The organism is Flavonifractor sp. An112 (genome assembly GCF_002161085.1).
Lineage (GTDB): Bacteria > Bacillota > Clostridia > Oscillospirales > Oscillospiraceae > Flavonifractor > Flavonifractor avicola.
Window position 1 is genome coordinate 1 of the sequence record NZ_NFLU01000017.1, and the last position, 48225, is coordinate 48225.

At 59.8% G+C, this 48225-nt stretch carries 49 protein-coding genes, 7 tRNA genes and 2 rRNA genes; 34 read left to right on the top strand and 24 right to left on the bottom strand.

What is annotated here, in order from left to right; translation table 11 throughout:
- Positions 1-121: 121 nt before the first annotated feature.
- Together B5E56_RS12365 and B5E56_RS12370 are read right to left on the bottom strand one after the other, a co-directional pair.
- Positions 122-1153, bottom strand: coding sequence for a YARHG domain-containing protein (locus B5E56_RS12365; RefSeq protein WP_087390606.1), 1032 nt, complete (start codon positions 1151-1153; stop codon positions 122-124).
- Between the two features lie 30 nt (positions 1154-1183).
- Positions 1184-2062, bottom strand: a complete 879-nt coding sequence (locus B5E56_RS12370; protein ID WP_087390609.1) for an aldose 1-epimerase family protein — start codon at positions 2060-2062, stop codon at positions 1184-1186.
- Between the two features lie 132 nt (positions 2063-2194).
- Here B5E56_RS12370 and B5E56_RS12375 point away from each other — a divergent pair, with 132 nt between their 5' ends.
- The 4 genes from B5E56_RS12375 (at position 2195) to B5E56_RS12390 (ending at position 5756) form a co-directional block, all read left to right on the top strand.
- Positions 2195-3001, top strand: a complete 807-nt coding sequence (locus tag B5E56_RS12375) for a TIGR04255 family protein (RefSeq protein ID WP_087390612.1) — start codon at positions 2195-2197, stop codon at positions 2999-3001.
- Between the two features lie 8 nt (positions 3002-3009).
- The gene (locus tag B5E56_RS12380; protein WP_158098721.1) at positions 3010-3513 is read left to right on the top strand and encodes a GNAT family N-acetyltransferase; all 504 of its coding nucleotides are present in this window, start codon (positions 3010-3012) and stop codon (positions 3511-3513) included.
- Between the two features lie 54 nt (positions 3514-3567).
- Positions 3568-4113, top strand: coding sequence for a cysteine hydrolase family protein (locus tag B5E56_RS12385; protein WP_087390618.1), 546 nt, complete (start codon positions 3568-3570; stop codon positions 4111-4113).
- Positions 4114-4307: 194 nt separating this feature from the next.
- Positions 4308-5756, top strand: coding sequence for a nicotinate phosphoribosyltransferase (locus tag B5E56_RS12390; RefSeq protein ID WP_206404985.1), 1449 nt, complete (start codon positions 4308-4310; stop codon positions 5754-5756).
- 45 nt (positions 5757-5801) lie between these two features.
- On the opposite strand, the gene B5E56_RS12395 is transcribed toward B5E56_RS12390, so the two are convergent.
- From B5E56_RS12395 to B5E56_RS12420, 6 genes are all read right to left on the bottom strand, one after another.
- Positions 5802-6554 (bottom strand): exodeoxyribonuclease III, encoded by a 753-nt coding sequence (locus B5E56_RS12395; RefSeq protein ID WP_087189136.1) that lies wholly within the window; start codon positions 6552-6554, stop codon positions 5802-5804.
- The gene (locus tag B5E56_RS12400; protein ID WP_087189135.1) at positions 6551-6736 is read right to left on the bottom strand and encodes a DUF6440 family protein; all 186 of its coding nucleotides are present in this window, start codon (positions 6734-6736) and stop codon (positions 6551-6553) included. Before B5E56_RS12400 ends, B5E56_RS12395 begins: the two co-directional genes overlap by 4 nt.
- Before the next feature lie 12 nt (positions 6737-6748).
- Positions 6749-6979: a permease of phosphate ABC transporter gene (locus B5E56_RS12405; protein ID WP_164475039.1), complete on the bottom strand. Its 231-nt coding sequence runs from the start codon at positions 6977-6979 to the stop codon at positions 6749-6751.
- Positions 6976-7431 carry a methylated-DNA--[protein]-cysteine S-methyltransferase gene (locus tag B5E56_RS12410; protein ID WP_087390621.1) on the bottom strand — a complete coding sequence of 152 codons (456 nt, stop codon included), beginning with the start codon at positions 7429-7431 and terminating at the stop codon, positions 6976-6978. The genes B5E56_RS12405 and B5E56_RS12410 overlap by 4 nt, the downstream gene beginning before the upstream one ends.
- A gap of 1 nt (position 7432) precedes the next feature.
- Entirely contained in the window at positions 7433-8032 is a 600-nt protein-coding gene (lexA, locus tag B5E56_RS12415; protein ID WP_087272785.1) for a transcriptional repressor LexA, read from the bottom strand.
- 73 nt (positions 8033-8105) lie between these two features.
- Positions 8106-8945 carry a MerR family transcriptional regulator gene (locus B5E56_RS12420; RefSeq protein WP_087390623.1) on the bottom strand — a complete coding sequence of 280 codons (840 nt, stop codon included), beginning with the start codon at positions 8943-8945 and terminating at the stop codon, positions 8106-8108.
- 94 nt (positions 8946-9039) lie between these two features.
- Between B5E56_RS12420 and B5E56_RS12425 the strand changes: the two genes are divergently transcribed.
- Positions 9040-10380 carry an MATE family efflux transporter gene (locus B5E56_RS12425; protein ID WP_087390626.1) on the top strand — a complete coding sequence of 447 codons (1341 nt, stop codon included), beginning with the start codon at positions 9040-9042 and terminating at the stop codon, positions 10378-10380.
- Between the two features lie 202 nt (positions 10381-10582).
- Here the strand turns inward: B5E56_RS12425 and B5E56_RS12430 are convergent, their stop codons facing one another.
- Positions 10583-12178 carry an MBL fold metallo-hydrolase RNA specificity domain-containing protein gene (locus B5E56_RS12430; RefSeq protein ID WP_087390629.1) on the bottom strand — a complete coding sequence of 532 codons (1596 nt, stop codon included), beginning with the start codon at positions 12176-12178 and terminating at the stop codon, positions 10583-10585.
- A gap of 146 nt (positions 12179-12324) precedes the next feature.
- Between B5E56_RS12430 and B5E56_RS12435 the strand changes: the two genes are divergently transcribed.
- Positions 12325-13251, top strand: coding sequence for a LysR family transcriptional regulator (locus tag B5E56_RS12435; protein ID WP_087271658.1), 927 nt, complete (start codon positions 12325-12327; stop codon positions 13249-13251).
- Positions 13252-13415: 164 nt separating this feature from the next.
- Entirely contained in the window at positions 13416-14177 is a 762-nt protein-coding gene (locus tag B5E56_RS12440) for an SDR family NAD(P)-dependent oxidoreductase (protein WP_087390632.1), read from the top strand.
- A gap of 94 nt (positions 14178-14271) precedes the next feature.
- On the opposite strand, the gene B5E56_RS12445 is transcribed toward B5E56_RS12440, so the two are convergent.
- The 3 genes from B5E56_RS12445 to B5E56_RS12455 are packed head-to-tail and all read right to left on the bottom strand — an operon-like array spanning position 14272 to position 18035.
- Positions 14272-16404, bottom strand: coding sequence for an S-layer homology domain-containing protein (locus B5E56_RS12445; protein WP_087390635.1), 2133 nt, complete (start codon positions 16402-16404; stop codon positions 14272-14274).
- Between the two features lie 34 nt (positions 16405-16438).
- Complete coding sequence (locus B5E56_RS12450) at positions 16439-17569, bottom strand: S-layer homology domain-containing protein (RefSeq protein ID WP_158098722.1); 1131 nt, start codon at positions 17567-17569, stop codon at positions 16439-16441.
- Between the two features lie 31 nt (positions 17570-17600).
- Entirely contained in the window at positions 17601-18035 is a 435-nt protein-coding gene (locus B5E56_RS12455) for a helix-turn-helix domain-containing protein (RefSeq protein WP_087271646.1), read from the bottom strand.
- Between the two features lie 98 nt (positions 18036-18133).
- Here B5E56_RS12455 and B5E56_RS12460 point away from each other — a divergent pair, with 98 nt between their 5' ends.
- The 15 genes from B5E56_RS12460 (at position 18134) to B5E56_RS12530 (ending at position 36425) form a co-directional block, all read left to right on the top strand.
- Positions 18134-18841, top strand: a complete 708-nt coding sequence (locus tag B5E56_RS12460) for a serine/threonine protein kinase (protein ID WP_087390641.1) — start codon at positions 18134-18136, stop codon at positions 18839-18841.
- 1 nt (position 18842) lies between these two features.
- Entirely contained in the window at positions 18843-20111 is a 1269-nt protein-coding gene (locus B5E56_RS12465) for a zinc ribbon domain-containing protein (protein WP_087390644.1), read from the top strand.
- A gap of 14 nt (positions 20112-20125) precedes the next feature.
- Positions 20126-21382, top strand: a complete 1257-nt coding sequence (locus tag B5E56_RS12470; protein ID WP_087390647.1) for a zinc ribbon domain-containing protein — start codon at positions 20126-20128, stop codon at positions 21380-21382.
- 14 nt (positions 21383-21396) lie between these two features.
- Positions 21397-22317: a zinc ribbon domain-containing protein gene (locus tag B5E56_RS12475; RefSeq protein WP_158098723.1), complete on the top strand. Its 921-nt coding sequence runs from the start codon at positions 21397-21399 to the stop codon at positions 22315-22317.
- 3 nt (positions 22318-22320) lie between these two features.
- Positions 22321-23556, top strand: a complete 1236-nt coding sequence (locus tag B5E56_RS12480) for a zinc-ribbon domain-containing protein (RefSeq protein WP_087390653.1) — start codon at positions 22321-22323, stop codon at positions 23554-23556.
- A gap of 14 nt (positions 23557-23570) precedes the next feature.
- Positions 23571-24842, top strand: coding sequence for a zinc ribbon domain-containing protein (locus B5E56_RS12485; protein WP_087390656.1), 1272 nt, complete (start codon positions 23571-23573; stop codon positions 24840-24842).
- Positions 24843-25047: 205 nt separating this feature from the next.
- Positions 25048-25542: an RNA polymerase sigma factor gene (locus tag B5E56_RS12490; protein ID WP_158098724.1), complete on the top strand. Its 495-nt coding sequence runs from the start codon at positions 25048-25050 to the stop codon at positions 25540-25542.
- A gap of 13 nt (positions 25543-25555) precedes the next feature.
- Positions 25556-26386, top strand: a complete 831-nt coding sequence (locus B5E56_RS12495) for an HlyD family efflux transporter periplasmic adaptor subunit (protein WP_143383170.1) — start codon at positions 25556-25558, stop codon at positions 26384-26386.
- On the top strand, positions 26383-28530 hold the full coding sequence (locus B5E56_RS12500; RefSeq protein WP_087390664.1) for an NHLP family bacteriocin export ABC transporter peptidase/permease/ATPase subunit: 2148 nt from the start codon (positions 26383-26385) through the stop codon (positions 28528-28530). The genes B5E56_RS12495 and B5E56_RS12500 overlap by 4 nt, the downstream gene beginning before the upstream one ends.
- 14 nt (positions 28531-28544) lie before the next feature.
- Positions 28545-31103 carry an NHLP bacteriocin export ABC transporter permease/ATPase subunit gene (locus tag B5E56_RS12505; protein ID WP_087390667.1) on the top strand — a complete coding sequence of 853 codons (2559 nt, stop codon included), beginning with the start codon at positions 28545-28547 and terminating at the stop codon, positions 31101-31103.
- 134 nt (positions 31104-31237) lie between these two features.
- Entirely contained in the window at positions 31238-31456 is a 219-nt protein-coding gene (locus B5E56_RS12510) for a hypothetical protein (RefSeq protein WP_087390670.1), read from the top strand.
- 73 nt (positions 31457-31529) lie between these two features.
- Positions 31530-31895 (top strand): STAS domain-containing protein, encoded by a 366-nt coding sequence (locus tag B5E56_RS12515; RefSeq protein WP_087390676.1) that lies wholly within the window; start codon positions 31530-31532, stop codon positions 31893-31895.
- Between the two features lie 11 nt (positions 31896-31906).
- Positions 31907-32659 carry an FHA domain-containing protein gene (locus B5E56_RS12520; RefSeq protein ID WP_087390679.1) on the top strand — a complete coding sequence of 251 codons (753 nt, stop codon included), beginning with the start codon at positions 31907-31909 and terminating at the stop codon, positions 32657-32659.
- Positions 32660-32671: 12 nt separating this feature from the next.
- Complete coding sequence (locus B5E56_RS12525) at positions 32672-33379, top strand: PP2C family protein-serine/threonine phosphatase (RefSeq protein ID WP_087390682.1); 708 nt, start codon at positions 32672-32674, stop codon at positions 33377-33379.
- Between the two features lie 40 nt (positions 33380-33419).
- Positions 33420-36425: a serine/threonine protein kinase gene (locus B5E56_RS12530; protein WP_087390685.1), complete on the top strand. Its 3006-nt coding sequence runs from the start codon at positions 33420-33422 to the stop codon at positions 36423-36425.
- 132 nt (positions 36426-36557) lie between these two features.
- Here the strand turns inward: B5E56_RS12530 and B5E56_RS12535 are convergent, their stop codons facing one another.
- Positions 36558-36947 carry a hypothetical protein gene (locus B5E56_RS12535; RefSeq protein ID WP_087189109.1) on the bottom strand — a complete coding sequence of 130 codons (390 nt, stop codon included), beginning with the start codon at positions 36945-36947 and terminating at the stop codon, positions 36558-36560.
- Positions 36948-37072: 125 nt separating this feature from the next.
- On the opposite strand from B5E56_RS12535, the gene B5E56_RS14765 reads away from it, so the two are divergent.
- Positions 37073-37888 carry a hypothetical protein gene (locus tag B5E56_RS14765; protein WP_206404986.1) on the top strand — a complete coding sequence of 272 codons (816 nt, stop codon included), beginning with the start codon at positions 37073-37075 and terminating at the stop codon, positions 37886-37888.
- 371 nt (positions 37889-38259) lie between these two features.
- Here B5E56_RS14765 and B5E56_RS12545 read toward each other — a convergent pair whose 3' ends face one another.
- Positions 38260-39456, bottom strand: a complete 1197-nt coding sequence (locus B5E56_RS12545) for a tyrosine-type recombinase/integrase (protein ID WP_158098725.1) — start codon at positions 39454-39456, stop codon at positions 38260-38262.
- Positions 39456-40049 carry a helix-turn-helix domain-containing protein gene (locus tag B5E56_RS12550; RefSeq protein WP_087390691.1) on the bottom strand — a complete coding sequence of 198 codons (594 nt, stop codon included), beginning with the start codon at positions 40047-40049 and terminating at the stop codon, positions 39456-39458. The genes B5E56_RS12545 and B5E56_RS12550 overlap by 1 nt, the downstream gene beginning before the upstream one ends.
- Positions 40050-40254: 205 nt before the next feature.
- Here B5E56_RS12550 and B5E56_RS12555 point away from each other — a divergent pair, with 205 nt between their 5' ends.
- The 11 genes from B5E56_RS12555 to B5E56_RS12605 all read left to right on the top strand — a co-directional run bounded on the left by B5E56_RS12555 (position 40255) and on the right by B5E56_RS12605 (position 45798).
- Positions 40255-40458: a hypothetical protein gene (locus B5E56_RS12555; protein WP_087390694.1), complete on the top strand. Its 204-nt coding sequence runs from the start codon at positions 40255-40257 to the stop codon at positions 40456-40458.
- A gap of 192 nt (positions 40459-40650) precedes the next feature.
- A complete protein-coding gene (locus B5E56_RS12560) occupies positions 40651-41046 on the top strand; it encodes a hypothetical protein (protein WP_087390697.1) in 396 nt (131 codons plus the stop codon).
- Positions 41039-41629, top strand: coding sequence for a CHC2 zinc finger domain-containing protein (locus B5E56_RS12565; protein ID WP_087390700.1), 591 nt, complete (start codon positions 41039-41041; stop codon positions 41627-41629). The genes B5E56_RS12560 and B5E56_RS12565 overlap by 8 nt, the downstream gene beginning before the upstream one ends.
- The gene (locus tag B5E56_RS12570) at positions 41602-43128 is read left to right on the top strand and encodes a YfjI family protein (protein ID WP_087390704.1); all 1527 of its coding nucleotides are present in this window, start codon (positions 41602-41604) and stop codon (positions 43126-43128) included. The genes B5E56_RS12565 and B5E56_RS12570 overlap by 28 nt, the downstream gene beginning before the upstream one ends.
- Before the next feature lie 170 nt (positions 43129-43298).
- A complete protein-coding gene (locus tag B5E56_RS12575) occupies positions 43299-43571 on the top strand; it encodes a hypothetical protein (RefSeq protein WP_087390707.1) in 273 nt (90 codons plus the stop codon).
- Positions 43564-43755, top strand: a complete 192-nt coding sequence (locus B5E56_RS12580; RefSeq protein WP_087390710.1) for a hypothetical protein — start codon at positions 43564-43566, stop codon at positions 43753-43755. The genes B5E56_RS12575 and B5E56_RS12580 overlap by 8 nt, the downstream gene beginning before the upstream one ends.
- 12 nt (positions 43756-43767) lie before the next feature.
- Positions 43768-44058 carry a hypothetical protein gene (locus B5E56_RS12585; RefSeq protein ID WP_087390713.1) on the top strand — a complete coding sequence of 97 codons (291 nt, stop codon included), beginning with the start codon at positions 43768-43770 and terminating at the stop codon, positions 44056-44058.
- Positions 44055-44288, top strand: coding sequence for a hypothetical protein (locus tag B5E56_RS12590; RefSeq protein ID WP_087390716.1), 234 nt, complete (start codon positions 44055-44057; stop codon positions 44286-44288). The genes B5E56_RS12585 and B5E56_RS12590 overlap by 4 nt, the downstream gene beginning before the upstream one ends.
- Before the next feature lie 300 nt (positions 44289-44588).
- Positions 44589-44900, top strand: coding sequence for a PC4/YdbC family ssDNA-binding protein (locus B5E56_RS12595; protein WP_206404987.1), 312 nt, complete (start codon positions 44589-44591; stop codon positions 44898-44900).
- Positions 44901-44902: 2 nt separating this feature from the next.
- Entirely contained in the window at positions 44903-45577 is a 675-nt protein-coding gene (locus B5E56_RS12600) for a hypothetical protein (RefSeq protein ID WP_087390722.1), read from the top strand.
- 11 nt (positions 45578-45588) lie between these two features.
- Positions 45589-45798 (top strand): hypothetical protein, encoded by a 210-nt coding sequence (locus B5E56_RS12605; protein ID WP_087390725.1) that lies wholly within the window; start codon positions 45589-45591, stop codon positions 45796-45798.
- 133 nt (positions 45799-45931) lie between these two features.
- Here the strand turns inward: B5E56_RS12605 and B5E56_RS12610 are convergent.
- The 9 genes from B5E56_RS12610 to B5E56_RS12650 form a co-directional block, all read right to left on the bottom strand.
- Positions 45932-46007 (bottom strand) — tRNA-Thr (locus B5E56_RS12610).
- Positions 46008-46011: 4 nt separating this feature from the next.
- Positions 46012-46088: transfer RNA gene (locus tag B5E56_RS12615), tRNA-Asp, on the bottom strand.
- Positions 46089-46129: 41 nt separating this feature from the next.
- A tRNA-Trp gene (locus B5E56_RS12620) sits at positions 46130-46205 on the bottom strand.
- Between the two features lie 3 nt (positions 46206-46208).
- Positions 46209-46285: transfer RNA gene (locus tag B5E56_RS12625), tRNA-Ile, on the bottom strand.
- A 64-nt stretch (positions 46286-46349) separates the two neighbouring features.
- Positions 46350-46425, bottom strand: a tRNA-Asn gene (locus tag B5E56_RS12630).
- Positions 46426-46466: 41 nt separating this feature from the next.
- A 5S ribosomal RNA gene (gene rrf, locus B5E56_RS12635) occupies positions 46467-46582 on the bottom strand.
- Positions 46583-46710: 128 nt separating this feature from the next.
- Positions 46711-46785: transfer RNA gene (locus tag B5E56_RS12640), tRNA-Glu, on the bottom strand.
- A gap of 2 nt (positions 46786-46787) precedes the next feature.
- Positions 46788-46863, bottom strand: a tRNA-Lys gene (locus B5E56_RS12645).
- A 78-nt stretch (positions 46864-46941) separates the two neighbouring features.
- Positions 46942-48225: ribosomal RNA gene (locus tag B5E56_RS12650) — 23S ribosomal RNA — on the bottom strand; the annotation flags it as partial.

Genomic DNA, 48225 nt, shown 5'->3' on the forward strand with positions numbered 1-48225 from the left:
GGGATGGGCTCGGCGGAGGGCGTCACCACCGGGGTGGGCGTGGCGGCGGCCTGTTCCCCGCCCTGTCCGGCGCAGCCGGTACACAGCAGCGCCGCCAGCAGCGCCAGGCAGCACAGTCGTCTCACTGCCGCCACCCCATCTCCCGCTCGTAGGCCAGGATGGTCTCCAGGTTGGCCTGCTCGTAGGCATTGAACACGCTGGTGTCAAAGGTGGAGGCGTTGAGCCCCTCCACCGGGGTGTACCAGTTCTGGCGGTCAAAATAGTCCTGGATCTCCTGGCTGGAGAACTGATAGCCATACCGGGCATAGATCTCGTTGCGGATCAGGCTTACCTCCTCCTTGGTGAAGGGGGCCAGATCGCTCTTATCGATGTACTGGCTGTCGGTGGGCAGCAGATAGTCGCTGTCCATGGTATCGGGATCGTCGTCGTCCCGGCTGCCCAGCAGCTCCAGCCAGATGTCGCCCCAGCCCGCCGATGCGGCCTGGCTGTAGGTGATGCCGTAGTAGGTCCACTCATGCAGGCCCTCGTCGTACCAGTAGGCCTCATAGGGGGAAGATCCGTCGGAGCTGCCGTTGACATAGAGGTTCATCCACTCATCCAGCCAGCCCTGCTCCCAGGCCTCCCGGAAGGTGGTTCCATTGATCCGGCCAGTGAGCAGTTGGTCCATATCCAGCTGAATGGGATAGCTGCTCTGCTCCTGATCGGGGGTCTGGGTGGGCTTGCCGTCCTCCTCCGGCGGCTCACTCTCAAGGGGCTGCGTCTCCATGACGTCGGAGGGGCTGGGGCTGGCCTCAGCATCGGAAGAAGTGGGCTTCAGAATGCCCATAGCCATCACCAGGACCACAATCGCGCCGATCACCAGCACACACAGAATCACCGCCAGGGCAATGTAGCCCCCCTTCCGGCGGGGCGGCTCCTGCTCAGGCTCGAACGGCTCTACAGGGGCCCGCCGGGGCGGCTCCTTGGGCTGCTCGTACCTGGGCTGCTCATATTCGGGCTGCTCGTATTTGGGCGGTTCCTGTCGGGGCTGCTCCGCCGGAGCCTGGGGTCTGAGCCGGGGCGGACGGCTTTCGGGCTTGGTGGTGGGCTTGCCGCACTTGTAGCAAAAGGCGGCGGTATCCGCCAGCTCCGCCCCGCAGTATTTACAAAACATGGTGCAGAAACTCCTTTCCGTCAAGCAGGCTTACAGGGTGTCCACCTGATAGCCCAGCGTGCGGCTCTCGCCAGGGGCCAGGGTGATGCAGTAGGCCTTGTCGGCCAGCTCCGGGCCCTCTCCCGCCTCGGCGGACATTCCGTGCCAGGGCTCGATGCACACATAGGGCGCAGCCTTGCCCGGCATGGACCACAGAGCCAGCAGCGGGAAGTCGTGGAAGCGCACCCGCACGCCCTTGCCGGACTTTTTGCTGTGCAGCTCCACCTGCCGGGACTTGAGGCCCCGGAAAATCAGGGTATCCATCTCGTCAAAGTATTTGTAGTCCAGGGGGAGCACGTCGGTGTCCTCCAGACAGGGCCGGGTGCGGTTGAGATCCACCCCGTTGGCGTCGGGCACCAGGGTGGGACAGGTCTCTTTCTGCTCAAAGCGCACCTCGTAGTCGGTAAAGGCCTCCCCCTCCTCCAGGGGGCAGCGGAAGCCGGTGTGGGCCCCCAGGCAGAAGGGCATGGGCTTGTCCCCGGTGTTGGTCACCGTCACAGAGGTGGTAAAGCCGGTATCGGTGAGCTGCTGGCGCACCACCAGCCGGAAGGGATAGGGATAGACCGCCAGAGTGTCGCCGCTCTCCCGCAGCTCCAGCTCCGCCCAGTCCTCCCCCTGCCCGGCCACCGCAAACTCGCTGGTGCGGGCAAAGCCGTGGCGGTTCATGGAGACCTCTTTCCCCTCAATGCGGACCTTACCGTCCTTCAGGCCGCCCACAATGGGGAACAGCAGGGGATTGCGCCCCGGCCAGTAGGCCGGATCTCCCGTCCAGATATATTCCAGGCCGTTTTCGTCCCGATAGGACACCAGCTCTCCGCCGTGAGTGGCCACCCTTGCGGTCCGCCCGCCCCGTTTCAGTTCCAGTTCCATCACATACGCCTCCTTGTGTTGCTACCTGCATTATACCGGCCCTTTTCCTCCAATGCAAGGCTGCGATGTTTGACATATGGCCGGTTCGGGGATAAAATAAGAGAGACTTTAGAATAGGAAGGAGCAGCCACTATGCTGTTTGCCCCATATGAGCGGTTCCATTATGTCCGTTCCCCCCTGGTGGAGGTCATCTGTCAGCTTCGCTTCCCCACCATTCTGTCCATCGGCGCCAATGAGCCCGCCGCCTTCCAGGAGGCCATCCGGAAAGACTTCCCCAAGTATATGACCCGGCAGGAGCAGCTGCCCCCCAAGGTGGTAAAGAAGGGTAACGCCACCGCCCTGGAGCCCCAGAAGCCCATCACCAACTACCACTTCATCTCGGAGGACGGCCGCTGGAAGATCAACCTGACCCAGAACTTTATCGCCCTGTCCACCCTGACCTATCAGCGGTGGGAGGACTTTGCCATCCGGCTGGACCAGGCTCTGGCCCAGTTCATCCAGATCTATCAGCCCGCCTACTTTGAGCGCATCGGCCTGCGGTACGTCAACGCGGTGTCCCGGAAGGCCCTGGGCCTGGAGGACCAGCTGTGGGACGATCTGATCCAGAGCCAGTATCTGGGCATCCTGGGCGAGCCCGACGTGGAGGAGAGCGAGATCGTCAAGTGCGCCCTGGATGTGGAGACCCCCCTGGTGGGTGGCTACCGCATGAAGCTCCATGCCGGTCCCGGCCTGGTGGGGGCCAACAATCCCCAGAACGCCAACCAGCCCAAGGAGACCCGGTTCATTCTGGACGGGGACTTCTCCGCCGCCGGTCAGATCAATGCCGACGCCGTGCCTGAGAAGCTGGAGAAAATGCACCGCTTTGCCGTCTGCCTCTTCCGGGGCGCGGTGACCAACACCCTCCACGAGGCCATGGGCCCCACCCCCATCGCCGAATGACCGGGGAGGTGACCATCCGTCCCGCCCGCCGGGAGGAACTGGAGGAGATCTGGGCCATGGTGGGCCGGGCGGTGGCCCACATGAACCAGCTGGGCAACCCCCAGTGGGGGGAGGACTACCCCACCCGGGACTTCTACGCCGGGGACATGAACCGGGGGGAGCTGTACGCCGCCTTCCTCGGCGGCAAGCTGGCCGGTGTGGCCTGCATCAATACCAGCGAATCTCCCGAGTACGATCCCCTGCCCTGGACCACCAGCCGCCCCGCCGTGGTGATCCACCGCATGGCCATTGATCCTACCTTCCAGCGTCATGGGGTGGGCTCCGCCCTCTTCGCCTTTGCCGAGGAGGAAGCCCGCCGCCGGGGCATTGCCGCCATGCGTATCGACACCTATTCCCTCAATGACCGGATGCAGGCTCTGATCCGCAAGATGGGCTTTTCCAAGGTGGGGGAGATCCACCTTCACGGTCGGCCCCTCACCTACCCCTGCTTTGAAAAGTCCCTTGCAATTTAAGGGACGCGCGCCTATAATAGACAGGTATCTTGACACCAAAAGGAGGAAAAGGCCATGAAACGTCTGCTGCTGGTGGTGGACTACCAGAAGGACTTTGTGGACGGCGCCCTGGGCTTTGCCGGGGCGGAAACCCTGGACGGCCCCATTGCGGAGAAAATCGCCGCTTACCACGCCGCCGGGGACGACGTGGCCTTTACCCTGGACACCCACCAGGAAAACTACCTGGACACCCAGGAGGGGCGGAAGCTGCCGGTGCCCCACTGTCTGATGAATTCGGAGGGCTGGCAGCTCTACGGCAAAACCGGACAGGCCATAGACAGGAGCCGGGATATGGTGGTATGCAAGCCCGCCTTCCCCTCCCTGTGGCTGGGCAACTGGCTCAAAAGCCAGGGGTATGACCGCATTGAGCTGGTGGGGCTGGTGTCCTACCTGTGCGTGCTGTCCAACGCCATCATGGCCAAGGCCGCCCTGCCTGAGGCGGAGCTGGTGGTGGATGCCGCCTGCACCGCCGGTCCCGACCCCGTCCTCCACCACAACGTGCTGGACCTGATGGAGGCCCTGCAGATCACGGTCATCAACCGGGAGGTTACAACACCATGAAGGAACATATGAACTACACCCTGCTCTGTGATTTCTACGAGCTCTCTCCCAGGTGAATGTCCCATTCACCTGGGGTCCCAATCCCATTTAATATGCGGGCGGCGAAACTGAATTCCGCCGCCCTGCGCCGCTTACCGCGGCGCCCCGCCTTGCGGGGCCCCATGGTGAGCCATAAACCGGGAGGTTTGAACGCCATGAAGGAACATATGAACTACACCCTGCTCTGTGATTTTTACGAGCTCACCATGGGCAACGGCTATTTCCAGACGCCGGGCTACACCGAGCAGATTTGTTATTTCGACGTCTTTTTCCGCAACGTGCCTGACGGCGGCGGCTTCGCCATTGCCGCCGGTCTGGAGCAGGTCATCGACTATGTGGAGCGGCTCCACTTCGATGAGGAGGACATTGCCTATCTGCGGGGCAAGGGCTGCTTCTGCGAGGGCTTTTTGGAGTATCTGAAGAACTTCAAGTTCACCGGCGACATCTGGGCGGTACCCGAGGGCACCCCTATCTTCCCCCGGGAGCCCTTCCTCACCGTCCGGGCCCCCGCCATTGAGGCTCAGTTTATTGAGACCTTCCTGCTGCTCACCCTGAACCACCAGTCCCTCATCGCCACCAAGACCAACCGCATCGTGCGGGCGGCGGACGGGCGGCCGGTGAGCGAGTTCGGCTCCCGCCGGGCCCAGGGTCCCGACGCCGCCATTCTGGGCGCCCGTGCCTCCTATATCGCCGGCTGCGCAGGCACCGCCTGCACCCTGGCTGACGAGGTATACGGCTCCCCCGCCGGGGGCACCATGGCCCACTCCTGGGTCCAGATGTTCCCCGACGAGTATACCGCCTTTAAAACCTACTGCCAGCTCTATCCCCACTCCGCCACCCTGCTGGTGGACACCTACAACGTGCTGAAGTCCGGCGTGCCCAACGCCATCCGCGCCTTCAAGGAAGTGCTGCTCCCCCAGGGCATCACCAACTGCGCCATCCGGCTGGACTCGGGCGACCTCACCTACCTGTCCCGGAAGGCCCGGCGGATGCTGGACGCGGCGGGGCTCACCGAGTGCAAGATCGTGGCCTCCAACTCCCTGGACGAGTATATCATCCGGGACCTGCTGCTCCAGGGGGCCCAGATCGACTCCTTCGGCGTGGGCGAGCGGCTCATCACCTCCAAGAGCGAGCCGGTGTTCGGCGGCGTGTACAAGCTGGCCGCCATCGAGGACAAAGAGGGGAATATTATCCCCAAGATCAAGATCAGCGCCAACCCGGACAAGATCACCAACCCCGGCTTCAAGAAGGTGTACCGCCTCTTTGACAACGAGACGGGGAAGGCCTTTGCCGATCTCATCACTCTGTGGGACGAGACGGTGGACGAGAGTAAGCCTCTGGAGCTCTTCGACCCGGACGCCACCTGGAAGCGCAGCGTGTTCACCAACTTCACCGCCAGGGAGCTGCTGGTGCCGGTGTTCCAGGGCGGCAAGCGGGTGTACGACTCCCCGCCCATCGCCGAGATGCGGGCCTGGTGCGCCGGGCAGATCGACCTGCTGTGGGACGAGGTAAAGCGATTTGAGAACCCCCACAACTACTATGTGGACCTGTCCCAGAAGCTGTGGGATCTGAAGCAGAGCCTGCTGACCCGGGAAGGGAAATAAATAAACAGGACTGCCGCAAACTGTGCGGCAGTCCTGTTTTTTGTCTTATTCCAGATCCAGCTCCACCGGGCAGTGGTCGCTGCCGGTGACGTCGGCATGGATGATCTGGTCCTTCACCCGGGGCAGCAGACGCTCCGACACGATGAAGTAGTCGATGCGCCACCCGGCGTTGTTCTTCCGGGCGTTGAAGCGGTAGCTCCACCAGGTATAGGCCCCGGTCTTGTCTGGGTAGAGGGCACGGAAGCTGTCGGCAAAACCGCTCTGCAGCAGGGTAGTCATCTTGCCCCGCTCCTGGTCGGAGAAGCCTGCGTTGCCCCGGTTGGTCTTGGGGTTTTTCAGGTCAATCTCCTCATGGGCCACGTTCAAATCGCCGCACAACACCACCGGCTTCTTCTGGTCCAGGGTCATCAGGTAGGCCCGGAAATCGTCCTCCCACTGCATCCGGTAGTCGATGCGGGCCAGCCCCTCCTTGGCGTTGGGGGTGTAACAGCACACCAGATAGAAGTCCTCATACTCCGCCGTAATCACCCGGCCCTCGGTGTCGTGCTCCGGGATACCCAGGCCGTAGGTCACGGCCAGAGGCTCGGTTTTGGTGATGAGGGCGGTACCGGAGTAGCCCTTCTTCTCGGCGCTGTTCCAGTAGATGTGGTAGCCAGGCAGATCCAGCTCGATCTGGTGGGGCTGGAGCTTGGTCTCCTGGAGACAGAAGGCGTCGGCGTCCATCTCCTTAAAAAAGTCCAGAAAGCCCTTGCCCAGGCAGGCCCGCAGGCCGTTGACGTTCCAGGTGATCAGCTTCATTCCCAGTCCTCCGCCTTCCATTTCATGGGTTTTCCGTCGCTGTCCAGCAGCGGGGTGATACCGCCGGCATATCCGTCGTGCATCTCCAGGTAGAGCATACCGGTCTTGGTATCCAGCAGAACCCGGGTGGCATCGGCCACACCCTGGGTGTAGATCACCTGAAAGCGCTTATCCTTTCCCATAGACACGCTCCTTTATTCCTTTCGCATCTCACCCTCCAGATGGGGGAGGAATTTCAGCATAATGGGCAGATAGGTGGCCACAAAGACCACCACCGCCCCCAGGGCCGCCCACTTCCGCGCCCGTTTGGGGGCGGCCAGGCCCAGCATGACCCCGGCAGCGCACAGGCACAGCTTCACCAGGGCCAGGTCCTTCCAGTTCATCTTTGCGATATAGGCGTCGGCGGCAGAAAACAGTCTCCTCATAAGATTCCCTCCAGTCGCAGCAGCCATTCCTTCAGTTCCAGTCCGCCCCCGTAGCCAGTGAGGGTTCCATTAGCCCCCACCACCCGGTGGCAGGGTAAAAAGATGGGCAGGGGATTGCGGTGGTTGGCCTGGCCTACCGCCCGGCTGCCCTTGGGGCAGCCCACCCGGCGGGCCAGTTCTCCGTAAGTAATGGTCTGCCCGTAGGGGATCTCCGCCAGAGCGGACCACACCCGCTGTTGAAAAGGGGTACCCTGTGGGGCAAGGGGCAGGTCAAAGTCCCGCCGTTCCCCCGCCAGATAGGCCAGCAGCTCCTCCCGCCCCCGGACGAGCAGGGGCGTCTCCTCCCCCGCCGGAGGCATGGGGGAATTGGGCAGGTACAGGGCGGTCAGCCCGCCCCCGTCCTCCTCCAGAGCCATAGGCCCAACGGGGGTATCAAAGACCACCCGGTTCATCTCAGTACCGCCGCACCACGGCGGTGACCTTGCCCAGGATGGCGCAGCCCTCGCCGTCGATGGGCTCGTAGTCCGGGTTCTCCGGCATAAGCCACACATGGCCGTCCTTCCGGCGGAGGGTTTTCACGGTAGCCTCGTCCTCAAAGAGGGCCACCACGATCTCCCCGCTGTGGGCGTCGGCCTGCTGGTGGACGATCACCAGGTCCCCGGGCAGGATACCGGCATACTTCATGGACTCCCCCCGCACCTTCAGGGCAAAATACTCTCCCGGCCGCCCGCCGGTGTCAAAGGTCAGGTAGTCCTCAATGCACTCCTGGGCCAGAATGGGGGACCCGGCAGCCACGCTGCCCACCACCGGCACCTTATCCTCCGGGACGGCCGGGGTCTCCGGCTGGGCCACGGTGATGGAGCGGGTCTTACCCTCCGCCTTGTTGATGAGGCCTGCTGCCTCCAGCCCCTTCAGGTGGAAGTGGACGGTGGAGGGGGATTTCAGCCCCACATAGGCCCCGATCTCCCGGACGGAGGGGGGATAGCCGTGCTCCGCCGAGAAGGAAATAATATAGTCGTAGATCTGCTGCTGCTTGGGCGAGAGCGTTTTCATGGCAGACCCTCCTTTGGTCAGTTTTATCCGACCTCAGTATACCATAATCCCCTCAATATTGCAAACATTTGTTCTAAATTTGCTCAAAATTCTCCCCGGACAGGTGCACCGACAGCCGCAGCAGGTACTGGTCGTAGCCCTTGCCCGCCAGCTCGTCCAGCAGCACGTCCTCCCAGAACAGTTCTCCCAAAGTCAGGCCGTGGGCGTCGGCCCAGTCCAGTAGCCGCTGGTAGCCCTCCCGCACGGTGTCAAAGCCGCCGGCATGGAAGTAGGTCAGATAGCGCCCTGCCGGGGCAGTGAGCAGCCGCACCCCCCGGATGGGCTTGTCCACCTGGGTGTAGCAGTAGGTATAGCCCTCCCAGTTCCCCCGCCGGGCAGCCTCCACCGGCAGGATGGCCCCCAGGGCATAGGGACTGGCCACCTGATGGGCCTCACAGTATTCCAGGTGACGGGCCATGATGCGGGCATATTTGCCCGCGTCGGTGATACCGGGGGCGGCGGTGGCCACATACCACCGCTGGGGCCACTCCTCCAACCTTACCTCGCCGGGCTGGACGGCCAGGGCCTGCCGGGTCAGCTCTGCTTTCCGCCGGATCAGGGTCCGCAGCCGCCGCAGCCGGGACAGCTTCTCCGTCAGGGCGGCCTCCTCCTCCTTCAGCAGTTCCAGCAAGGTCTCCGGGCTGCGCCGGTCCAGGTAGGCCTTGATGTCGGACAGGGGCATCCCCAGTTCTTTGAGGCTGGAAATGACCTGAAATACCTCGATCTGCACCGGGGCGTAGTAGCGGTAGCCGTTCTCCCCCCGGATGGCGGGAGAGAAGATGCCGGTTTCATCGTAGTGAAACAGGGTGTGCTTGGTGACGCCGCACAAGGCCGCAAACTCCCCGGTGGTAAAGCGCATCTCTGTTTGATCCATGGCCCAAACCTCCCTCTTGACTATCGGGTTACCCGATAGCTTATCATGATTTGTGCTGCTTGTAAACGCTTACTGGAAATGGAGGGAACACGCCATGAAAAACCGGTTGGATCAGGACTTTACCCTGGGCGGACTGCTCCGCTTTGCCCTGCCCACCACCATCATGATGCTGGTGACCTCCCTGTACACCATTGTGGACGGGGTGCTCACCTCCCAGCTGGTGGGAGAGAACGCCCTGGCCGCCATCAACATCGCCTATCCCGCTGTCAGCATCGTGCTGGCGATGGGTATCATGTTGGGCACCGGCGGCAGCGCCGTGGTGTCCCACCGGATGGGGACGGGGGACCTGGAGGGAGCCCGGCACACCTTTGGTTTTCTGGCCGTGACGTCAGTGTGCGCCGGGGTATTCTTTGCCATGCTGGCCGTCTTTGGAGCGGAGCCGCTGGCCCGCCTGCTGGGGGCCAGCGACCTGCTGTTGGATGACGCCGCCTGCTACCTGCGGATTCTGCTGATGTTCGCCCCCATGGCCATGCTCCAGCTGCTCTTTGAGAGCTTCTTTGTGGCGGCGGGCAAGCCCGGCCTGGGGCTGGGGCTCACCATCGCCGCAGGGGTCACCAACGGCGTACTGGATTGGCTGTACATGGGGCCGCTGCAAATGGGCATCGCCGGAGCTGCCGTAGCCACCGTCACCGGTTACTGTATCCCGGCGGTGTGCGGCGTGCTCTTTTTCCTCACCCGAAAGGAGGGGCTGCGCTTCTCCCGGCCCCAGCCCAACTGGCGGCTGCTGGGCAAGGCCTGCTTCAACGGCTCCTCTGAGATGGTGACCAACCTGTCCACCGCCGTCACCACCTTTTTCTTCAACGCCATTATGATGGAGCTGCTGGGGGAGCCGGGGGTGTCCGCCATCACCATCGTGCTCTACGCCCAGTTCCTGCTGGTGGCCCTGTTCCTGGGCTTCTCCATGGGCGTAGCCCCGGTGTTCAGCTTCAACCAGGGGGCGGAGCGGTATGACCGGCTGCGGGCCACCTTCCGCCACTGCGCCCGGTTCATCCTGTGCGCCGCCGTGGGTATTCTGACCGCCGCTCTCGTGCTGGCCCCGGTCATCGTTGGGGTGTTCTCCCCCGCCGGTACCCAGGTCAACGCCCTGGCCCTGGAGGGCTTCCACCTCTTTGCACCCACCTTTCTCTTTGCGGGGATCAATATTTTCGCCTCCGCCCTCTTCACCGCCCTGTCCGACGGGCGGACCTCCGCCCTCATCTCCTTCGCCCGCACCTTCGGCTTCCTGATGGCCGGGCTGCTCCTGCTGCCCCGGATCATCGGGGTCACCGGCGTATGGATCGCGGTGCCGGTGGCAGAGGCTGTCTCCTGCCTGCTGTCCATCGGTTTTCTGTGGCACCACCGGACCAAATTCGGCTACGGGGCCATTCCCGCATAACAAAAAGGGTCTGTTGCAAAATGTGCAGCTCGTACAAAGACCCGTCATTCCGAGAAAAACGGCCGCCCACCGGGCGGCCGTTTTTCGTGGGAATCCGCCCCTTTTGCCGGGGAAACGGATTGCCACGCCAGTGTGCGCACTGGCTCGCAATGACAGGTTTGTGCAAAACAGCTATTTTGCAACAGGCCCTTTGTTATGGGGTTCAGCGGTCCCACTTCTCGATGAGGGCACGCAGCTGGTCGGCAAACTTGCCCAGATCCTTGTTGGTGCCGCCCTTGTTGTGGGAGATGACCTCCATCAGCTTGCGGCCCACTTCCTCCAGCCGCTGGTAGGCGGGAGAGGCACCGGGGGTGGCTGCGGGCTTCTGCTCCGGCGGCAGGCCAGGAGCCAGCATCTTGTTGGACAGCAGGTCGTAGACCTCCTCATAGTTGGGGGCGTGGGCGGCCAGCCCCATCTGGCGCAGGGTGTTGGCGTAAATCTCAGTGACCTCCGCGTCGCCGTGGACCACAAAGACCTGCCGGGGCTTGGGGTTATAGCTCTCGATCCACCGCAGCAGGCCGTCCTTGTCGGCGTGGGAGCTGAGGCCGTGGAAGTTGACGATTTTGGCCCGGACGGCGATCTCCTCGCCGAAGAGCTTTACCGACGTGACCCCGTTGATGAGCCGGCGGCCCAGGCTGCCCTCGGCCTGGAAGCCCACAAAGACTACGGTACACTCGGGCCGCCACAGGTTATGTTTCAGATGGTGGCGGATCCGGCCGGCATCGCACATACCGGAGGCAGAGATGATGACCCGGGGGGTCTTGTCCTGATTAAGGGCCCGGGACTCCTCGCTGGACTCGGTGATGGTGAGGCCTGGGAACTGGAACAGGGCCCCTCCCTTCAGGGCGGCGATGGCCTCCTCGTCCAGATAGCCGTGGAGGTCACCGGAGAAGATGCGGGTGGCCTCGCCCGCCAGGGGGGAGTCCACCACCACCTGGAAGTTGGGCACGCTCTTCACCAGCCCCTGCTCCTTCATCTCCCGCATGAAATAGAGCAGCTCCTGGGTGCGGCCCACGGCGAAGGATGGGATAATCACGTTGCCCCCCTTGCCCAGGGTCTCGTCAATGATGGCGGCCAGGTCGCCGGTGTAGTCCGGCTTCTCGCTCATGTCGTGGAGCCGGTCGCCGTAAGTACTTTCCGTCAGAACGTAGTCGGCCTCCCGGATGTACTCCGGGTCCCTGATAATGGGCTGGTCCCGGTTGCCGATATCGCCGGAGAATACCACCTTCCGGGTCTCCTCCCCTTCGGTGAGCCACATTTCCACGCTGGCCGAGCCCAACAGGTGGCCCGCGTCCACAAAGCGCACCTTCACCCCGTCCTCGATCTGGAGGCGGGTGCCGTACTCACAGGTGACGATATGCTTGATGGCGGCCTCGGCGTCGGCCACGGTGTACAGGGGCTCCACCGGCTCGGCCCCGGCGCGCTTGCCCTTCTGGTTCTGCCACTGGGCGTCGCTCTCCTGGATGTGGGCCGAGTCCCGCAGCATAATGCTCAGCAGCTGCCCCGTGAGACGGGTGCAGTAGATGTTGCCTTCAAAGCCCTGCTTCACCAGCAGGGGGATGCGGCCGGAGTGGTCGATGTGGGCGTGGGTGACCACCACCGCATCGATGTACCCGGCATTGAAGTCCAGCTCCTGGTTGTCCCGCTCGTCCCTGCCCTGCTGCAGGCCGCAGTCCACCAGGATCTTCTTCCCGCCGCACTCCACACAGTGGCAGCTGCCGGTCACGGCACGGGCTGCGCCGAAAAAGGTCAGTTTCATGGGGCACCTCCTTGTGCATTTTCTACAAGTGTATTGTACTCCCAAAACCCGTCGGTGTAAATAGTGGAGTGACCGGGTCGGCCCGGGATGATTTCTTTCCTTTTTTGCCGGAATCCGGTATAATACGGGGGAAAGGGCGTGAGTCAATGGAGTTTTCCCAACTCAACTACTTCCGCACCGTGGCCCGCACGGGAAATATCTCCCAGGCGGCCCGGGAGCTGTTTGTCACCCAGCCCAACCTGAGCCGCTCCATTGCCCGGCTGGAGGGGGAGCTGGGGGTCCCCCTCTTTGAGCACCGGAAGGGCAAGGTGGTGCTCAACGAATATGGCCGGATCTTTCTCTCCGGGGTGGAGAACGCCTTCGGGGAGCTGAACGCCTGCATCCAGACGGTACAGCGGTTATATGAAAACAACCAGAATATCCTCTCTCTGGGCTGCTCCATCGACGGCTTTCTCCCCGACATCCTCCAGCCCTTCTCCCGGGCCCACCCGGAGATCGGCATCCGCCAGTACCAGGGGGACGCCTCCCGGCTGGCCCAGCAGCTGGTGGAGCGCACCCTCACCCTGGCGGTCACCCCCTACCCCCTCAACCACAATCTGCTCACCTTCCGCCTGCTGGGGGAGATGGACTACGGCCTGTTTGTCCACCGGGACCACCCCCTGGCAAAGGAAACCGTGGTGGAGCTAAAGGCGCTGGCCTGTCAGCCTCTGATCTGCGACGCCTCCCGGCTGGACGCCAAAACCCTCCGCTCCATCTGCCGGGCCCGGGGTTTTGAACCCACCCTGGCCTACGAGGTGGAGAGCACCAGCCTGGTCTACCGCCTGCTGGAGCAAAAGGCCGGGGTGGCCGTGATGCCGGTATCCCAGATGCTGCGGCTGCGGGCCCTCTTCCCCGACAGCCCTATTCTGGTCATTCCCCTGGAGGAGGGGGTCCCTCCCGCCAGCCTGGGGGTGTCCTACCACAAGGGTTATCCCCTCACCGACGCAGCCAACGCCTTCATCCAGTTTGCCATCGACTTGCTGGTGCAGGAGAAGGTGCGGATGGCCGCCGCAGGTATAACTTCAAAAGCATAGTGCTGCGCCGCAAGGGGCATTTTGAAAGTCCCCTCTATTCCGCTGTGATACCTTTAGTATAGCGGAACAGAGGGGACTTTCTCTATACCTATTTTGTATGACTCAGGTCTGTTCTGATTAACGGCGGCAGGGCCGCCCACAACATAGAAAGGATGAACAACCCCATGAAACGTCTGGAAGGAAAAGTCGCTATCATCACCGGCGCCAACGCCGGCATCGGCAAGGCCACCGCAGCTCTCTTCGCCCGGGAGGGCGCCAACCTGGTTCTGGCTGCCCGCCGGCTGGATAAACTGAAGGAAGTGGAGGAGTACGCCGCCTCTCTGGGTGTGAAGGCCATCTCCGTGTCCACCGATGTCAGCGTGGCCGCTGACTGCCGCCGTCTGGTGGATACCTGCGTAGAGACCTTCGGCCGGGTGGATATCCTGGTGAACAACGCCGGTATCGACGACAAGAATATGTCCATCACCAACTGCGACGAGGAGCTGTGGAACAAGGTCATCGCCGTGGATCAGACCTCGGTGTACTACATGATGCGGGAGGCCCTGCGGTACATGGCCCCCGCCGGCTCCGGCTCCATCGTCAACATCTCCTCCATCGGCGCCACCCGTTCCAACGCCGGTGTGTCCTACACCGCCGCCAAGATGGCGGTCATCGGCATGACCAAGAACGTGGCCATCCAGTTTGCCGGCAAGGGCATCCGGGTCAACGCCGTCTGCCCCGGCCCCACCCAGACCGACATCTTTGATCCCGCCAATCTGGCCACCTTCGACAACGACTTCTGTCACCTGTGCGGCAAGCACTTTGACGGCTCCCTGCCCCGCACCCAGCCCGAGGATCAGGCCAACGCCATCCTCTTCTTCGCCAGCGACGAGTCCAAGGCCATCAACGGCGAGACCCTGGTGGTGGACTACGGCGCTACCATCTGATCCCAAGCTTCTCATCACATAAAAGGCCCCGGCGGAAGACCAAAATGGTCTTCCGCCGGGGCCTTTTGTGGTGAAATATTTAGACAAAGCACAGTCAGTTCATAGGTACGACCCGGATGGCCACGGCTATGGGGGTGCTGCCGCTGTAGATATAGCCCACGGATACCATAGTCTGAATGTTGGGGAAGCTGCCCAGGTTGTACACATCGTAGGTGTAGCCGTAGCTGATTCCGCCCTGGCTGTTGGAGAAACGGAAGCCGTGGCCCTCCAGCATGGTGATGTAGAGATCCATCACGGTTCTCCGGTTGCTGGACCCGCCGGGGATGTCACTCAGCTTATAGATGTACATGGTGGCGTCCCCGTCAGGATCCTCCTCCATGGTGGGCACGCCAAACATGGCGCCGAAATCGGGCACATTGGGATACTTGCTGTAGGTGGCGTCCATATCCATGCCGCCGGTATTGCCGCCGGAACTTCCGCCGGAGGAGGAACCGTTATCGTCGCCGTCACCATCGCTGTCACCGCCGCCTTCCCAGCCGCCGCTGGAGCCGCCGCCCAGGGTAATGGTGTAGGTACCCCGGTCGCCCAGATCGTCAATGACGCGGAAGTCGCCTCCCACGGTGGTGACGGTGGAGGGAGTGGGGCCGCTGTACTCTCTCACGGTGACCTTCACATAGCCGGTGGAGTGGGCCAGGACGGGGTGGGACATGGTGGTGCGGTTGTAGCTTCTGCCGTCGATGACCACGGTGTCGTTCTGGATCAGCACGGTGATGTCGCTCTTGTTGCGGACCAGCAGGTAGACCTCGATCTCGCTGCCGTCGTCAGAGTAGGGGTACTTCTGGGTCTTGCCGTAGTAGAATTCCACATTTTCGTCGCTGTACAGCTTCTCCTTGCCGCTGACGGCAGGGATGGTGTCGTCGGTCTTGCCGGTGTACAGGTTGGTGGCGTCAAAGCGGGCATAGGTGGTCTTGGAGCCGCTGCCCACGCCGCCCAGGATCACCCGGAACTGTCCGCCCACGGTCTGGATGCTGTTCAGGTTCACCAGGGAGGAATCGTAGTTCTGGATGGTGACCTTGACGGTGCCGGTGGAATTGGCCGACACGTCGGCGCTCATGACCAGGTCGTTGAAGGTGTAGCCGTTGAGGCTCACCGCATCGGCCTGGACGGTGATGGTGCTCCCCGTCTTGTTGGTCACGTCCAGATAGAGCTCGGCCTCGCCGGCGTCATATCTGCTCTTCTGAACCTTGGAGAACTTGATGCTGACATTGGAGTCCTCATAGAGGGGCTGGGTGGACAGGGCCCGCCTGGACACGGTGACGGTGCAGGTGGCCTTGACGCCGCTGGAGGCGGCGGCGGTGATAACAGCGGTGCCGGGGGCCACGGCGGTGACGGTACCGTCGGCGGCCACGGTGGCCACGCTCTTGTTGGAGCTGGTCCAGGTCAGAGCCTCAGTGGAGTTGGCGGGGGTAACGGAGGCGGTAAGCTTGCCGCTCTCACCCTGCTGAATGGCCAGGGTGGTCTTATCCAGGGTGATGGCGGTAATGGTCACCGGCTTCTCCTCCAGGGTCACCTGGCGGCGCTGGTCGGGCAGCGCCATACGGGAGACGATGGTGGCCACCGAGGCGCGGTCAATGGGAGTCTCAGGCAGGAAGGTGCCGTACTTGTCGCTGCCGGTGAGAATGCCCGCCCGGTAAAGGGTGTAGATATCCTCATAGTTGGCGGACCCGGCGGCCAGGTCGGGGATGTCCCCGTTCTCGATGGTGTTGATGGCCTCCAGTTCCTCGGCGGGCAGGGCCTTCACCAGGATGCCGGCAAACTGGCGGCGGGTGGCGTTGGCGTTGTAGTCGGTGAACTGGCCGGCGGTGATGATGCCGTTTTCCACCGCGTAGTCCACATACACCTGATACCAGGGCTCACCCTGCTGGAAGTCGGCCTTGCCGGTGTGGTAGATGCTGTGCAGGCGGCAGGCCAGCGCCAGCGTGGAGCTGATGGTCAGATTCTGGGTGGGAGAGAAGGTGTTGCCGCTGCTTCCCTTCACCAGGTCCAGCTCGTAGGCCTTCTGCACGCTCTCGGCGTACCAGCTGGAGGCAGCCACGTCGGTAAATTTTCCGGCGGGATAGTCATTGACCTTTTTGAAGTGGTCCATGTTGTCTGCCGCCAGTGCCGCCGGCATCAGGCCCACCATGAGGGCAAGGGCCATCAGCAGGCTCAGCAGTTTGCGTTTCATCTCAGTTCCTCCTTGTCATTGACTTGCGGGCTTGTTATCCCAGGGTGGCAATAATCTCCTGTATGGCGGCGATCCGCCTCTCAGCTTTGTCCATGGACGCGCAGCCCTGATCAAAATAGAGACTCCAGGTATATTTGTTGATCTTGTTCTGGTGCCCGCTGCACTCATTCCACAGGTCATCTCGGGTCACTTTGATCAGCTCCTGGAGGCTGGTGTATCCGTCATAGGAGATGGGAATGGCATCCACATTCTTCAGCACATCCCGGGCCAGATCCAAAAATCCCACAGCCGTCACACCATTGGTCATGATCAAAAGGGTGGATGTGGGACCCACCAGATTGGGCATGGAAGAGTCCTCCACGATCTTGGCCGATCTCTGTCCGCCGGCAATGGCCTCACCAGCCTTGTCGATGTCATTCTTCAGGCTGCTCAGCTGTCCGGGGGTGAGCGTCGGGGTGCCGGGGGTGGGCTCCGGCTCCTTCTCCTCCAGGGTCAGCTGCTTGCGCTGGCCAGGCAGAGCCATACGGGAAACGATGGTGGCTACCGACGCCCGGTCAATGGGCGTCTCCGGCTGGAAGGTGCCGTACTTGTCGCTGCCGGTGAGGATGCCCGCCCCGTACAGGAAATAGATGAGCGCCCCATAGGAGGAGCCAATATCCACATCGGGGATGTCCCCCGGCTCAATCTGGTTGATGACCTTCAGCGCGTCAGAGGGCAGAGACTTGGCCAGGATGCCGGCAAACTGGCGGCGGGTGGCGTTGGCGTTATAATCGGTAAACTCGTCACTGGCGATGATATCGTTTGAAATGGCGTAGTCCACATACACCTGGTACCAGGGCTCCCCCTGCTGGAAGTCGGCCTTGCCGGTGTGGTAGATGCTGTGCAGGCGGCAGGACAAAGCCAGGGCGGAGCCGATGGTGATGTTCTGAGTAGGAGAGAAGGTGGTGGCGCTGCTCCCCTTCACCAGGTCCAGCTCATAGGCGTCCTTCACGCTGCCGGCATACCAGCTGTCGGCTGCCACGTCGGTAAAGGTTCCGGCGGTGTAAGTATTGACCTTCTGAAAGTTATCCAGGCTCTCCGCCGCCAGGGCCGCCCCGGGCAGCAGGGACACAGACAGCGCCAGGGCCAGCGCCCCGGCGCAGATCTTTTTTCCAATGAATCTCATGTGATCTGCTCCTCTCATTTGGTGGACCGCATCAATACAGGGTCTTTTCATTTTCCGAAAACAGCTTGTCGTTGATCTCTCCCAGCTCCATGTGATGGACGATGCCGAAACTGATGATGGCATCCCGCTTCAGCCGGGGATAGAGGGGGGCGTAGCCGGCCTGCTTAAGCAGCCGCTGGGCCTCCTCCAGGGTGGTCTCCAGCCCCACGCACAGGCAGAGCAGCCGGTCCCGGGAGGGATTGCGCCGGCCGGCAAAAACCTGGTGGAGATAGACCTCGCTCATCCCCGCCCTCCGGGCCAGGGCCGCCTTGGAAAAGTCCTTCTTCTCATATAACTCCGCCAGCAGCTCCGCAATGCTCTGGTTGGCAAAGAAGGGCTGATTGTCGTGGAGATAAGAGTCAATGTTGGCCTCGCTCATCAGATCATGGCTCAGATCGCCCGTGGTCTTATTTTCCAATCCTATCACTCCCTTTACTTTCAAATGGAAATCGTTTATACTAAATTTACAACAATTTGTACCTGGATACAATATGCCCACTGCATAGTGTACAAGGTTTTTCAGGGGTGATTTCTATTTATACCTGGCTTACCAATGCGCTTCAGGAGGAGTATGATCTGGTCCGGATTTTAAAGGAAAGTCCCCGGGGCAGTGTAAAACTCATCCGACACAAGGCCACCGGCAAACGGCTGGTACTGCGCCGGTTTACCGGCAATCCGGAAGTCTATCAAAAGCTGCTGGACTACACCTGTCCCAACCTGCCCACCGTGTACGAAGTGGCGGTGGAGGGAAGCAAGGTCCTGACGCTGGAGGAATTTGTGGAGGGCGACACCATGGGCTTCCTGCTGCAGGAGGCCCTCTTTTCACCGGAGGAGACCCGAAAGATCGTCCGGCAGGTGTGCAAGGCCCTGTGGGTCCTCCACTCCATCGGCGCCGTCCACCGGGACGTGAAGCCGGAGAACATCATCCTCCGGGGGGATGAGGCGGTACTCATCGACTTTGACGCCGCCCGTTTACATAAACCCGAGCACAGCAACGATACCCAGATTCTGGGCACCACCGGCTTTGCCGCCCCGGAGCAGTACGGCCTGTCCCAGTCGGACATCCGCACCGATATCTACTCCCTGGGGGTACTCATCAACGTGATGCTCACCGGCCAGCACCCCTCCAAAAAGCTGGCGGGGGGCAAAATGGGCCGCATTGTGGACCGCTGCACCCACGTCAACCCCCAGCACCGCTACCGCAATGTGCTGCGGCTGATGGAGGTCCTGTGACATGACCGGCGGGACCAGGCCCTGCCCTGTCTGCGGCGCCCCCCTCCCCCAGGAGGCCTCCTTCTGTCCCTACTGCATGGAAACCCTCCGCCACCGCCGGGAGGCGGAGCCGCCCGTCCGCCGGTGGCTGAAACCGGTGAGGCAGGCCGTTCTGCCGCTGGTGCTGGCCGCTCTGGCAGCAGCGGCATTTTTGCTCTATGACGCCGTCACACCCGATGTGTACGACGCCCGGGAGGAGCTGACCTACAGCATGAACGGCACCAGCTACCATCTGGTGGCCACCTTCCGCAACGACGCCGCCCCGGAGCCGGAATACACCGTGCAAACGGTGGAGGATTGGAACTACGACCGGGCCGCCAAGCTCTTTGTGACCCATGTGGACACCGGCGCCGACGCCGGGCAGGTCTTCCGCCAGCAGGTCGAGACTATCCAGGTCCAGGTGACCCAGCCCCAGGACAACCCCTCCCCCATCACCTGGCAGCAGCCCACCTATCAGGGCGATCCCGCCGCCGGGGGGATGGCCCTCTCGCCGCTCTATTTTGACGGTCAGAGCCGTGGGGAGGCGGAGATCCGGTGGACCCTAAACATGAAGAACGGGGACACCATCCTTCTGCGGCACAAGATGGTGATCGAGCCGGTGGAGGTGGTGGACTACACCCCGGCCAACTGCGACATGGACACCATCGAGGACCTCCAGGCCCTGGTGGATCAAATCCAGGCGGAGGTCCCCCTGCCCACGGTAGTACGGATCAATCTGCCCCCCGTCCACTACGAAGGGGGTCTCACCATCACCGGGCGTCCCATCAACCTGTACGGCACCGTGGATGACAAGAAGATGCGCACCGCCTTTCTGGGCCCGGTGACGGTGGACGTGGACCAGGGCCCCCAGTGCTTCATCGAGAACATCGACTTCCGGGGCAGCGGCTCGGGCACCGGCCTCACCGTGGAGGCCGACGGCCGGGTGCAGGACTGCCTCTTCACCGGCTGGGACACCGGCCTGCTGGTGGGCGGAGACGACTGGGCCGACCCCACCGGGTGCTGGTTTGAGGACAACGGCGTGGGCTTCCGCTTTGACAGCGTAGGGGACTACGTCAACGGCACCATGCTGGAGGGCAACACCTTCCGGAGCAACGGCACCGCCGTGGAGCTGCTCCGGGTGCCCGGGGCCAAGACCCTCTACTTCAACGGCTGCACCTTCTCCGGCAACAACGCTGACGTCGTCAACCCCGCCGACCACCCCACCTATCTCTCCCGTGCCACCTTTGACTGAGGGAGGCGAGTGCTATGAATTTACGCTGCCCTCACTGCGGTGCTTCTCTCCCGTCGGAAGCCTCCTTCTGCCCCCACTGCGCTCAAAACCTCCGCACCCGACATGAGGTGGACGCACCCGTCCGCCGGTGGCTGAAGCCTTTGAAGCGGACTCTCCTGCTGCTGGTGCTGGCCGTCTTTGGCTGGGCGGGCTGGCTGGTGTATGACGCCCTTGCCCCCAACGTATATGAGGCCTGGGGGGAGCTGACCTACAGCCTGAACGGCAACGACTACTACCTGTTCCTCACCTGTCAAACCGACGCCACTCCCGAGGCGGCCCACACCATGCAGGTGGAGGAGGGCGGGGTCTACGACCGGGTCTCCCGGCTGTTCGTCACCCATGTGGACTCCGGCCAGGACGCGGGACGGGCCTTTTTCAACCAGATGGATCAGTTCCAGACCCGGGTGATCCAGCCGCCGGACAGCCCTTCCCCGGTGGTCTGCTCCCTGCCCATAGACCCCAATGACCCCTATGACGGCCTGGCCCTGACCACCCTGGATTTTACCGGCCGCAGTCAGGGGCCGGTGGAGGTAGAGTGGACCATCACCATGAAAAACGGGGACACCATCTTCCTCCGCCAGAAGATCGACTTCCAGAGGGTGGACACCGCCCACTACTACCCGGAGGACTACCCCATGGACACCATTGAGGACCTCCAGGCCCTGGTGGACCAGATTCAGGCGGAGGTCCCCCTGCCCACGGTGGTGCGGATCCACCTGCCCCCGGTGACGTATGAGGGAGGCCTCACCATTGACCGGCGGGGGATCAACCTCTCCGGTTCCACCGATGAGCAGGGCCGGCGCACCACCTTCTTAGGCCCGGTGGTGCTTGCGCCGGAGGAGGACCCTCTGTGCGACATCGAACACATCAACTTTGTGGGGAACGGCACCGGCACCGGCCTCACCGTGGCCGCCCAGTACCGGGTGCTGGACTGCTCCTTCACCGGCTGGGAGATCGGCCTGCTGGTGGGCGGGGAGGCCTGGGCCAACCCAAAAAACTGCCTCTTTACCGACAACGACATCGGCTTCCGCTTCGACAGCGGCGGAACTTACTGCAATTACACTGACTTTACCAACAACACCTTCCGGAACAACACGGTGGCGGTGGACCTTTTGCGGGTGCCCGGCCTCAGGACCATTGACTTTAAGTTCTGCCTGTTTGACAGCAACGTGGCGACCATCCTCAACCCCAACAACCATGCCATTGATACCGGAGGCGCTACCTTTGAATGAAAGGGATGATCCCTATGGAACACAAATGCCCCCACTGCGGCGCATCTCTCCCGGAGAATGCCTCCTTCTGCCCCCACTGCGCCCAGAGCATCCGCACCCGGGAGGCGGCCCCCGTCCCCACCCATATGTGGCGGAAGGGTCTGAAATGGGTGCTGGCTCTGGCCATCGTGGCGGCGGCCGCCCTGGTGGGCTGGGCGCTGCTCCATGAGCGTCCCACCGGTCTCCCCGCCGGGGAGACCACACCGGTGGTCTTTCAGGAGGACGAGGACGGCATGGTGACGGCCACTCCCGAATATCTGGAGGAGTTCTTCCCCACCCTCACCTGCATCGACTTCCGCACCACCATCAAGACCAGCGACAACATCGACGACTATCTGGTGGACAGCTTCCAGATGGCCACTCTGGTGTCCTCCCGGGGCGCCCAGAACGCCGTGGGGGAACGGGGGATGTACAACGCCGGCAGCGACTCCAATAATCGGGTGGCTCTGATGATCTTTGACGACAACACCCACCTGATGGGCTATTTCATCGGCTCCCCCACCAACCTGGGGGGCGGCAAGTGGCAGATGGACGTGGTGAACTGCGACTACGACTTCACCCACCTCTACGAGGCGGAGCTGGCCGCCTTTGAGGGCAATTGGGAGGAGGATTTCTCCACCTACATCCCGCCGGAGGAGATCGAGTCCTCCGGGGCGGTGTGGTTCTTAAACGGTTACAACACCGGCCAGGGCCCCGTGCTGCGGGAGGACGACCCCCAGATCTACGCCCTGTGGCACACCCTCCACGGCCCGGAGCCGGGGCGCCAGTGCCGGGAGATCCAGCGGCTGGAGGAGTTCCTGCCCAATGAGGGCCGGTGGCGGTGCTACCTGCTGCTGGACCGGGACTACAACCTGCTGGGCTACACCATGCTGGATTACCAGGGGAACGGAGGATAAGTCATGGCGCACAAATGCCCCCACTGCGGCGCACCTTTGCCGGCGGAGTCCTCCTTCTGCCCCCACTGCGCCACCGACATTCATCCCCGAAAACAGGCCAAAACCGCCACTCCCCTGCTGAAAAAACTGCTGCTTGGACTGCTGGCTCTGGCGGTGCTGGCCGCCGTGGGGTTCGGGCTGTGGCTGGCCTTCGCCCCCAAGACCTACGACGGCTATGGGGAGGTCCGCTACGGGGACTATCAGCTCCTGCTCACCCAGCACGCGGACCGCTACACCCCCGTGCCGGAGATGACCATTCCGGGGGAGCCGGAGGGCCAGTACCGGGTGCCCTCCCGGCTGTTTATCAACGACAGCACCGGCAACGACGTCTCCGACGCCTTCCTGGCGGAGGTGGAGGAGGTCAGCGCGGCCTTCCTCGGTCAGGAGGACAGCTCCTCCCCCTACCTGTGCTCCCAGCCCGCCTACAACGAGGGAGCGCCTGAGTGCCCCCTCATCTCCCTCATCGACTTCACCGGGGAGAGCGGCACGGCAGAGTTGGTATGGACCTTCCAAATGAAAAACGGAGACACCATTTACCTCCGGCAGACCTATGAGGTGGTTCCCATCCCGGTATATGACTACCACCCGGAGGACCACCCCATGGACACGGCTGAGGAGCTCCAGGCCCTCATCGACACCATCGGCGGCCAGGCGAACGACCCGGTGGCGGTGATCAACCTCCACCTGCCCCCGGTGACCTATGAGGGTGGGATCACCATCCGGGACCGGAGCCTGAACCTGTACGGCTCCGCTGACGAAGGCGGAAGCCGCACCACCTTCACCGGCCCTGTTCAGGTGGTGGCCCCCGACGGCGAGATTGCCTATCTCCAGGACATCGATTTTGTGGGGAGGGGCAGCGGCACCGGTCTCTCCGGCTCCGCTCCCTTCCGGGCCACCAACTGCACCTTCACCGGCTGGGACACCGGGGTTTATGCCTACGGCACCAGCTGGGTCAACGTCATCGGCTGCTCCTTCCAAAGCAACGGCATCGGCTTCCACTTCGACAGCACGGGAGACTACGCCAACCACTCCATGTACAACGACAACCGCTTTTTTGGCAACGATGTGGCGGTGCGGCTGGACAACGTACCCACCGACATAACCCTCAACTTCCAGGGCTCCATCTTCCGGGCCAACGCCCAAAGCATCCTCAACCTCTGCGACCAACCCCTGGATCTGTCCCAGGCCACCTTTGAGTAAAGGAGAATCCCACCATGGAACACAAATGCCCCCACTGCGGCGCGGACCTGCCGGAAAACGCCGCCTTCTGTCCCCACTGCGCGAAGGATATCCACCCCCGTAAGCAGGCAAAAACCGCCAACCCCCTGCTGAAAAAGCTGCTGGTGGGCCTGCTGATCCTGGCGGCCGCCGCCGCCGTGGGCGGAGCAATCTGGTACTTCAACCGCCCCTATGAGCCCCAGGAATTTGACGCCCTGGGAGAGGTGTACTACGAGAGCGGGGAGAAGACCTACCAGCTGCTGGTGGCCTGGCCCGACGACCGCTGCGCCCCCGCCCCCGACATCTACCAGCAGGGCTCCCCCGATGAGCAGTACCGCTGGCCCTCCCGGTGGTACGTCAACGACGCCGCCACCGGCGCCGACGCCTGGGCGGAGTTTGAGCCTCTGGTGGAGCAGGTCACCGTGGAGGTGGTCCCCGACGAGAATGCCGCCGATCCCCTCACCGCCGGGGAGCCCCGTCATGACGAGGACTACTCCCCCGACGCCGCCATGATCTGCTCCCTGGACTTTACGGGCAATTCCGGGGAGTCCCAGATCGTCTGGACCGTTCAGATGAAAAACGGGGACGTGATCCGGGTCCGCCAGAACATCCACGTCACCGCCATTATCACCCACGAGTATCACTGGGAGGACACCCCCATGGACACCGTGGAGGACCTCCAGGCCCTGCTGGATCAGACCGCCCAGGAGATCGCCCCCTCCGACCTGGTGTACATCTATCTGCCCCCGGTGACCTATGAGGGAGATCTGAATCTGAGCCGCTCCTATGAGTTCTACGGCTGCACCGACCAGGGGGCGGACCGCACCACCCTCAAGGGTTCCATAACCATGGACGGCAGCGCCAGCTTCTACTGGATCAACTACTTCTACGACATGGATTTCGTGGGGGACGGCGCCGATACCGGCATCATCGCCCCCACCAAGGTCTGGGCCATTGGCTGCTCCTTTACCGGCTACAAGACCGGCTTCCAGTCCCAGGGGGAGGCCTGGATCAACGCCACCGAGTGTACCTTCATGGAGAACCAGGTGGGCCTCCACTTCAACGCCACCGGCCAGTCCGCCTCGGACAGCCGCTACCACGACAACCAGTTTGTGAACAACGGCACCGCCGTGCTGTTGGAGAACGTGCCCACCGACATCACCCTGGACTTTGCGGGCACCGTGTTCTCCGGCAACGATACCGACGTGGACAACCAGTGTGACCATCCCATTGATTTGTCCAACGCCATCCTTGATCCGGAAGGATAACCCATATTGATAGACACACAGCCAAACCGACTGATTGCCATCTGGACGAACAAGGGCCTGCTGTCTGCGTATCGCAGACAGCAGGCCCTTTCCTTATCGGTGGGTTTCTGCATTGCAATGGAAAAAGGGCAATGCTATAATAATATACAAAATATCCAGCTTTTGCATAGAGCGATCATTTGAAGAAACTGGGAGCGTGGACCGGGTGAGCTTTGAACAGGTATATCGCGAATATTATCTCAAAGTATTCCGCTATATGAAACAGCATACGCAATCCCGCCAGGACGCAGAAGATCTGACCCAGGAGGTCTTTGTGGCTTGCTACCGGCATTTTGACAGCTTTGACCCCCAAAAGGCCTCTGTGGGGACCTGGGTTTATGTCATCATGAAAAACCGCCTGAAAAACTACTACCGGGACAAGAAGAAGTTCCTGTCCCTGGACGATGAGAACATCCCGGAACTGCCCGGGGACACCTCTGTGGCCCAGGCCATCCTGCTGGAAGAAGAGCGGCGGGCCCTGTCCTCTGCCATGAACATTCTGTCTGAGCGTGAACGCACCATTATTGCAGAGCGGTATTTCCATAAAAAGACCTCGGGGGAGATTGCCGGTATCCTGAAGATGACGGACGTCAATGTCCGGGTGACCCTCAAGCGGGCCCTGGAAAAGATCCGGAAATACTTTGAAGCCCAAGGACTGTGAGGTGCATGATCCCATGACAAGCGTATTTCGCAAAACCGCGTTGGAGCGGCTCAGCTCCCCCGACCGGCTGGATGGTATGCTCAAGCTCACAAGCCCCATGTCCTGGCTGGGCATTGCCGCGGCGGCCGTCCTTGCGTCCAGCGTGGTCATCTGGTCTTTTGTGGGGCGCATCCCCACAACGGTGGATACATACGGCTTTTTGACCTATGACTATGGCGCCAACTCCCTGTACAATACAGCGGCCGGAGAGGTATCCTCCCTGCTGGTGCACAGCGGCGACTGTGTAGAGGCGGGAACGCCGGTGGCGGAGATCCTGACTTCCACCGGCCAGACCGTTGTGGTACCGGCGGACCAGTCCGGCGTCATCCGGGAGGATCTGGTGGCGCCGGGGGAGCCTGTCGTGCCTAATCAGGCGTTATTCCGTATCTCTCCAGACAATGACAGCGGGCTGTCGGTGGTCTGCTATGTGAGTCAGGAAACCGCCCTTCAGCTGGAACCCGGCATGGAGGCGGTGATCTATCTGGACGGCGTGGGGGATGCCTGCGGCTGGATGGAAGGCCAGGTGGCCTGTGTGGACCGGGTCCACACCACCGCCGAGTCCATGGCCGCCGTGGTGGGAAACGACGCCCAGACCATCGAAATGCTGATGAGCGCTGGGCCTGTGGTGGCGGTGACCTGTACCCTTCGGGAGGACAGCACCACCGCCAGCGGATATTATTTCTCCGGCGCCGCCGGGGCTGAGCAGGTCCTGTACGGAGGCTCCTCCGCCTCGGTGCAGATCACGCTGGGACAAAGCGCCCCCATCGCCTGGGTCTTTCCCATGTTTGGAGGGGAGGCCTCATGAGCAGATTATACTGCAAAACCCCCACCATCTTTCAAATGGAAGGAACGGAGTGCGGCGCCGCCTCTCTGGCCATGATCTGTGCCTATTGGGGCAAATATGTGCCGCTGGAGCAGATGCGGGTGGAGACGGGCGTATCACGGGACGGCTGCAACGCCCGCAACATCATGTACGCCGCCCGCAAATTCGGGCTGGAATGCCACGGCTACCGCAAGGAGCCGGAGGCTTTGAAGCAGCTGGAGATGCCCTGTCTGATTCACTGGAACTTCAACCATTTTGTGGTGCTGGAGGGCTTTAAGGGGTCCTTTGTCTACCTCAACGACCCGGCCCTGGGCCGGCGCAAGCTGACCATGGAGGACCTGGACGAGGGGTTTACCGGCGTGGTGCTCACCTTCCACCCCACCCCCCAGTTTGAAAAGGCCAAACGGGAAAACACCCTGTTTCCTCTGATCAAACAGCGCATCCGGGGGCAGAAGGGCGCCCTGGCCCAGATGCTGTGTCTGGGGCTGCTGATGATCCTCCCCGGCCTCATCCTCCCTGTCTTTTCCCAGGTGTTTCTGGACCGGGTCCTGGGGGCGGGCGCCGTCCCCTGGTTTTACCAGTTCATCGGTTTTCTCATCCTGACCCTCCTGTTCCGGCTTCTGTTGGAGGCGTACAGCGCCAAACTCCTGTTGAAGATGCAGAACAAACTGACGCTGTTGTCCTCCCGGGAATTGCTGGAGCACCTGTTCCGCCTCCCGGTGGGCTTCTTTGCCCAGCGCTCCCCCGGCGACCTCCTGGGCCGGGTGGGAAATAACGACAACGTCAACAACTTCATCGCCGGCGATCTGGCAAACATTTTTCTGGACATTTTCGTGGCTGCCTTTTATCTGGTGCTGCTGCTTTTCTACAACCCCCTGATGACCGCCATCGGACTGGTGGGGATTCTGTTCAATGTTGTGATCGCCAGAATCACCGCCAGCCGGATCTCCAACCGGGTGCAGAAGCTGCAGCAGGACAGCGGCAAACTGACCGGCGTGGTGTGCGCCGGTCTCAGCGTTACCTCTACTCTGAAAGCGTCGGGCGCGGAGAGCGCCTACAGCTCCCGTGTCCTGGGCTACCAGGCCAAGGCGGCCTCCACAGAGCAGGCCATCAGCCAGACCCAGTCCGTGACAGGGGCGCTGCCCGGAATGGTGGACAACCTGATCGATATTCTGCTTTTGCTGGTGGGCGCTGTCTTTGTCATCCAGGGCCACATGACCCTGGGTATGCTGTCGGCGTTTACCTCCCTGTTTGCCTCCTTCTCAGCACCTGTGGAGACGCTGGTGGCCTTTATTCAGCAGATTCAGACGCTGAAAGCCGATATCGCCCGGGTAGACGACATCCTGCGCCATCCCGTGGATGAGAAATTCCAGGAAACCACGGTGCAGAAGTTTTCTCAGGCCAAGCTCTCCGGTCGGGTGGCCCTGGAGGAGGTCTCCTTTGGGTACAGCCATCTGGCCAAACCCCTGGTCACCGGCTTTTCCTTTTCTCTGGAGCCCGGCTGTTCGGTGGCCCTGGTGGGCGGCTCTGGCTGCGGAAAATCCACCATTGCCAAAATCGTCAGCGGGCTGTATCGCCCCTGGGCAGGCAGGGTCCTGCTGGACGGAGTCCCGCTGGAAGAGATCCCGTCGGACGTGCTCCATGCCAGCGTGTCCACCGTAAGCCAGAATATTACCCTCTTTTCCGGTACCATCCGGGACAATCTGACCATGTGGAATCACGCCGTTCTGGAGCGGGACATGATTAACGCCGCAAAGGACGCCTGCATCCACGAATTGATTACCCAAAAGCCGGGCGCATATGAGTTCAGGCTCACCGAGGGAGGAAGCAACCTCTCCGGCGGACAGCGTCAGCGCCTGGAAATTGCCCGTGCCCTGGCGACCAACCCCACTGTGCTCATCATGGATGAAGCCACCAGCGCCCTGGACCCCATCACCGAAAAACAGATCATTGAGAACATCAAGCGCCGCGGGTGTACCTGCATCATTGTGGCCCACCGGCTCAGCGCCGTACGCAACAGCGATGAGATCCTGGTGATGGATGGCGGCAGCATTGTGGAGCGGGGTTCCCATACTCAGCTGGCGGCTCTGGACGGACTCTACTGCCGGTTCATGTCAATGAACTGAAAGGAGGCTGCATCATGCAGACGGAAACCGCCAATCTCATTGGGTTGACCGGCGGCGCATATTACATCACCGAAACTCCCACAGACGCATACCGGGTGCTGTCAGGCAGCGTCCATATCTATGTGGTGCCCTGGACAGAGGGACAGCCGGGACGCCGGTCCCTGATCTGCACCGCAGAGCAAAATACCATTTTCCCCGCCTTTTCTCACACAGATGCCGAGGGCGGCCTGTGGCGCTTTCTGGTAACACCGGCGGAGGAGCACGCCCAGCTGGAGCGTCTGGAGGGGCTCTCCACCGGACCCCTGCAAAAAAAATTCCTGGGCAGAGCGGGGATCGAGAACCCCGGCCAGGAGACTTACGGCAATCTGCTGGTGGACCGCTACCGCCTGAACCTGGTGCAGGAGGACGGCTACCTGATCCGCACGGACAAGGAAAAAGAGGATGTGCGGGCCCGCACCGATGAGATGATCGCCTCCTTCTTTTCCAAGGAAAAGGACATACCCAGGGAAAACGGGGAGCACCCGGTCTATCAGGTCATGGCAGAGCTGTGCCACCGTATGCGCATCCCCATCGCCCCCTACGAAAAGATCACAGCCTGCTGCCGGCAGGAGATCTCCGTGGAGGAAGTGGCCCGCATTTCTCACATACCCTGCCGGAAGATTCTGCTGGAGGAAAACTGGCATAAGGCGGACGCCGGGCCCATTATGGTACAATTTGGCCGGGAAAGGGAACCGGCCGCCTGTATTCCCAGAGGGCGGGGCAAGTATCTGCTCTGCCGCAGCGGGGAAAAGGCGGTCCCTCTGACCAGAGCGCTGGCGGAGCAGTGCGATCCCCAGGCCCATGTCATCTACCGCCCCTTCCCTCTTCAGGGAATGACGGCGAAGGATCTGGCGGCCTACTGCTGGTCCTGCCTGTCCCGGGCCGATCTGGCGGTCATCATCGGGCTGACCATCCTGTCCGCGCTCATCGGACTGCTGATCCCCACCTTGAATCAGATGCTCTACGACCGCTTCATTCCCTCCGGACAGATGGGAATGGTGTTTCAGATTTGCTGTCTGGTAGGCGCGTTTATGGTGGGCAATCTGCTCTTTTCCGTGGTAAAAAGTCTGGCCACCTTCCGTTTGGACAGCCGGATCCAGTACGATGTGCAAAACGCGGTCTACCACCGGATCTTTGAATTGCCGGAAAACTTCTTCCGCAACTACGAGAGCGCCGATCTGGCCCAGCGGGTCATGGAACTGGGCAGCCTGGTCAGCTCTGTGTCCGGAATGCTGCTGGGGCTGGGGCTCAGCCTGATCTCCGCCCTGTTCTACGGCATACGGATGTTCACCTATTCTCCCCAGCTCTCTCTGGTGTCCCTGTCGGTCACGCTGCTGTTCTCCTTGATCAGCTATCTTCTGGCGCGCCGCCGTATGGTCTATCAGGCCCAGGTCATGGAGATGGACGGAAAGAGCAGCTCTCTCCTGTTCCAGTTTTTGCTGGGGATCGAGAAGATCAGAACCGCCGGCGTGGAGGAGCGGACTATTTTTGAATATATGCGCGCTTTTATGGAGCAGCGCCGGCTGGAAACACGGCTGGGCCGGCTGTCCAACCTCAGCGCCCTGCTCTCCTCCGCCAGCAGCGGGATCTTTCTGGTATTGATCTATTGGATCGCGGCCCAGTCCGCTTCCATCACCATGGGCAGCTTCGTCGGTTTTAACTCGGCCTTCGGCATGGTCTCCGGCGCCATCAGCAGCCTGTTCAGCGCGCTGATCTCCTATCAGCTGCTGAAACCCACCTACCGGCGGGTGAAGGCCATTCTGGAGACGGTCCCCGAAGGGGGCGGCCACAAGCGTCTGCCCGGCCAGCTCACCGGCAGCATCGACCTGGATCACGTGGCCTTCTCCTACGACCCGGAAACCCCGCCTGTGTTTCGGGACCTCTCCCTTCACATCCGGCCCGGCGAATATGTGGGGATCGTGGGCGCTTCCGGCTGCGGAAAATCCACCCTGCTCAAGCTTCTGCTGGGATTTGAGAAGGCCACCTCAGGCCGGATCTACTATGACGACCAGGATATGGACGAGCTGGACCTGCAGGAGCTGAGAAAACACTTCGGCGTGGTGCTGCAGGACGGCGAGCTCATCTCAGGGAGCATCTTTGAGAACATCACCCTCACCGCCCCCAACGCCGGACGAACCCGGGTGGAGCAGGTGGTGGAGGCGGTAGGCCTGGCCAGAGATATCCAGGAGATGCCCATGGGGCTGGAGACCATGGTCAGCGAACACTGCAACACCATCTCCGGCGGCCAGAAGCAGCGCATTCTCATTGCCAGGGCCATCATCAACAGACCCAACATTCTCTTCTTTGACGAGGCCACCAGCGCACTGGATAACCTGACACAGGCCCAGGTGTGCAAAGCGCTGGAGGAAATGGGCAGCACCCGGGTGGTCATCGCCCACCGGCTCAGCACCATACAGAGCTGTGACCGCATCCTGGTGATGGACCATGGAGATATTGTGGAAGAGGGAAATTACGAACAGCTGATGGCCCAGGGCGGGCTCTTCCATGAGCTGGCCAGCCGTCAGATCCTGTAAGGATCCGCATCTCTTGTAACAGATCCGGTTTTGGCGTGTATATCAATGTAGAACAACCATAGCAGTTGATTGGCCGCAGAGCGATCCGTGCCGGACCGGCCCAACCAGAACATATACCCGGGGGAGGTAATCTGATGGAGCCAGATCAAATCAAAAACATCAACCATATGCCGGAGGAGATCCCGGAGGAGCTGAAAGACATGGACCTGCGGCTGAAGCGGGTGTCCGATCTCCAGTGTTTTGACGGATGCTCCGATGAACTGGGAGAGGACGAGCTGGAACTGGTCACAGCCGCAGGCAGTTCCAACCCATACAAAGATTTTATCAAGCGAATCAACAACAAAAATGATTGAGCGCCAGCGCTGAAGGGCCGCAGTCTGCGGCACGAAAGGCAATCACGGCAGCCGGCGGGAAGGAGCTGGTAACATGAACAGGCACATAGAGCAGGACTGCGTGCGCTGGGAGGAGGACGATGGGAAACTGCTGTTTTCCATCACAGAAACCCTATCAGGAGATACCGTAACCCTAAGTTTGTCGGGCACACTCTCCTCGGTCGTGGCGCCCGCCTTTGAGGATGAGCTGATGGCTGCGGCCTGCGTCCGCAGCAGGATCGCCGTGGACTTTTCCGGCTTACAAGTCATTTCCAGCGGTGGCCTGAAGGCCCTGCTCACCGTCCAGCGTCTGCTGGACCAACGTCCCGGCTCCATGCTGAAGCTGCGCGCCATGAGCCCTGCGGTCCACGCCACCTTTGCAGAGATCGGGTTTGACGAACTGTTTGAGATTGAGAGCTGAGGTGAACGTGGATGTTGATGCAAGAGGATTATACAGAGAACCTTCCCTTTGTTTACGCGCTCTGCTGCCCGGCCGACTGGGAGCGGGTGTCCCCCCTGCTGGAGATCCTGCAAAAGAATGACTGCAGGCTCTGTTGGGGCCAGCCGTCCGCCGCTGGAAACGCCCCTGTCACCGAAAACGCCGAGGTCATACTGGCCTTCTTATCCCGGCAGTCGGTGGAGGACCACAGCTTTCGCAGCCGCTTCAACCGCAGCATTCTGGGCGGCAAACCGGTGGCGGCGGTACTCCTTGACCCGGTGGAGCTTTCCCCCGTCATGAAGGCGCAGCTGGAGCTGGAGCAGGTGGCGGCGGTGGACTGCGCCGTCTGCCACACCGACGGCGCCTGCTGTCTTGCCCTGCTGCAGCTGCCCGCGATGAAGCCCTGCCTGGAGGAGGGCAAGACCATCCACATCCCCAAGGCCAGTATCAAAAAATATTACCTGAAACGGCGGTCTACGGGAGAGGCCATCCAGATCTCCAAGGACGAGTTTACCGTGGGAAGAAAGCTCACCTGCAGCTACGCCATTCCGGACAATGAGAGCATCAGCCGCATCCATGCGGTGTTTCATCTGAAAAATGGGATCTGTACCGTGATGGACAATCATTCCACCAACAAGGTCTATGTCAACGACCGGGAGTTGGATGAGGAGGAGCAGTTCCAAATCAAGAGCGGGGATGTGCTGGAGCTGGGTACGGAAACCTTTATTGTGGACGTCATAGAGTAAGGAGGCCTCCCCATGAACGTCAGCGCATCCTATTATTCGGATATCGGCGGCCGGAAGGAAAATGAAGACGCCGTTGCGCTGCTGGAGAGCGGCGACACCATGGCAGCCCTGATCGCAGATGGTCTGGGCGGGCATAAGGGCGGCAAGGCCGCGGCCCAGCTGGCCGTCCAGACAGTGGGGGGCGGCATCATGGGCAAGCCCGTCTCGGTGGTCGCCCTCAGGGGGGCTGTGGAGCAGGCCAACACCCTCATTTGGGAGCAGCGCCAGGCCTCCGGCATGAAAAGCACCCTGGCCGCCGTGTGGTTTGACGGCCGGGCCGCTTTGGCCGCCAATGTGGGCGATACCCGGATCTATCAGTTCCGGGAAGGCAGTATCCTGTATCAGTCCCGGGACCACAGCACCGCCCAGCTGGCCCTGTGGGCCGGCGACATCACCCCGGCCGAGCTGCGCACCTGCAAGGACCGCCACCGGCTCACCCGCGCCCTGGGCGCACAGGATGATGTGACGGTGGATATTGCCCATCTGGAGCTGGCTCCGGGGGACGGGCTGCTTCTGTGCAGCGACGGTTTCTGGGAGAAGATCCAGGAGTCGGAGATGGCATACGACCTCTCCGGCGCCTCCACCGCCCTGCAATGGCTGGAGGCCATGCGCGCCCGCCTTGCCGTCCGGGGCGCCCACACCGGAGACAACCATTCCGCCATCGCCATGCTCATCCGGTGAGCGCGGGAGCAACCGTGTTAAGAGAAGGAGAATACAGGATATGACAGATTACTGCTTACACTGTATGCTGCCCACCGGCGGAGCGGATGTGTGTCCCCACTGCGGATATCAGGGCGGGGATACGGAGCTGCTCCACCACCTTCGCCCCGGCAGCAAACTGAACGGCAGATATCTGGTGGGGCGTTCGCTGGGTCAGGGTGGATTCGGCATTACCTACATTGGCCGGGATCTGCTGTTGGATACCCGGGTAGCCATCAAGGAATATTACCCCAGTGGGGTCGCCAGCCGAAACGTGGCTTTTTCCCCTGAGATCACCATCTCTGATCAACGACAGGTGGATTCCATCGAGGAAGGAAAACGAAAATTTCTCAGCGAGGCCCGGGCATTGGCGCAGTTTGCAGATGACCCGGGCGTGGTTACGGTCCGGGACTTTTTTGAAGCCAACAACACCGCCTATATCGTCATGGAGTACCTGGACGGACATGACCTGCGCTCCATCCTGAGACTGACCCGCTTTTCTGTCGACGATATCTTTGAACGGATGCGGCCCGTCATGGACGCTCTGGAAAAGATCCACCAGGTGGGCATCATTCACCGGGATATCAGCCCGGACAACATCATGCTGCTGAAGAGCGGCACCGTCAAACTGATGGACTTCGGCGCCGCCAGACAGCTGGACCTCAGCGGCAACACCAGCGTGTCGGTGATCCTCAAGACGGGCTTTGCCCCGGAGGAGCAGTACCGCAGCAAAGGCCATCAGGGGCCGTGGACCGACGTCTACGCGCTGTGCGCCACCATCTACTGCTGTATCACCGGTCTGAAGCCGGACGACGCCCTGGAACGGACCCGGCTGGATGAATTGAAGTGGCCCTCCGAGCTGGGGGTGGAGATCAGCGCCCTGCAGGAGGCGGTACTGAAAAAGGGAATGGCCGTCCGGGCGGAGGACCGGTTCCAGACCATCGGCGAGATGAAGGAGATGCTCTTCCGGCCCGCAGGGGAAAATCATGCGCTGGAGCTGGATGACGACGACGATGTGACCCGTCCCATTCCCCGCCGCGCAGAGCCCGACCCCCACCACACCCCGCCGGAACCTCAGCCGGTCCCGGAACAAAAAGCCCGAAAAAAATGGCTGCGGCCGCTGGCCGCGGTGCTGGCCGTGGCGGTGCTGGCCACTGGTATCTGGGGGGCCAGCCGGTTCAGCCCCCAGGGAACCGGACGCAATGGCGGCGTCAGCCAGGCGGATATCGATTCGGGCAACTATATGCGGATCATTTTGACCGCCCACGAGGAGATGCCCGTCCACGATTTTGCTCAGGCGGCGGATACGGTAGAGGCGCGGATCGATCTCCTCTGCGACGGCCAGCCCTACGATTTTGCGGTGGAGGACGATCAGATCAAGCTGTTCCTGCCCCGCTCGGTGATCGAGCCGCTGGGGCTGGAAAAGACCATGCAGTGCTACATCAGCCGGCCCATAGAATTCAGTCTGATCAACTTCCAGGAATTCCAAACAGACCGCAGTGATTCCATCCGGGTGACCCCCTCCGATGTGGAATCCATCACCATTGAGACCCAGGCGCCGGAGGATTGCAGCCCGCCCGATCTGGCGGAGGCCCTGGAGAAGGGCGGCCTGGAGAAGCTGGTATTCACCGAGGAATTTGTCCAGAAAAACCGGGATAAAATGGCCCAATGGGGCACCAATATGGTCCTGGCCCAGGATATTGAGAGTTCCTCCAATCTCTGGTACACCTATCTCTATTCAGCGGGGGACGGACGGACCTTCTACATCACCAATACGGACGGCGCGGCATTTGCCCGGCTGCTTCAGCACAACCTGTCCCAGGAGCCCCTGCCAAACCCCTTCTACTACCAGCTGGATGTAAACTACGAGGCAGCGTGGGAGACTCCGGACACCGGCGAACAGGCCGAAACCTTCCAGCGCTCTCCCGACCAGGTGACCGGCCAGACCGTCACCCTGCTCTATCCCTGGGTGGACAGCGATGCCCTCCCCGGGGAAGGCCGGTGGGCCGACGCCTGCGCCGCCATGAAGCGCCGCCTGGACCTTCTGGGTGAGGAATACGCATTTGGTACCATCTGCTCCGGGGATACCTATCAGATGGTGGTAAAAACCGGCGCTGAACATATGAGTATCCCGCTGCTTCAGCTGCTGGAATTCAGGCAGGTTACCTTTTATCTCAGCGCCGGCTTAAACAATCTATATGTCCGGCAGCTGGACTGGATCAGCCGCCCGGACGGCACCTACGCCCTGGAGGCCACGGCAGGCAGCAGTGAGGAGGACCTGGCAAACTTCCTCCAGCTGGCTCAGGACGCCGGATATGACAAGATCTATCTCAAGGTCAACAATATTCCCTGGCTTGCCTGCGACCTGGAGGATGGGGCCGACGGCACGGTGGTGACCCTGGATCAGGGCTGCTTCTGGGACAATCAGCCCATCGGAGAGGAGCAACGCTGGCTGGTGCAGCTGCTGACTGCCATTTCCCAGGACGTCAATCTGCCCTCCGGGGCAAGTACGGCCCAGTACCAGTGCAACGAGGACGAGAACGGCGTTGCCTTTGACGATGCCAACTTCTTCATGCAGTACGGCGACCTGACCAAGCAGGTGCGGGACAACATTGAGAACTGTGATGCCGCAGCTCAGTACGAGCAGATGGAAGTGGTCAGCGACGGAATGAACATCCGGGTCTATCTGCACATGAACACAGGCAAGAACTTCGCCTCCCAGGTAGTAGCGCTGACCAAGGCCTTATATGAGCAGTCTGATTTGGAGCACTCCCCCGCCGACGGCCTGTATCTCTATTTTATCGACGAAAATGACGTGCTGAAAGAGCGGGCGCGCATCTGGTTCAGCAAAACCTACGGCACCGGCAGCATCCTGCCCGGCTATGTCACAGGCGGCGGGATCTTTACCGGCGGCCGTATGGAGGAATATCTGGAAGAGCTGCAGTCTCTCATCGAAGATGATCCCTTCTTCCTGGAGAAAAAAGGATCGCCGGACCGCACATTCTGCGAGTATACTGCGTGGTGGTGATCCCAGACAGACACAAAATGGAGGTGTTGTATCTTACAACACCTCCATTTAACCACCTGCGCCGTCCAAACCAGACCGCAGCAGAAGGGGCGGGGCAAACAGCCCCGCCCCAACAGAGACCGGCGTTCCGGATCAGCTGAACTTCTTGATCCAATTGGGAATGGCCTCATCCAGGTCTTTGCTGACCTTTTGGACTTCCTTCTCACTGTAAGTCCGGTACGGATCGCCATATCTGACGGCGTCGTACAGGCATCTGGCAGCCATCTTGGTGCCTTTCCAGGTCAGCTTGCCCCAGTCAGTATTTTTCAGCAGCCACTTCAGCGCGGAAAACTCGGTCACACCTCCGGTGACATTCTCCAGATCGGCCTCTCCCAGCTCATCGCCGGACTTGGCACCGGTATCATAGCCGTACTCCTTCAGGATGCTGTTTACAGCAGCCTCGTCCTCCGCCTGCTCCAGCTTGTCAGCAAACAGTTCCAGGTCCTTCACGTCCTGCTCGGAAAAATTCTTCTGCATCTCCATCTCTGTGTCCTCCTTATAAATTGTATTTGTGTATTGCTTTGCCTGTTCTGCCTATATATACCCGCGACCTGCAAAACTGTTACAGTGGTTACACAAAATTCAAGTAAAAAAAGAAGGGCTGCTACATGAGCATAAACCACGACTCCAACAGCATCACCAGTCCCCTGGAAAGCGCCCCCATGGCGCCTCTGCGCCCCGTAGGGCTGATATATACACCTCTGACGAAAAAGGCCCTGCTGATCTGCTTTGCGGCCCACAACAGCCAGACGGATAAAAGCGGACTGCCCTATGTGATCCACCCCCTCCATCTGGCCGAGCAGCTGGAAACGGAGGAGGAGGTGTGCACAGCTCTGCTCCACGACGTGGTGGAGGACTCCCACTATACCATCTGCGACCTGCGGGATGAGGGGTTCCCGGAGGCGGTACTGGAGGCCCTGGGGCTTCTGACCCATGACGAATACACTCCCTATCTGGAGTATGTGGTCCGGCTACGCAGCAATCCCATCGCCCGCCGGGTGAAGCTGGCGGACCTGACCCACAACAGCGACACCGCTCGTCTGAACGTGGTCACCGCCCGGGACAGACGGCGGGTTCTCAAGTACCGCATGGCCCAGGCCATCCTGGAGGACGACCGGTACGATGCGTCTCGTAGCCAGTTCCACAAGCGCCTTCCCCTCTCCCTGGAGCACCCTTTCTTCCTCTCTGTGTTCTATGACCAGCGCGGCACAGTGGAGCGCTACAGCATCGACGTGGAGGCTGAGAAGGAGTATCACTATGGATTGGAGGCGTCCCAGGGAGAGCGGCTTCAAAAGTCCCTGAATCCAAACCGCACCCTGCCGGAGGCCCTGGCAGACTGGGCGGAAGGTGGCTGCACCTCCTGCCGCGTGGAGTCCATGCTCCGGCAGAGGGGCATCACCTTCCAGATTCATACTGCAATGTAAGCCCACGCGGCGGATCAAAAAAAGCGCACTGGAAAGGAAATGCTTCCTGTCCAGTGCGCTTAAATTTTCACAACAAAAAACCCTTGAAAGCCGAAGCTTTCAAGGGTTTTTGGAGCTGCTAGCCAGATTTGAACTGGCGACCTCATCCTTACCAATTATAACCAGCCTTGTTATAGCTTGCTGTAATTTGTTTTACTTTATTTCCAGAAAGCTTTGTGGCGCAAGGCTTTTAAGGTTTTACCCTGTTGCAGTTTGTCGTAGCTTACTTTAGCCTCACCTCAATCCTTTTAGCCTGTAGCTCAATCCTTTGCTCAATCCTTTTGCAGACCATAGAAACGGCGCGGGGAGTAAATCCCTGCGCCGCTCTTTTTTTACCCTTGCTGGGCTTTCAATGCGTCCCGGACTGTCTGACCGGCCCGCCGTATGCTTTCCTCGTTGGCGTGTGCGTACATCCGCAATGTAACCGCCGTGTCGCTATGGCCCAGCCGCTCCGACACGCTGACCACATCCGCCCCGCTGGTGATCGCTATAGAGGCGGAGCTGTGCCGGAGCTTGTGGGGGTGGAAATCCTTGACACCGTACCGTTGTCCGAACTTCTGAAAATACCTGGTGGGGCTTTGGGGGTGCATCGGCTCCGCTGTTCCCTCCTGGGTAAAGCACCACTTTGAAATGCAGGATTGCGCCTGTTTCTCCCGGAGCTGTTTCAGCAGGGCCAGCGTGTCCGGCCCCACATCCACCACCCGCACCTTGCCATTCTTTGGGCTTGTGGCATACACGCCCGCCGCAGCCGTGTATTGCAGATTGCGCCGCACCGTCACCGCCCCGGCCTTGAAGTCAATATCAGACCACTGGAGGCCGCAGCACTCCCCACGGCGGAGGCCGGTATCAGCAGCCAGGGAAATATATGTCTGCCATTGCAGCGGCTCCTGGGCGGCACAGGAAAGGATATAGGATAACTCCTGCACAGTATATGCCTTGTCGCTTTCCTCTTTGGGCTGTTCGTCCTTCCTGGGCGCTGGCCGTTTCACCTTCAGCATGGGGTTCATGGGAATACTGTCATCAAGAAAGGCCATTTCAAAAATGCCGTTTAGGATGTTATACAGTTTCACTGTTGTAGCATGGGCATATCCGGCCCGCTGGAAATCTATCAGCAGCTTTGAGATCATGGCCGGGGAGACCTCCACCAGCAGCACATCCCCCAGCACCGGGAGGATATGCTTGTCCAGGAACATCCGATAGCTTGACCTGGCATTTTCGGAGAATGTGGCCTCTTTGGTGGGCATAAACACCCCGTCCGCATATTGCCGGACTGTTTTCAGCTTTGCCGCCTCTGCGGCCTCCCGGGCGGCTTTCTCCCGCTCCTGGGCGCGGTTCAGGACTTCCCCATTCTTACAGGCCAGCTCAAAGGCGGCGGCCTGTTTTGCGGCCTCCCGCTCCGCTGTCCGCTTGCTCCAGCCGTCCGGCCAGTACCAGCGCGTTTTATACGGGGCCTTGCCATATCCACGGGAGACGCAAATTTGAAAAAACCGCCGCCCGTCCTTTGTCTCCATTTGTTTTATAGATGCCATCATTCTCCCTCCAATTCCTCTAAACACGGGCGCGTTACTTCATCTATTACTATTTTCAAAAGCTCCGCAATTCTGTACTCCAGCACAGACAGATATTCATAGCCACCTACTAAATACTGGCCGTCGCTAATCTCTTTCACCTGCACAAATTTTACCTGTTCATTCGCGGGGCCCAGCCTATTCATCTCTGCCGCTATCTGTACGTCCTTTAATTCATCTATATAGGGGAGTATCGCTTGAAAGGTTTTATTATCCAAAATTGAATTAAGAGCATCTATTTTCGCGGGATCGCCTGTAATTGTCTTTAACCATTCTATAACTGATGTGGAAAGTCCTGTTGTCTTACAAGCCGTCTGTATGTCCTCTTTGGTGGATGGAGTATCAGAAATTCCTAAAAGATAATCAGCTGAAACGCCGTAATGTTGGGCCAACTTCTTGACTGTCAAATATCCCACATTACGAGGCTTTCCTACCGTGGATTCAATATCCTCTATCAAAGATTTTGTGACCCCTGTCTCTTTCGCTACTTCCTGCGTCGATTGTGCGCCGTGTCGGTTGTGTATAGTCCGTGCTCTTTTGAACCTGTTCTCCATGTCGCGCCTCTTTCAACCCTATATATAGGGTTTATTTTTATTTTTTACTATATACAGGGCCACATTTAGATTATGCTTTGACTTTCCTGCCGTCCGCCTCTATAATTCAAATATAGGGTTATGTTGTTGTTTTGCCCCGTATTTAGGATATCATTCTTTTGGGGGGCTGTCAACAACAAAATTTACCCGGAGGGAGGGGAAGTCCATGCACAACACGGATATTCGGCAAGCTGCAAAAGCCGCCGGGGTAAAGCTGTACCAGATTGCAGCGGAAATCGGCTTAAATGACGGAAACTTTTCGCGTCGGCTCCGCTACGAACTGTCAGACACGGAGAAACAGAAAATTTTTGAAATCATCAATCGATTGGCAGCAGAAAGGAGCGATTCGCTTGTCAAGACGAACGATTGACCTCACCGCCCCCTATCAGTCAATCAGAGGGGCCAGCAGAATCAGCGGATTAGCGCAAGGTTATATTCGCACCGGGTGTAAAAACGGGGAAATTCCGTGTCTGCGAGTGGGACAGGAATACAGAATCAATATGCCGCTCTTTCTTCAGCAGTTAGAGGCGAAGAGCGCGGCAAATCTGAAAGGAGTGAACGCATGAGCGCAAAAGAGAAAGCCCGCCCCGCTGGTGGCACAGCGGAACGGGCGGCGGAAACGGCGGCTTTTGGCGGGGCAGCTATTTCCTATGATTATCTTACCACGACGGCGGCGGGCCGTCAAATCAAAATTTCTGACTACCTGGGCCATAGCCAGGAGAGCGCGGTAACTGGCCGGGAACTATGCGCATTGACCGGCCTTGACCATCGAACCATCCGGGCGCAGATCGAACAGGAGCGCCGTGCCGGGGCGCTTATTGTCGCAGATAACAAAAGCGGCTATTGGGTAACAGATGACCCGGCAGAGGCCCAACGGTTTGCCAGGAGCATGAAACACCGCGCAAAAGAAATTTTGCGGACGGCGCGGGCAATCGAAAGGGGCGCGGGCCTTGACTGACGTATTCCGCGAAGTCCGGGAGCGGGTGAGCGCCCAAGATGCGGCCCGTCACTATGGCTTGACTTTTGACCGCCGGGGCTGGGCGCTCTGCCCCTTCCACGCTGACAAACACCCCTCTATGAGTTTTCACAAGGGCCGCTTTCGGTGCTGGGTGTGTGACGTGGGCGGGGACTCCATCGACCTCACCGCCCGCCTCCTGGGCCTGGACGCTATGGGGGCCGTGGAGCGGCTGAATGCTGATTTTGCCCTTGCCCTCCCGCTCCATCGAAAACCCACACAGGCTGAGGCACAACAGGCCCGCCGCCGTCTGGAAGTAGCCGGGGCGCACAATGCCTTTGAGGAATGGCGGAGTGAGTTTATTAACCGCCTGAACGCAGCTTTCCGGGAGGGGCACTTGCTACTTCTGGAGGATGACCTGGACATGGGGCGCTTGACCGATGGACAAGCCGTCGCAATTCGGATGCACGAAACCTTTGAGCACTGGTCAGATGCCCTGATGTTCGGGACGCCAGAGGAACAAGCGCAGATATTCCGGGAAAGGAGGGCTATCACCAAGTGGATCGACAAAGTTTTGAATCCCTGATGGAATCCGGGGCTTTTGGCCCTTCTGGCCCTTTTGTCCCGGAGAATCAAGAATGGGAAATGCCTATCCCCTTTAATGAGACAGACACCCCGCCTTTCCCCACAGAGGACTTGCCCGGCCCGTTGGCCGCCTTTGTGGAATGTCTGGCAGAAAGTACGCAGACCCCGGAGGAAATGGCCGGTATCCTGTCCCTGGGCGTATTGGCAACTGCGTTTCAATCAAAATTCACCGTGGAGATCACGCCGGACTGGAGAGAGCCGTTATGCCTGTATTGTGTAGCGGTAGCGCCACCTGGAGAGAGAAAGTCCGCTGTCATATCCGCTTTAACAAAACCGATATATGAGTTTGAGGCGGAGCAAAGAGACCTGGAGGCCGTGGAGATTGCCCAGAACCAGACAGAAAAGGCCCTTCTGGAAAAAGCTCTGGAGGCAGCTAAAAACGCCGCAGCAAAAGGGAAAGGAAATTTTTCAGAGAAACGGGAGGAGGCCCTGGAGCTATCGGCACAGCTTGCACAATTCCAGGATATGCACCCTTTCCGCCTCCTGGTGGACGATGTGACCCCAGAGCGGTTGATAGACCTGATGGACAGGCAGGACGGGTGTATGACCGTTTGTAGCGCCGAGGGCGGCCTATTCGATAGCTTGTCCGGGAGATATGATAAGACCGCAAATTTTGATATTTACCTAAAGGGCCACGCCGGGGACGCGATTGTGGTTGACCGTATTGGACGGAAAGCCAACAGCATACCAAACCCCCGCTTGACCATGCTGCTGACCATCCAGCCCGAAGTATTGTCCGGCCTGATGAACAACGCCACCTTCCGGGGCCGGGGATTATGTGGCCGTTTCCTGTATGCCATGTGCAAGTCAAAGGTGGGGCACCGGGAAATTTCCCCTCTCCCTATCCCTGACCATGTCCGGGCAGAGTACAGGGCATTTGTACGGCGTATCTTGTCCACACAATGGAGCGGGACAATTCGCCTCTCCCCTGACGCTGACGAAATCCGCAAAGAATACCAGGCATACATAGAAAAAAGGCTGGGAAATGAATGGGAAAATATGCGGGACTGGGGCGGCAAAGTTACCGGCGCACTGGTGCGGATCGCGGCCTTGATGCACGCCGCAGAGGTACAGGGAGACCCCACAGAAATCCCTATCAGCCCGGAGGTTATGGCCGGGGCTACCAGCGTAGCAGAATTTCTTTCCGCTCATGCCGTGGCCGCTTATCAAGTCATGGGGGCGAATGAGGAATACGAAAACGCCCGGTATCTATGGGGAAGGATTGAAAGCAGTGGCCAGGATGAAATGAGCAAGCGGGACTTGTTCCGGCTGTGCAAGGGGAAATTCAAGCGTGTGGAGGATATGGAACCGGCCCTTCAAACCCTTGTCACTATGGGCTATGTCCGGGAGGTGGATTTGTCCACCGGAGGCCGCCCCACAAAAAAATTATTCTTCAATCCTTGTGACAAAAGGGCCAAAAGGGACAAAATGGGGGCATAAATCGGCCTGATATGAAGAACATGCCCTTATGACCGCCAGAAACCCGCAGAAACCACCAGAGAAAGGGGGTGATACTCATAACACCACGTAAAGAAAAAGCCCTGCAAGCCCTCCTTGTGAGCCGTACAAGGGCGGAGGCGGCAAAGGCCGCAGGGATTGGAGAAAGCACCTTGCGGGAGTACATAAAAGACCCGGAGTTTTCCGCCGCTTACAAGCAGGCAGCCGCCGAACTCTTGAACAGCGCAACCATGCAACTGCGGCAGAACCTGACCGCCGCGATTGACCGTCTGGGCCAAATTGTAACCGATGACACAGAGGCCAGCCCCGCCCAAATATCAGCGGCACGAACCCTGCTTGACTTCAATTTGAAATTCACAGAGCTGACCGACGTACTGGACCGTCTGACCGAACTTGAACGATGGAAGGATGAATCGAATGGTTAAAAACATCGAATCCCGCCTTGACCGGCTGAAAAGAGCAATTCCCGGCCCCGGCGTGGGTATCATGCACCAAACTGAAACCGGCTGGACAGTCTACCGTGGCGCACTCCAGCGGGATTTTCATAGTGAGGAACAGGCCCACGATTTTTTGAAACCATGCAAAACTGTGATAGTGGTTGACGTTTGAGGGGGTGAGGAATTGCCAAGCATTAAAGAGCGGTTGCGGCTGCTGTCTGACTATGTGGACAGTCAGCGGCCCACGCTGACAACGTTCATTGTGGTGGGCGGCAGCGAGTTTCACACGCCCCTGACCCCGGAGCAATATCTGATGCAACACGGCGCATACACCCCGGACGGACGGCGGATCGTACTCTATCCCCATCCCGTGGAGGGAATAGACGCTTTGAGCCTGTCCCTGTATCAACTGATCGACGAGGCCGTGGAGGTTGGAAAGCTGGAGTTTCCAGAATTGGAGAGCGATGAACTATGAACGAGATCAAGACCAGACTGCGCCGTATTGCAGACTATATTGACCGCAAACGCGGGAAGCGGCTCACTATTCTGTTTCGCACGTCAAACGGGGGAGAACAGACCGGCACCGTGGATGACCTGATAGCAGCAAAAGGGACCTTTGTTCGGGTGCTGTGTGGAAACAGCATGGAAGATCTTGACCGGATTTTGCAGTATGAAATTCCAGAGTATTTTTGTGTAATTGATTGATAGAAAGGATGATGTAAATGAGGATTGACCCTGGACCCTGGGAAGTAGACGAAAACGGCAAGCGTTTCCGCCGTGTTGGACCTGGATGTATCGAATACCCAATGACCATCACGACAACCTACGGGGAGTTTGAAGTGGACAAAGTACCACCGCCCCCGGAGGACAAGGAACCGCCGCGCCCCAAGAGCTGGGGAGACTGCCCTTTTAATTCCAAGTGTACCCAGCATTGCGCTAGATACACCGATAAAGGATGCGGTATTATGACCGGCGAGGGGCCGGCACCTGGGCGGCGCTGTCCGTTTGGAAACAAGACAAATCCGACAACCTGTAAAGAAACCTGTGCATTTTGGACGCTATGTAGCAGAAAGGAAGCCAATGAGAGAACCCTTTGAATTGAAAATCGTGGAACATATCGCCACCCTGGGCGACAGCGGGACATACACCAGGGAGCTGAATGTGGTATCATTCAATAACCGCCCGGCCCGTCTTGATGTGCGTCTTTGGAAACAGGACGGGAGCGGGAGCAAAGTACCCTTGAAGGGAATCCAGCTTACAGACGACGAGGCCCAGGCGCTTTGTAATGCGCTGAATGACTATATCGGGAGGGATTGACAATGAGCAAGTATAACGAGTACGCCCAGCGCCTTGATGTGGCTTTTAAGACGGCCCGAGAGGAATACATGGAGGCATGGAACCAGCTCCAGGCCGCGCAGAAAGCCGAAAGAGACGCCCAAGCGTGGAGAGCGGAAACCTACCGGGGCGAGAATGACCTAAGACGGCAGCGGGCAAAGGCGGAGCTGCTGGAGGCTGAACACACTTTCAAGGCAACAGAGAGCCGCGTGTGGGCGGAGTTTGACCGGCAGAAAGAGGCAATCCGGCGCGAACTTGAAAGCGATGTGCGGGCCAGCTCCACCGTTGACCCTGACGCCATCGATGCCAACGCCCTGGAACTGCTGAAATCGGGCATCCTAACCGCTGACGATGTTTTTTCCCTGGTAAACAAGTACGACGCCAACGTCACCATGCTCCGGCTTATCTCCAAACACGCAAAGGAGCTTGCCGACGACAAGAACACCGACGCGAAAACCCGTGGGCAGCTCTATGTACTTTGCAGCCAAATCGGCAACGGGAAAAACAGCACCATGCGGAACTTCTCCGACCTGGTGGAGATCAGCAACTATTGCAGCGGACGCGGCGGGGGAGGGACGCAGCGCACCACCCCGGCCCATACCGTCGCTATGGCCGGGAAATGGGAAGAACTTGCAAGCACAGCCGTTGAAAACTTTTGAGGCGATTGCAGATGAATAAATCAAACGCCCAGGGGATAGCAACCCGCAAGCGCAACGAGCAGGCAAGGAGAGAGCGCCACCGCCAGGAGATGGAGGAAGTCAAGGCCCAGGCCGCAGCCCTCCGCCAGATCAGGGACAACCCCGACGCCACGCCAGGGGAGCGCCTGGAGGCCATTAAAATGCTTGAAGATATGAAACGGCGGTATGTGATTATCTTGTAACGATGGGGCCGGGGATTGCTCCCCGGCTCATTTTTGGGCCTACCTCAATCCTTTGCTCAATCCTTTTTGCCTATCGAGATGACTTCCAGAAAAAGCAAAAACCCGCTATCCCTTGCGGGACAACGGGTTTCTATGGAGCTGCTACCCAGATTCGAACTGGGGACCTCATCCTTACCAAGGATGCGCTCTACCGACTGAGCTATAGCAGCATAATGGCGACGCGGAAGGGACTTGAACCCTCGACCTCCGGCGTGACAGGCCGGCGTTCTAACCAACTGAACTACCGCGCCATCGTGATATCTATATCCACAGCAAAGGCTGAATATTTGTTTGGCAGGGGCAGAAGGATTCGAACCCTCGGCACTCGGTTTTGGAGACCGATGCTCTACCAGCTGAGCTATACCCCTAAATGGTGGGCCTTCACGGGCTCGAACCGTGGACCGGCCGGTTATGAGCCGGCTGCTCTAACCAACTGAGCTAAAGGCCCATACCGATCCAACTGTCTTAAAAAGAGGCTCGCCGTCACGCTTGTGGCGGCGAGCCACATTGTCTGGCTCCCCCTGTTGGACTCGAACCAACGACCCTGCGGTTAACAGCCGCATGCTCTACCGACTGAGCTAAGGAGGAATGTAAAAGGGCCCGGTCTGGTCAGACCAGACCCTTCTTTGTGTTGGCGTTACCTATCTTCCCGGTCCGTCTCCAGACAAGTATTTTCGGCGCAGGTGAGCTTAACTTCCGTGTTCGGGATGGGAACGGGTGGACCCTCACCGCAATCAACACCAACTTACTTTCCTTTGAAAAGAAAAGTAAGCAAAAGAAACTTTTAAAACTTTCTTCTCCTTACCGTTCTTCTCAACGATAAGTCATTATATTCTATTTTGTTCTCACTGTCAAGACCAATTTTTAAAAAATTGGTGACCCGTGCGGGAATCGAACCCACGTTTGCGGCGTGAGAGGCCGCCGTCTTAGCCGCTTGACCAACGGGCCATTGGTGCGCCTTCACGGATTCGAACCGGGGACCCACTGATTAAGAGTCAGTTGCTCTACCAGCTGAGCTAAAGGCGCATCTGGAGCTTTGTCAGCACCCTCAAAACCGAACAATGCAGTCTCCAGTATCAGGCAAGCGCCTGCAATCATCATGTTAAGGTCAAGCCCTCGGCTTATTAGTATCGGTCAGCTGCACGCGTTACCGCGCTTCCACCTCCGACCTATCAACGTCATAGTCTACGACGTGCCTTACTCCCGAAGGATGAGAGATCTAATCTTAGGGGGAGTTTCACGCTTAGATGCCTTCAGCGTTTATCTCGTCCGTACATAGCTACCCAGCCATGCCCTTGGCAGAACAACTGGTGCACCAGAGGTACGTCCATCCCGGTCCTCTCGTACTAAGGACAGCTCCCTTCAAATCTCTTACGCCCGCAACAGATAGGGACCGAACTGTCTCACGACGTTCTGAACCCAGCTCGCGTGCCACTTTAATCGGCGAACAGCCGAACCCTTGGGACCGAATTCAGCCCCAGGATGTGACGAGCCGACATCGAGGTGCCAAACCTCCCCGTCGCTGTGGACGCTTGGGGGAGATCAGCCTGTTATCCCCAGGGTAGCTTTTATCCGTTGAGCGACGGCACTTCCACTTGCATACCGCCGGATCACTAACTCCAACTTTCGTTACTGCTCGACCCGTCGGTCTCGCAGTTAGGCTCGTTTATGCGTTTACACTCACTGCACGGTTTCCGTCCGTGCTGAACGAACCTTTGAGCGCCTCCGTTACCTTTTAGGAGGCGACCGCCCCAGTCAAACTGCCCACCTAACAGTGTCCCCCGACCGGATTCACGGCCGCAGGTTAGAAAACCAGCAAATCAAGGGTGGTATCCCAAGGGTGACTCCACCTAAGCTGACGCCCAGGCTTCCAAGTCTCCCACCTATCCTGTACATGATTTACCGATTTCCAGTATTAAGCTACAGTAAAGCTCCATGGGGTCTTTCCGTCTAGTTGCGGGTAACTGGCTTCTTCACCAGTACAACAATTTCGCCGGGTGGGCTGTTGAGACAGTGCCCAAATCGTTACGCCATTCGTGCGGGTCAGAACTTACCTGACAAGGAATTTCGCTACCTTAGGACCGTTATAGTTACGGCCGCCGTTTACTGGGGCTTCGATTCAAACCTTCGCTTGCGCTAAGCTCTCCTCTTAACCTTCCAGCACCGGGCAGGCGTCAGCCCCTATACGTCATCTTTCGATTTAGCAGAGACCTGTGTTTTTGGTAAACAGTCGCTTGGGCCTATTCGCTGCGGCCTCCCGTAGGAGGCTCCCCTTATCCCGAAGTTACGGGGTCATTTTGCCGAGTTCCTTAACAACCCTTCTCCCGTTGGCCTTAGGATTCTCTCCTCATCTACCTGTGTCGGTTTGCGGTACGGGCACCTTAGCAT

Bases quoted from the DNA above. Each gene is read 5' to 3' on its own strand.
- B5E56_RS12475 (WP_158098723.1), top strand. From the start codon at position 21,397: ATGGAACACAAATGCCCCCACTGCGGCGCATCTCTCCCGGAGAATGCC.
- B5E56_RS12580 (WP_087390710.1), top strand. From the start codon at position 43,564: ATGGTTAAAAACATCGAATCCCGCCTTGACCGGCTGAAAAGAGCAATT.
- B5E56_RS12485 (WP_087390656.1), top strand. From the start codon at position 23,571: ATGGAACACAAATGCCCCCACTGCGGCGCGGACCTGCCGGAAAACGCC.
- B5E56_RS12530 (WP_087390685.1), top strand. From the start codon at position 33,420: ATGACAGATTACTGCTTACACTGTATGCTGCCCACCGGCGGAGCGGAT.
- B5E56_RS12590 (WP_087390716.1), top strand. From the start codon at position 44,055: ATGAACGAGATCAAGACCAGACTGCGCCGTATTGCAGACTATATTGAC.
- B5E56_RS12445 (WP_087390635.1), bottom strand. From the start codon at position 16,404: ATGAAACGCAAACTGCTGAGCCTGCTGATGGCCCTTGCCCTCATGGTG.
- B5E56_RS12520 (WP_087390679.1), top strand. From the start codon at position 31,907: ATGTTGATGCAAGAGGATTATACAGAGAACCTTCCCTTTGTTTACGCG.
- B5E56_RS12440 (WP_087390632.1), top strand. From the start codon at position 13,416: ATGAAACGTCTGGAAGGAAAAGTCGCTATCATCACCGGCGCCAACGCC.
- B5E56_RS12525 (WP_087390682.1), top strand. From the start codon at position 32,672: ATGAACGTCAGCGCATCCTATTATTCGGATATCGGCGGCCGGAAGGAA.
- B5E56_RS12420 (WP_087390623.1), bottom strand. From the start codon at position 8,945: ATGGATCAAACAGAGATGCGCTTTACCACCGGGGAGTTTGCGGCCTTG.
- B5E56_RS12385 (WP_087390618.1), top strand. From the start codon at position 3,568: ATGAAACGTCTGCTGCTGGTGGTGGACTACCAGAAGGACTTTGTGGAC.
- B5E56_RS12390 (WP_206404985.1), top strand. From the start codon at position 4,308: ATGAAGGAACATATGAACTACACCCTGCTCTGTGATTTTTACGAGCTC.
- B5E56_RS12500 (WP_087390664.1), top strand. From the start codon at position 26,383: ATGAGCAGATTATACTGCAAAACCCCCACCATCTTTCAAATGGAAGGA.
- B5E56_RS12370 (WP_087390609.1), bottom strand. From the start codon at position 2,062: ATGGAACTGGAACTGAAACGGGGCGGGCGGACCGCAAGGGTGGCCACT.
- B5E56_RS12410 (WP_087390621.1), bottom strand. From the start codon at position 7,431: ATGAACCGGGTGGTCTTTGATACCCCCGTTGGGCCTATGGCTCTGGAG.
- B5E56_RS12560 (WP_087390697.1), top strand. From the start codon at position 40,651: ATGAGCGCAAAAGAGAAAGCCCGCCCCGCTGGTGGCACAGCGGAACGG.
- B5E56_RS12505 (WP_087390667.1), top strand. From the start codon at position 28,545: ATGCAGACGGAAACCGCCAATCTCATTGGGTTGACCGGCGGCGCATAT.
- lexA (WP_087272785.1), bottom strand. From the start codon at position 8,032: ATGAAAACGCTCTCGCCCAAGCAGCAGCAGATCTACGACTATATTATT.
- B5E56_RS12480 (WP_087390653.1), top strand. From the start codon at position 22,321: ATGGCGCACAAATGCCCCCACTGCGGCGCACCTTTGCCGGCGGAGTCC.
- B5E56_RS12465 (WP_087390644.1), top strand. From the start codon at position 18,843: ATGACCGGCGGGACCAGGCCCTGCCCTGTCTGCGGCGCCCCCCTCCCC.
- B5E56_RS12600 (WP_087390722.1), top strand. From the start codon at position 44,903: ATGAGCAAGTATAACGAGTACGCCCAGCGCCTTGATGTGGCTTTTAAG.
- B5E56_RS12365 (WP_087390606.1), bottom strand. From the start codon at position 1,153: ATGTTTTGTAAATACTGCGGGGCGGAGCTGGCGGATACCGCCGCCTTT.
- B5E56_RS12605 (WP_087390725.1), top strand. From the start codon at position 45,589: ATGAATAAATCAAACGCCCAGGGGATAGCAACCCGCAAGCGCAACGAG.
- B5E56_RS14765 (WP_206404986.1), top strand. From the start codon at position 37,073: ATGAGCATAAACCACGACTCCAACAGCATCACCAGTCCCCTGGAAAGC.
- B5E56_RS12375 (WP_087390612.1), top strand. From the start codon at position 2,195: ATGCTGTTTGCCCCATATGAGCGGTTCCATTATGTCCGTTCCCCCCTG.
- B5E56_RS12425 (WP_087390626.1), top strand. From the start codon at position 9,040: ATGAAAAACCGGTTGGATCAGGACTTTACCCTGGGCGGACTGCTCCGC.
- B5E56_RS12405 (WP_164475039.1), bottom strand. From the start codon at position 6,979: ATGAGGAGACTGTTTTCTGCCGCCGACGCCTATATCGCAAAGATGAAC.
- B5E56_RS12555 (WP_087390694.1), top strand. From the start codon at position 40,255: ATGCACAACACGGATATTCGGCAAGCTGCAAAAGCCGCCGGGGTAAAG.
- B5E56_RS12510 (WP_087390670.1), top strand. From the start codon at position 31,238: ATGGAGCCAGATCAAATCAAAAACATCAACCATATGCCGGAGGAGATC.
- B5E56_RS12430 (WP_087390629.1), bottom strand. From the start codon at position 12,178: ATGAAACTGACCTTTTTCGGCGCAGCCCGTGCCGTGACCGGCAGCTGC.
- B5E56_RS12400 (WP_087189135.1), bottom strand. From the start codon at position 6,736: ATGGGAAAGGATAAGCGCTTTCAGGTGATCTACACCCAGGGTGTGGCC.
- B5E56_RS12395 (WP_087189136.1), bottom strand. From the start codon at position 6,554: ATGAAGCTGATCACCTGGAACGTCAACGGCCTGCGGGCCTGCCTGGGC.
- B5E56_RS12515 (WP_087390676.1), top strand. From the start codon at position 31,530: ATGAACAGGCACATAGAGCAGGACTGCGTGCGCTGGGAGGAGGACGAT.
- B5E56_RS12495 (WP_143383170.1), top strand. From the start codon at position 25,556: ATGACAAGCGTATTTCGCAAAACCGCGTTGGAGCGGCTCAGCTCCCCC.
- B5E56_RS12550 (WP_087390691.1), bottom strand. From the start codon at position 40,049: ATGGAGAACAGGTTCAAAAGAGCACGGACTATACACAACCGACACGGC.
- B5E56_RS12450 (WP_158098722.1), bottom strand. From the start codon at position 17,569: ATGAGATTCATTGGAAAAAAGATCTGCGCCGGGGCGCTGGCCCTGGCG.
- B5E56_RS12435 (WP_087271658.1), top strand. From the start codon at position 12,325: ATGGAGTTTTCCCAACTCAACTACTTCCGCACCGTGGCCCGCACGGGA.
- B5E56_RS12545 (WP_158098725.1), bottom strand. From the start codon at position 39,456: ATGGCATCTATAAAACAAATGGAGACAAAGGACGGGCGGCGGTTTTTT.
- B5E56_RS12470 (WP_087390647.1), top strand. From the start codon at position 20,126: ATGAATTTACGCTGCCCTCACTGCGGTGCTTCTCTCCCGTCGGAAGCC.
- B5E56_RS12535 (WP_087189109.1), bottom strand. From the start codon at position 36,947: ATGGAGATGCAGAAGAATTTTTCCGAGCAGGACGTGAAGGACCTGGAA.